The sequence below is a fragment of the Rhodococcus triatomae genome (assembly GCF_014217785.1).
In the GTDB taxonomy this organism is placed as follows: Bacteria; Actinomycetota; Actinomycetes; order Mycobacteriales; family Mycobacteriaceae; genus Rhodococcus_F; species Rhodococcus_F triatomae.
In genome coordinates this window covers 2166106-2223776 of the sequence record NZ_CP048814.1, presented here as the reverse complement: position 1 = coordinate 2223776, position 57671 = coordinate 2166106, and the positions used below count along the sequence as shown (strand labels likewise).

Annotated in this window: 49 protein-coding genes and 2 pseudogenes (2 of these 51 only partly in view); 25 read left to right on the top strand and 26 right to left on the bottom strand. The window is 69.3% G+C overall.

Annotated features, from left to right (window positions below; translation table 11 throughout):
* Positions 1 to 658, bottom strand: partial view of a fasciclin domain-containing protein gene (locus G4H71_RS10415; RefSeq protein WP_072738899.1) — the 5' portion only. Its footprint begins 11 nt before the window's first position; only the first 658 of its 669 coding nucleotides appear in the window; it begins with the start codon at positions 656 to 658; the stop codon falls past the left edge of the window.
* Between the two features lie 195 nt (positions 659 to 853).
* Here G4H71_RS10415 and G4H71_RS10410 point away from each other — a divergent pair, with 195 nt between their 5' ends.
* Both G4H71_RS10410 and G4H71_RS10405 read left to right on the top strand, forming a co-directional pair.
* Positions 854 to 1450, top strand: a complete 597-nt coding sequence (locus tag G4H71_RS10410; protein ID WP_072738844.1) for a lipocalin family protein — start codon at positions 854 to 856, stop codon at positions 1448 to 1450.
* 31 nt (positions 1451 to 1481) lie between these two features.
* Positions 1482 to 1700 carry a helix-hairpin-helix domain-containing protein gene (locus G4H71_RS10405; RefSeq protein ID WP_072738845.1) on the top strand — a complete coding sequence of 73 codons (219 nt, stop codon included), beginning with the start codon at positions 1482 to 1484 and terminating at the stop codon, positions 1698 to 1700.
* Here G4H71_RS10405 and G4H71_RS10400 read toward each other — a convergent pair.
* Positions 1697 to 3217 (bottom strand): SDR family oxidoreductase, encoded by a 1521-nt coding sequence (locus G4H71_RS10400; RefSeq protein WP_072738846.1) that lies wholly within the window; start codon positions 3215 to 3217, stop codon positions 1697 to 1699. The two genes, G4H71_RS10405 and G4H71_RS10400, sit on opposite strands and share 4 nt — an antisense overlap.
* A gap of 51 nt (positions 3218 to 3268) precedes the next feature.
* Between G4H71_RS10400 and G4H71_RS10395 the strand changes: the two genes are divergently transcribed.
* The 3 genes from G4H71_RS10395 to G4H71_RS10385 are packed head-to-tail and all read left to right on the top strand — an operon-like array spanning position 3269 to position 5489.
* Positions 3269 to 4636 (top strand): TIGR01777 family oxidoreductase, encoded by a 1368-nt coding sequence (locus G4H71_RS10395; RefSeq protein ID WP_072738847.1) that lies wholly within the window; start codon positions 3269 to 3271, stop codon positions 4634 to 4636.
* A gap of 10 nt (positions 4637 to 4646) precedes the next feature.
* Positions 4647 to 4796 carry a carboxymuconolactone decarboxylase family protein gene (locus G4H71_RS10390; RefSeq protein ID WP_169847167.1) on the top strand — a complete coding sequence of 50 codons (150 nt, stop codon included), beginning with the start codon at positions 4647 to 4649 and terminating at the stop codon, positions 4794 to 4796.
* Between the two features lie 39 nt (positions 4797 to 4835).
* Positions 4836 to 5489, top strand: coding sequence for a TetR family transcriptional regulator (locus tag G4H71_RS10385; RefSeq protein WP_072738848.1), 654 nt, complete (start codon positions 4836 to 4838; stop codon positions 5487 to 5489).
* On the opposite strand, the gene G4H71_RS10380 is transcribed toward G4H71_RS10385, so the two are convergent.
* From G4H71_RS10380 to G4H71_RS10365, 4 genes are all read right to left on the bottom strand, one after another.
* Entirely contained in the window at positions 5478 to 6632 is a 1155-nt protein-coding gene (locus tag G4H71_RS10380; protein ID WP_072738849.1) for an acyl-CoA dehydrogenase family protein, read from the bottom strand. The genes G4H71_RS10385 and G4H71_RS10380 overlap by 12 nt on opposite strands.
* Before the next feature lie 8 nt (positions 6633 to 6640).
* Complete coding sequence (locus tag G4H71_RS10375) at positions 6641 to 7816, bottom strand: acyl-CoA dehydrogenase family protein (RefSeq protein ID WP_072738850.1); 1176 nt, start codon at positions 7814 to 7816, stop codon at positions 6641 to 6643.
* 95 nt (positions 7817 to 7911) lie between these two features.
* Positions 7912 to 8550, bottom strand: coding sequence for a maleylpyruvate isomerase N-terminal domain-containing protein (locus tag G4H71_RS10370; RefSeq protein ID WP_246442291.1), 639 nt, complete (start codon positions 8548 to 8550; stop codon positions 7912 to 7914).
* A gap of 337 nt (positions 8551 to 8887) precedes the next feature.
* On the bottom strand, positions 8888 to 9361 hold the full coding sequence (locus G4H71_RS10365; RefSeq protein WP_072738852.1) for a VOC family protein: 474 nt from the start codon (positions 9359 to 9361) through the stop codon (positions 8888 to 8890).
* A 236-nt stretch (positions 9362 to 9597) separates the two neighbouring features.
* On the opposite strand from G4H71_RS10365, the gene G4H71_RS10360 reads away from it, so the two are divergent.
* The gene (locus G4H71_RS10360; RefSeq protein WP_139183361.1) at positions 9598 to 10803 is read left to right on the top strand and encodes a PucR family transcriptional regulator; all 1206 of its coding nucleotides are present in this window, start codon (positions 9598 to 9600) and stop codon (positions 10801 to 10803) included.
* Between the two features lie 22 nt (positions 10804 to 10825).
* On the opposite strand, the gene G4H71_RS10355 is transcribed toward G4H71_RS10360, so the two are convergent.
* Positions 10826 to 11719, bottom strand: a complete 894-nt coding sequence (locus G4H71_RS10355; protein ID WP_072738854.1) for an SGNH/GDSL hydrolase family protein — start codon at positions 11717 to 11719, stop codon at positions 10826 to 10828.
* A 129-nt stretch (positions 11720 to 11848) separates the two neighbouring features.
* On the opposite strand from G4H71_RS10355, the gene G4H71_RS10350 reads away from it, so the two are divergent.
* Positions 11849 to 12586, top strand: coding sequence for a GntR family transcriptional regulator (locus tag G4H71_RS10350; RefSeq protein WP_072738855.1), 738 nt, complete (start codon positions 11849 to 11851; stop codon positions 12584 to 12586).
* A gap of 36 nt (positions 12587 to 12622) precedes the next feature.
* Here G4H71_RS10350 and G4H71_RS10345 read toward each other — a convergent pair whose 3' ends face one another.
* The 3 genes from G4H71_RS10345 to G4H71_RS10335 all read right to left on the bottom strand — a co-directional run bounded on the left by G4H71_RS10345 (position 12623) and on the right by G4H71_RS10335 (position 15177).
* Positions 12623 to 13300 carry a phosphonatase-like hydrolase gene (locus G4H71_RS10345; protein ID WP_281392662.1) on the bottom strand — a complete coding sequence of 226 codons (678 nt, stop codon included), beginning with the start codon at positions 13298 to 13300 and terminating at the stop codon, positions 12623 to 12625.
* Positions 13301 to 13400: 100 nt separating this feature from the next.
* Positions 13401 to 14534, bottom strand: coding sequence for a TIGR03364 family FAD-dependent oxidoreductase (locus G4H71_RS10340; protein ID WP_072738857.1), 1134 nt, complete (start codon positions 14532 to 14534; stop codon positions 13401 to 13403).
* Positions 14535 to 14646: 112 nt separating this feature from the next.
* Entirely contained in the window at positions 14647 to 15177 is a 531-nt protein-coding gene (locus G4H71_RS10335) for a GNAT family N-acetyltransferase (protein ID WP_072738858.1), read from the bottom strand.
* A 64-nt stretch (positions 15178 to 15241) separates the two neighbouring features.
* Between G4H71_RS10335 and G4H71_RS10330 the strand changes: the two genes are divergently transcribed.
* From G4H71_RS10330 to G4H71_RS10320, 3 genes are all read left to right on the top strand, one after another.
* Positions 15242 to 16930 carry a sigma-54-dependent Fis family transcriptional regulator gene (locus tag G4H71_RS10330; protein WP_246442293.1) on the top strand — a complete coding sequence of 563 codons (1689 nt, stop codon included), beginning with the start codon at positions 15242 to 15244 and terminating at the stop codon, positions 16928 to 16930.
* An 88-nt stretch (positions 16931 to 17018) separates the two neighbouring features.
* Positions 17019 to 18527 (top strand): aldehyde dehydrogenase family protein, encoded by a 1509-nt coding sequence (locus G4H71_RS10325; RefSeq protein WP_072738860.1) that lies wholly within the window; start codon positions 17019 to 17021, stop codon positions 18525 to 18527.
* A 78-nt stretch (positions 18528 to 18605) separates the two neighbouring features.
* Positions 18606 to 19715: an NDMA-dependent alcohol dehydrogenase gene (locus G4H71_RS10320; protein WP_072738861.1), complete on the top strand. Its 1110-nt coding sequence runs from the start codon at positions 18606 to 18608 to the stop codon at positions 19713 to 19715.
* Between the two features lie 146 nt (positions 19716 to 19861).
* Here the strand turns inward: G4H71_RS10320 and G4H71_RS10315 are convergent, their stop codons facing one another.
* Positions 19862 to 20236, bottom strand: coding sequence for a nuclear transport factor 2 family protein (locus G4H71_RS10315; protein ID WP_072738862.1), 375 nt, complete (start codon positions 20234 to 20236; stop codon positions 19862 to 19864).
* A 65-nt stretch (positions 20237 to 20301) separates the two neighbouring features.
* Entirely contained in the window at positions 20302 to 20913 is a 612-nt protein-coding gene (locus tag G4H71_RS10310; protein WP_072738863.1) for a TetR/AcrR family transcriptional regulator, read from the bottom strand.
* 283 nt (positions 20914 to 21196) lie between these two features.
* Here G4H71_RS10310 and G4H71_RS10305 point away from each other — a divergent pair, with 283 nt between their 5' ends.
* Both G4H71_RS10305 and G4H71_RS10300 read left to right on the top strand, forming a co-directional pair.
* Positions 21197 to 22123 carry a metal-dependent hydrolase gene (locus tag G4H71_RS10305; RefSeq protein ID WP_072738864.1) on the top strand — a complete coding sequence of 309 codons (927 nt, stop codon included), beginning with the start codon at positions 21197 to 21199 and terminating at the stop codon, positions 22121 to 22123.
* Positions 22124 to 22135: 12 nt separating this feature from the next.
* A complete protein-coding gene (locus G4H71_RS10300; protein WP_072738865.1) occupies positions 22136 to 23296 on the top strand; it encodes a hypothetical protein in 1161 nt (386 codons plus the stop codon).
* Positions 23297 to 23358: 62 nt separating this feature from the next.
* On the opposite strand, the gene leuS is transcribed toward G4H71_RS10300, so the two are convergent.
* Positions 23359 to 26196 carry a leucine--tRNA ligase gene (leuS, locus tag G4H71_RS10295; RefSeq protein WP_072738866.1) on the bottom strand — a complete coding sequence of 946 codons (2838 nt, stop codon included), beginning with the start codon at positions 26194 to 26196 and terminating at the stop codon, positions 23359 to 23361.
* Between the two features lie 120 nt (positions 26197 to 26316).
* Here leuS and G4H71_RS10290 point away from each other — a divergent pair, with 120 nt between their 5' ends.
* The 3 genes from G4H71_RS10290 (at position 26317) to G4H71_RS10280 (ending at position 29706) form a co-directional block, all read left to right on the top strand.
* Positions 26317 to 26718 carry an SdpI family protein gene (locus tag G4H71_RS10290; RefSeq protein WP_072738867.1) on the top strand — a complete coding sequence of 134 codons (402 nt, stop codon included), beginning with the start codon at positions 26317 to 26319 and terminating at the stop codon, positions 26716 to 26718.
* A 16-nt stretch (positions 26719 to 26734) separates the two neighbouring features.
* Positions 26735 to 27748 carry an SdpI family protein gene (locus G4H71_RS10285; protein WP_072738868.1) on the top strand — a complete coding sequence of 338 codons (1014 nt, stop codon included), beginning with the start codon at positions 26735 to 26737 and terminating at the stop codon, positions 27746 to 27748.
* A 251-nt stretch (positions 27749 to 27999) separates the two neighbouring features.
* Complete coding sequence (locus G4H71_RS10280) at positions 28000 to 29706, top strand: phytoene desaturase family protein (protein WP_072738869.1); 1707 nt, start codon at positions 28000 to 28002, stop codon at positions 29704 to 29706.
* A 217-nt stretch (positions 29707 to 29923) separates the two neighbouring features.
* Here the strand turns inward: G4H71_RS10280 and G4H71_RS10275 are convergent, their stop codons facing one another.
* A complete protein-coding gene (locus tag G4H71_RS10275; protein ID WP_072738870.1) occupies positions 29924 to 30280 on the bottom strand; it encodes a DUF1330 domain-containing protein in 357 nt (118 codons plus the stop codon).
* Positions 30281 to 30405: 125 nt separating this feature from the next.
* Between G4H71_RS10275 and G4H71_RS10270 the strand changes: the two genes are divergently transcribed.
* Positions 30406 to 31194: a helix-turn-helix domain-containing protein gene (locus G4H71_RS10270; protein WP_072738900.1), complete on the top strand. Its 789-nt coding sequence runs from the start codon at positions 30406 to 30408 to the stop codon at positions 31192 to 31194.
* Here the strand turns inward: G4H71_RS10270 and G4H71_RS10265 are convergent.
* From G4H71_RS10265 to G4H71_RS10255, 3 genes are all read right to left on the bottom strand, one after another.
* A complete protein-coding gene (locus tag G4H71_RS10265) occupies positions 31181 to 31399 on the bottom strand; it encodes a hypothetical protein (RefSeq protein ID WP_246442296.1) in 219 nt (72 codons plus the stop codon). The two genes, G4H71_RS10270 and G4H71_RS10265, sit on opposite strands and share 14 nt — an antisense overlap.
* A gap of 139 nt (positions 31400 to 31538) precedes the next feature.
* Complete coding sequence (locus G4H71_RS10260) at positions 31539 to 32144, bottom strand: YqgE/AlgH family protein (protein WP_072738872.1); 606 nt, start codon at positions 32142 to 32144, stop codon at positions 31539 to 31541.
* Positions 32145 to 32202: 58 nt separating this feature from the next.
* Entirely contained in the window at positions 32203 to 32898 is a 696-nt protein-coding gene (locus tag G4H71_RS10255) for a TetR/AcrR family transcriptional regulator (RefSeq protein ID WP_072738873.1), read from the bottom strand.
* Between the two features lie 145 nt (positions 32899 to 33043).
* Between G4H71_RS10255 and G4H71_RS10250 the strand changes: the two genes are divergently transcribed.
* Both G4H71_RS10250 and G4H71_RS10245 read left to right on the top strand, forming a co-directional pair.
* Positions 33044 to 33994: an NAD-dependent epimerase/dehydratase family protein gene (locus G4H71_RS10250; protein WP_072738874.1), complete on the top strand. Its 951-nt coding sequence runs from the start codon at positions 33044 to 33046 to the stop codon at positions 33992 to 33994.
* A gap of 56 nt (positions 33995 to 34050) precedes the next feature.
* Positions 34051 to 35340, top strand: a complete 1290-nt coding sequence (locus G4H71_RS10245; RefSeq protein ID WP_072738875.1) for an MFS transporter — start codon at positions 34051 to 34053, stop codon at positions 35338 to 35340.
* Here G4H71_RS10245 and G4H71_RS10240 read toward each other — a convergent pair.
* Entirely contained in the window at positions 35324 to 35893 is a 570-nt protein-coding gene (locus tag G4H71_RS10240; protein ID WP_072738876.1) for a hypothetical protein, read from the bottom strand. The genes G4H71_RS10245 and G4H71_RS10240 overlap by 17 nt on opposite strands.
* 224 nt (positions 35894 to 36117) lie before the next feature.
* Here G4H71_RS10240 and G4H71_RS10235 point away from each other — a divergent pair, with 224 nt between their 5' ends.
* Positions 36118 to 37590, top strand: coding sequence for a glycoside hydrolase family 183 protein (locus G4H71_RS10235; protein ID WP_139183362.1), 1473 nt, complete (start codon positions 36118 to 36120; stop codon positions 37588 to 37590).
* 199 nt (positions 37591 to 37789) lie between these two features.
* Complete coding sequence (locus G4H71_RS10230) at positions 37790 to 38143, top strand: hypothetical protein (protein ID WP_072738877.1); 354 nt, start codon at positions 37790 to 37792, stop codon at positions 38141 to 38143.
* A 34-nt stretch (positions 38144 to 38177) separates the two neighbouring features.
* On the opposite strand, the gene G4H71_RS22965 is transcribed toward G4H71_RS10230, so the two are convergent.
* From G4H71_RS22965 to G4H71_RS10200, 7 genes and pseudogenes are all read right to left on the bottom strand, one after another.
* Entirely contained in the window at positions 38178 to 38426 is a 249-nt protein-coding gene (locus tag G4H71_RS22965) for a TOBE domain-containing protein (protein WP_437438445.1), read from the bottom strand.
* Between the two features lie 360 nt (positions 38427 to 38786).
* Positions 38787 to 39209 (bottom strand): annotated as a pseudogene (locus tag G4H71_RS22960) (ATP-binding cassette domain-containing protein); the annotation flags it as partial.
* Positions 39210 to 39265: 56 nt separating this feature from the next.
* Positions 39266 to 40072 carry an ABC transporter permease gene (locus G4H71_RS10220; protein WP_072738878.1) on the bottom strand — a complete coding sequence of 269 codons (807 nt, stop codon included), beginning with the start codon at positions 40070 to 40072 and terminating at the stop codon, positions 39266 to 39268.
* Entirely contained in the window at positions 40069 to 40896 is an 828-nt protein-coding gene (gene modA / locus G4H71_RS10215) for a molybdate ABC transporter substrate-binding protein (RefSeq protein ID WP_083343333.1), read from the bottom strand. Before modA ends, G4H71_RS10220 begins: the two co-directional genes overlap by 4 nt.
* A gap of 30 nt (positions 40897 to 40926) precedes the next feature.
* Positions 40927 to 41334 (bottom strand): TOBE domain-containing protein, encoded by a 408-nt coding sequence (locus G4H71_RS10210; RefSeq protein WP_072738879.1) that lies wholly within the window; start codon positions 41332 to 41334, stop codon positions 40927 to 40929.
* Between the two features lie 149 nt (positions 41335 to 41483).
* A complete protein-coding gene (locus G4H71_RS10205; protein ID WP_139183360.1) occupies positions 41484 to 42701 on the bottom strand; it encodes an alpha/beta hydrolase family protein in 1218 nt (405 codons plus the stop codon).
* A 202-nt stretch (positions 42702 to 42903) separates the two neighbouring features.
* Entirely contained in the window at positions 42904 to 47079 is a 4176-nt protein-coding gene (locus G4H71_RS10200; RefSeq protein ID WP_072738881.1) for a bifunctional nitrate reductase/sulfite reductase flavoprotein subunit alpha, read from the bottom strand.
* A 272-nt stretch (positions 47080 to 47351) separates the two neighbouring features.
* Here G4H71_RS10200 and adhP point away from each other — a divergent pair, with 272 nt between their 5' ends.
* Positions 47352 to 48383, top strand: coding sequence for an alcohol dehydrogenase AdhP (adhP, locus tag G4H71_RS10195; protein WP_072739689.1), 1032 nt, complete (start codon positions 47352 to 47354; stop codon positions 48381 to 48383).
* A 9-nt stretch (positions 48384 to 48392) separates the two neighbouring features.
* On the opposite strand, the gene G4H71_RS10190 is transcribed toward adhP, so the two are convergent.
* Complete coding sequence (locus G4H71_RS10190) at positions 48393 to 49847, bottom strand: CCA tRNA nucleotidyltransferase (RefSeq protein ID WP_072739690.1); 1455 nt, start codon at positions 49845 to 49847, stop codon at positions 48393 to 48395.
* A 113-nt stretch (positions 49848 to 49960) separates the two neighbouring features.
* Between G4H71_RS10190 and G4H71_RS10185 the strand changes: the two are divergent.
* The 4 genes and pseudogenes from G4H71_RS10185 to sigM form a co-directional block, all read left to right on the top strand.
* Positions 49961 to 50524: pseudogene (locus G4H71_RS10185) on the top strand (NUDIX hydrolase); the annotation flags it as partial.
* 101 nt (positions 50525 to 50625) lie between these two features.
* Positions 50626 to 52992, top strand: coding sequence for a DUF6049 family protein (locus tag G4H71_RS10180; protein WP_072739691.1), 2367 nt, complete (start codon positions 50626 to 50628; stop codon positions 52990 to 52992).
* Positions 52989 to 57068, top strand: coding sequence for a murein biosynthesis integral membrane protein MurJ (gene murJ / locus G4H71_RS10175; protein WP_083343292.1), 4080 nt, complete (start codon positions 52989 to 52991; stop codon positions 57066 to 57068). The genes G4H71_RS10180 and murJ overlap by 4 nt, the downstream gene beginning before the upstream one ends.
* Positions 57069 to 57092: 24 nt before the next feature.
* Positions 57093 to 57671 carry the 5' portion of an RNA polymerase sigma factor SigM gene (gene sigM / locus G4H71_RS10170; protein WP_072739692.1) on the top strand. 24 nt of this gene lie beyond the right edge of the window, so 579 of the gene's 603 nt are visible here — the first part of the coding sequence; it begins with the start codon at positions 57093 to 57095; its stop codon lies off the right edge, out of view.

Here is a 57671-nt window from a genome sequence, read left to right as displayed (position 1 = left end):
GGGGCATCAGCACCGCGTCGACGAGGTAGACCGTCGCGTTGGCGGTTTCCACGCCACCGCACACGACGCCGGCCTCGTTGACCATCAGCGACTGTGGGGTCCCGGACACGGTCACCATGCCACCCTGCACCGTGGCGTGGTCCCCGACGATCTCGTCCGGAGCCACCTGTCCCGGCACCACGTGGTAGGTGAGGATGTCGGTCAGCATCGCCGCATCGGTGCTCAGCACGTCGAGCGTGGCCGGATCGATCTGCGCGAAGGCCGAATCCACCGGTGCGAACACCGTGAACTCACCACTGTTGAGCGTGTCGACCAGGTTGACCTCGGGGTTGAGCTGGCCCGACACCGCGGCGGTGAGCTGGGTGAGCATCGGGTTGTTCGAGGCCGCGACGGCGACCGGTTCCTGCGCCATTCCGTCGATCGAACCCGGTCCGTCCGGCACCATCTGCGCGTACTCGGCGCAGCCCGGCCCCACGGGACCTGCGGCCGTCGCGTCGGCCGTGCCGGTAGCGGTCGCCGGATCGGTGGTCATCGCGTCGGTGGTGGCCTCCGCCCCGGTGGTCTCGGACGCCGTGTCGTCGTCGGACGTACAGGCCGCGCCCAGCAGCAGAACCGCGGCTCCGGCTGCGGCTGCGAATACTCGAGTCGGTGTTCTCATGACAATCCCTCGTTCCGTGCGATCGGTGACATTCACGTGGTCTTCGGAGCCGACGGCCCGGCGGATAGGTGGCGGATCGGCCACTACATCGATCCGAGGCCGGATCGTGACCCGTCCGAGCCGCGGTCGGCACCGAATGACCTGCGTAGATGCATGCAGATTCGGTTGCACGCAGATCGAGGGAAAGGGTTCGCCATGAAATTCACCCGGACACGCACCGCGGTCCTCGGCGTGTGCGCGGCAGCCGGTGCCGCCGTCGCCGCCGCCACTCCGGCACAGGCAGAGCCACTGCCGCCGGTGCCGCACCTCGACGTCGAGCGCTATCTCGGCACCTGGCACCAGCTGGCCGCGGTTCCGCAGCCGTTCAATCTCGAGTGCGCACGAGACACCCTCGCCACCTACACCGCCGTCGACGAGACGAACGTCGGTGTGGCGAACCGCTGCACGACGTGGACCGGTACCGAGAACGCGATCGAGGGGAACGCGCGGGTGGTCGATCCCGTCACGAATGCGGCCCTGCACGTGAGTTTTCCGAGCGTTCCTTTCCAGGACGGCCCCGACGGCCCGCCCAACTACGTGGTCACTCACGTCGCGGAGGACTATTCGTGGGCGCTCGTGGGTGATCCGGCGAGGTTCTCCGGCTTCGTCCTCTCCCGAGAGCCCGCGGTGGACGACGCCGGCTGGTCCGAAATCCGCCGTGTCGCCGAATCCCGTGGCTACAACACGTGTCTCATCCTCACCTCGCCGACCACCGGGGGACGAGACGACGTCCGGCCGCTCTGCACTCTCTGATCCGAGAGGCCGGCTCGGCTACGCTTCGTCCATGTCCTCGCCCGAGTCCGAGTCCTCGCCGGAATCCGAGTTGACACGGGCCATCGGCAAGGTGGCCCGACGTGAACTCGCGCTACACGGATACGTGAGCTACGCCGACCTGACCCGGGTCGACGAGAAGACGCTCCTGTCGATTCACGGCGTGGGGCCGAAGGCGATCCGCATCCTCGTAGAGGAGTTGGCCTCGCGGGGCCTGGCGTTCGATCTCTAGAACGTCTTCCGCCCCGAATCCGGTGCGGGCTCCTCGGAGATACGCTCGGCCGCGCGGGTGATGTTCGACGTCATGCCACGGAAGATGACCCCGTGGAACGGCAGGATGCCGTACCAGTACAGCCGGCCGGCGAGACCTCGCGGAAAGAACACCGCACGCTGATCCAGCCGCGACCGCCCCGGGCCGAGCGCCGACACCCGCCATTCCAGCCAGGCCCCTCCCGGCGCGCGCATCTCGGCCCGCAGCCGCAGCAGCGCGTGGCGCTCGATCTTCTCCACCCGCCAGAAATCCAGCGGATCACCGGTGTTCAACCGGCGCGGATTGCGGCGGCCGCGCGTGAGCCCGACGCCGCCGACGAGGCGATCGAGCCACCCACGCACGGACCAGGCCAGCGGAAACGAATACCAGCCGTTCTCGCCGCCGATACTTTCCACGACGTCCCACAGGACGTCCAGGTCGGCGTCGGCGTCCTGGGAGCGCTCGTCCGTGAACACGACCTCGCCGGCCCAGTCCGGGTCGGACGGCAGCGGATCGGAGGGCGCCCCTTCCGGCGACGCACCCGCCCACGTGGTCTCCACGGTGCCGTCGTGGATACGGGCCAGCGCGAGTTCGACGGCGACGCGGTACGGCGTGAGCCCCTCCGCAGGCGGCGCGATCACGTCGTCGATGTCGTGTTCCCGGACGACGGCGTCGTTCTGCAGCGATTCGAGCAGTGCGCGCCCGATCGACGGCGGGATGGGGGTGACCAGGCCGATCCAGAGGCCGGCGAGCTTCGGCGTCAGCACCGGGAGCACCACGATCCGTCGCCGGTACAGGCCGGCCGCCTCGGCATATACCTGCATCATCTCGCCGTACCGGAGCACGTCCGGGCCACCGATGTCGAACGTGCGGCTGCGCGCGAGCGGCGCGGCGGCCGCGGCCTCGAGGTAGTGCAGGACGTCCCGTACCCCGATCGGCTGGATCCGGTTGTTCACCCACCGGGGTGTGGTCATCACCGGGAGCCGGTTGGTGAGATGTCGGATCATCTCGAACGACGCCGAGCCGGAACCGATCACCACCCCGGCCTGGAGCACGACGGTCGGGATTCCCGAGTCCATCAGGATCTCGCCGACCCGTGTCCGGGAACTCAGGTGCGGGGAGAGGTCGACCCCTGCCGGGTGCAGTCCGCCGAGATACACGATCCGCCGCACCCCCGCTGCGACCGCAGCATCGGCGACGTTGCGGGCATTGCGCTCCTCGACCTCCTCGAACCTGCCCCCGGCCGTCATGGAGTGGACGAGGTAGTAGACGACGTCGATGCCGGTGAACGCCTCGCGCAGCGTGGCCGGATCGCCCAGGTCGCCGCAGGCGATCTCGACGTCCGCAGCCCAGGGCACTTCCCGGAGTTTGTCCGGGGACCGGGCCAGGACCCGCACCTGCCGCCCGGCGTCCACGAGCCGCGGTGCCAGGCGCCCACCGATGTAACCGGTGGCGCCGGTGACGAGAACGTGGAGCGGACTGTTCGTTTCCTCACCCATCCCAGGACGCTACCCGCCCGAAGCGCGCCGCCGCCGCGCTACGGTCGAGTGATGGGAATCGACTTCGCCCGGACCGTCCCGGCGCCGCGGGACGAGGTGTTCGCGTGGCACGGCAGGCCGGGTGCACTCTCCCGCCTGTCGCCGCCGTGGCTCCCGATGCGGCCGGTCCGGGAGGCGTCGTCGCTGGCCGACGGCCGCGCCGTGCTCGCCCTCCCCGGCGGGCTGCGCTGGGTCGCACAGCACGATCCCGAGTCGTTCGATCCGAACTACCGTTTCGCCGACTACTCGGCGGCACTGCCGTTGCGGCTGCTGGCGCCGTGGCGACACACCCACAGCTTCACCGACGCCGGGCCCGGGAACACCGAGATCCGCGACCACGTCGAGACGCCCGTTCCCGGCCGCTTCCTGGCCTCGACGTTCCGTTACCGGCACCGCCAGCTGGTCGACGATCTCGCCGCACACCGCTGGGCCGCAGCTCATCTCGACGGCCCGCTCACCGTGGCCGTGACCGGCAGCTCGGGACTGGTCGGAACCGCCCTGAGCGCCTTCCTCACCACCGGCGGGCACCGGGTGATCCGGCTGGTCCGGGGGCAGGCGCGGTCCGACGACGAACGCCGCTGGGACCCGGAAGACCCCGGAACCGACCTGTTGCAGGGCGTCGACGCCGTCGTGCACCTCGCCGGAGCGTCCATCGCCGGGCGTTTCACGGGCGAGCACAAGGCGAGGGTGCGCGGCAGCCGCGTCGGGCCCACCGAACTGCTCGCGCGGGCCGCCGGGGCCGCCGCCGACGGACCGTCCACGTTCGTGTGCGCGTCGGCGATCGGCTTCTACGGTGCGGACCGCGGAGACGAACTGCTGGACGAGGGTGCGGTGCGGGGCGGCGGATTCCTGGCCGACACGGTCGAGGACTGGGAGGCCGACACCGAACCCGCACGGGTGGCGGGACTGCGGGTGGTCAACATCCGCACCGGGATCGTCCAGTCCACCCGCGGCGGCGTGCTGCGTTTGCAGCGTCCCCTGTTCGAGATCGGTGCCGGGGGCCGCCTCGGGAGCGGACGACAGTGGCTGTCGTGGATCGACCTGGACGACCTGGTGGACGTGTATCACCGCGCGCTCGTGGACACGGCGTTGTCCGGCCCCGTCAATGCGGTGGCACCGGAGCCGGTCCGCAACAGCGAGTACACGCGCGTCCTGGCCCGGGTGCTGCGCCGGCCGGCCGTGCTCCCGGTGCCGGAACTCGGCCCCCGGATCCTGCTCGGCAAGGAAGGTGCCCGGGAACTGGCCCTGGCCAGCCAGCGCGTCACCCCGGCGCGCCTCGCCGAGCGCGACCACAGATTCCGGTTCCCCGATCTCGAACAATCGCTGCGACACCAGTGTGGGCGCCTCACCGACCGGACAACGGATCCCGCATCTTCGTAGAGTGGGCGCCATGAACGACGACGACCGGGACAGCCGAGCCGAGATCGCCCCGGCCGTCGTGCAGGCCACGGCCTACTGTGGCGCGCCCGCCGGACTGTCCGCCATGACCGTCGTGCAGGAGGTTTTCGACGAGCTCGATGCCGGTGCGGAAGCGCCCTGATAACCTAACGGTGTTAGGCAATCAGGACAGGGGCAGACCATGGCACGCCGGACGACCGCGCTGACCCGGGCAGTGATCCGAGACGCCGCGCTGGAACTGATCGACGAAGGCGGCCTCGACGGCCTGTCGATGCGCAAGCTCGCCGCCCGGCTCGGTGTCCAGGCACCCTCGCTGTACAGCCACTACACGAACAAGAACGATCTGCTCGAGGACGTCGCCTCGGCCATCATGGAGCACGTCGACATCAGCGGCTTCGGCGCCGGATGGCGCGAGGGGCTGATCGTGTGGGCCCGCTCGTACCGCTCCGCGCTGGGTGCTCACCCCAACATCGTCCCTTTTCTCGCCTACGGCCCGAGCACCCGTGAGGCATCGCTGCGGCGGGCGGACGCCGTCCACGGGTCGCTCGTCGGTGCCGGATGGCCACCCCGCACGGCGACGATGATCGGCGCCTCCACGAAATATCTCGTCGTCGGCGCCGCGATGTCGTCCTTCGCCTCCGGCTTCGTCGACGACGTGCGGGTCTATCACGATCGATACCCGAACCTGGTTCAGGCGCACAGGATCCGCGAGCACGCGGACGAGATCGACCGGGACAGTTTCGAGCTCGCGCTCGCCGCGTTCGTCACCGGACTCGATGCGATGTACGCGGCGGCGAACGCGGCTCCGGAACAGGCCGATCCGTCAGAGCACTGAAGGTATTCCCGGTTGGAGGCGCTCGGCGAGAACCCGCAGATGATCGTCCGCACCGCCGAGAGTGTGTTCGATCGCGGTGAGCCGGCCGACGTAGTGGCCGACGGGGTACTCGGACGTCATCCCGATACCGCCGTGCATCTGGATCGCTTCCTGCCCGATCTTGCGTGCGGACCGCCCGATCTGGAGCTTGGCGCGCGAGGCGACGACCGGATCCACGACGCCGTCGGCGAGCGACAGCGTCGCGTACAGGCTCATGCTGCGCGCCAGTTCCAGTAGCACGTACATGTCCGCGGCGCGGTGGGTGAGCGTCTGGAAGGTGGCGAGGGGCACCCCGAACTGCTTGCGGGCCTTCAGGTATTCGGTGGTCAGCCGGAGGGCTTCCTCCATCGCCCCGATCGCTTCGGCGCACAACGCCGCCTGGGTGCGGACGAGCGCGGATTCGATTACCGTCGCCGCGTCGCCGGCGCCTGATCGTTCGGTCGCCGCGTCGCCGGCGCCGAGTTGTTCGGCCGCAGCGGACACGAAGGAGATCTGAGCGGCCCTGGAGCCGTCGTGGGTGGCGTATGTCGAGCGCGAGACCCCCTCGGCGTCCGCGTCCACGAGGAACAGTCCGACCCCGCCGTCGGGGAGCGACGCCGACACCACGAGCACGTGGGCGTCGCCACCGTGCCCGACCGGGTTCTTGACCCCGGAGAGAACCCACCCGTCACCGGAGCGTTCCACGGCGGTGGAGACTGCGGTCGACGGCCAGCGCACTCCGGGCTCGGCGTGCGCGAAGGCGAGCAGCACGCTGCCCTCCGCCACGGACGGCAGCAGACGAGCGCGCTGGGCCGCCGAACCCGCCTCCGCGACGACGCCGCCGGGGATCAGCGCGGCATCCAGGACGGGCTCGGGGGCGAGTCGGCGGCCGATCTCGGTCATGACCGCGGCCACCTCGACCGGGCCGGCTCCCATCCCGCCGTCGTCCTCGGCGAAGGTCAGACCCAGCAGCCCCATTTCGGCGATCTGCTTCCAGACCTGCGGGCTCCAGCCCTGCTCGGTGTCCACCACTACGTTGCGCTTCTCGGCGTCGTAGTTGCGAGCGAGGAGCTCACGCGCGGTGTCGCGCAACATCTTCTGTTCGTCGGTCAGTTCGAAATCCATGTCACGCCTCACAATCCGAGAATCGAGGACGCAATGATGCTGCGCTGCACTTCACTCGACCCGCTGTAGATGGACACCTTGCGGTAGTTCAGATACGTCGGCGCCGTACGCTGCGCCCACACCGGAGCCGCGACCGCATCCCCCGCGTCGACCGGCAGCGAGTCCGGGCCCGCCACATCCACCAGCAACTCCAACGTCGCCTGCTGCAACTCCGAACCCCGCAACTTCAACAACGACGACGCCGGACTCGGCTTACCCCCCGCCGAATCAGCCACCACCCGCAACTGCGTCAACTCCAACGCCACCAACTCGTTCTCGAGCTCCGCCACCCGCGCCGCGAACAACGGATCCTCCGCCAACGACCCCGAACCCACCACCACCCGCGACGCATGCTCCTTCGCCTGAGCCAGACGCACCTTCGAAAACCCCAACCGCGTCACCCCCGCCCGCTCGTTACCGAGCAGGAACTTCGCATACCCCCACCCCGCGTTCTCCTCACCCACCACATTCTCCGCAGGCACCCGCACATCCTCGAAGAACACCTCGTTGACCTCGTACCCACCATCGATCAACCGAATCGGCCGCACCGTCACCCCCGGCGACGCCAGATCCACCAACAGAAACGAAATCCCCGCCTGACGCTTCGGCGCATCCGGATTCGTCCGCGCCAACACGAAAATCCAGTCCGCATACTGCGCCAACGTCGTCCACGTCTTCTGACCGTTCAGCACATACTCGTCACCATCACGCACCGCACGCGTCTTCAACGACGCCAGATCCGACCCCGCCTCCGGCTCCGAAAACCCCTGACACCACCAGATATCCAAATTCGCCGTCGCCGGCAGAAACCGCTCCTTCAACTCCTGCGACCCGAACGCGGCAATCACCGGACCCACCATGTTCGCGTTGAACGCCAACGGCTCCGGCACCGACGCCAACTGCATCTCGTCCAACCAGATGTGCTTCTGCACCGCAGACCACTCCCGGCCACCCCACTCCACCGGCCAATGCGGCACCGCCAGACCCGCCGCATTCAGAATCCGCTGGGACTCCACGAGAGCGTCGCGACCCAGGGGCTCGCCGCTCCGGTACCGCCTGCGGGTCTCCTCCGGGATCTGCGTCGTGAAGAACGTCCGCATCTCCTCCCGGAACGCCGCCTCCTCCTCGGTCAGGGCCAGGTTCATCGGGACTCCTCCGTGCACGATCGGGGACTTCCTAACACTGTTAGGTTGATGCCGCGACGATAACCTACCGCCGTAAGGCAAGCAAGGGTCGCCGGTCAGAAAGGCCAGGCCGGAAGTTCCGGCAGCCCGTCGCGCGTCGGCCGGCCGAGGAGCCACGCGAGCAGTTCACGATCCGGGAGTTCCGGCGGTCCGACGTCCGGCGCCGCCTCTCGCAGTGCCGGAAGTTCCGTCGCGAGAGTGTGCGCGACGAATGCGTCGGGCCAGTCGCTCGGCGTGTAGCCGACGCCGAGGTCGACGTGGTGAATCTCCAGCTCGCGCCAGCGCAGCACCGGGAGGTGGGAGGCAGGAACCGGCCGCCGCCACGGGACGGTGGTGCCGTAACGGTCGGGGGTCACTGCGCGCAGGGCAACGATGACGCGGCGACCGGCGAACGCCACATCGCCCGCCAGCAACGCCACGGGACGGTCCGCACCCTCCTCGATCCCCGCCGCCCTGGCCTCGGGCCCGCCGGGGTACATCTCGGTCATCGGTGCGCCCGAGACGACAGCCTTCGCGAACCGATGGTGCGCGTCCGCGTTACGCGCCAGGTGGGTGACGACGTGGCCGCGAGTCCACCCGGGGAGCAGCGACGGCTGCCGTGCCCGCTCCTCGGTGAGCGCTGCGACGCTTCGTTCGACGGCTCCCTGGGACCGGGCCACCTGGTCGACGAGTTCGAGATAGGAGAGCTCGGTCATGACTGTCGATGCTAGTGGGACGGCGGGATACACCCCGCGCATGCGGGGTTCACCACGCGAGTGTCGGGTTCACCACGGTCACGACGCGTCACGAGCTTTGTGAACCCGAGGTCAGCTTTGTGAGGCTCCCGCAGCCGCGCCGTGTCCAGGAGATAGCTGCGCACTCACCTGAAGGGAAACGTCATGTCCGGAGTCAGTCTCGAATTCCTCTATCAGCTGTTCTCGTTCGGAAGCCTGGTCACGATCGGCGACCTCGTCTTCAACTACGCCCCGACGTACAACTACTGATCGCCGGGGTCCGGCCCGTCGGCACCGACGGGCCGGACCCGCCGCCGGTTCATTCGCCGGCGTAGGCCTTCTCGAGCGCGGCGATGTCGAGCTTGCGCATCTGCATCATCGCCTGCACGGCTCGCTGGACTCCCGCCGGATCCGGTCCCGCGAACAACTCGGTCAGCCGAGTCGGCACCACCTGCCAGGAGACTCCGAAACGGTCCTTGATCCAGCCGCACCGGCTTTCCTCGCCTCCCTCCGCGAAGGCATTCCAGAACTTGTCCACCTGCTCCTGGTTCTCGCAGGGAATCTCGAAGGAGACGGCCTCGTCGAACGTGAAGTCCGGCCCGCCGTTGAGGGCGGTGAACGGCTGCCCGTTCAGCTCGAATGCCACCGTCATCACGCTGCCCTCGGGCTGGGGCATTCCGGCGGCGTAGTAGGTGGTGTCGACGATCCGTGAGTTCTCGAACAGCGAGGTGTAGAACTTCGCGGCCTCCTCGCCCTGGGTGTCGAACCAGAGACACGGGGTGATCGGCTTCATGACGGTTCCTCTCGGTCGGGTCTCTCGACGCCCCCACGGAGCCGGGCGCCGTCGGCTACCCATACAGACCGTGACCACCGCGGGAACTCATCGGACGCCCCCACGGGCGCTGGCATTGTGGTCCACGTCACTCATAAGCTACCGTTCGGTAGTTCAGATCTGGAACACCGTGGTTTCGGAAAACACCACGGTGCCGCGGGCCGAGCGGGCAGGAGTGGAAACGGGGAGCGTCAGGCATGTCGAGTGAACCGCCAGGCATGTCGAGTGAGCTCGGGGGCCTCCGCATCGCGGGTGAACCTGCCTCGTCGATGCTGGCGGACCCCGACTTCACCGGGACGATCATCGCGCACTTCGCCACCTGCGCGGGGCCGGGTCGGGCGCTCGCGTGCGACGACACCTCCGGCGAGGTCACCCGGCTCACGGCCGGTTGCCTGGAACTGGCACGCAACGCCCTCGACCGGCGGCGGACACCCACCGAAGCCGACCTGGCGCCGGTCGCCGAAGCGGCCGCACGATGGGCGGAAGCCGGTGTCGCCCTCGAGGCCGTCCTCCAACTCCTGCACGAAAGCGTCCGGATGGCGTGGCGCCGGATCGCCGGGGAGGCCGGGGCGCCGGACACCGAACACGTCCGTGCGGCCGCGGAGCTGTTCGGGTCCGTTCTCGGCAAGATCACCGTCGCGGCTGCCGGAGCGTACGAGGGCGTCCTCGCCCTGGTGGTCGAAACCCCGCCTGCGTCGGCCCCGGAGCGCCGGCCACAGCCGAGCCCGCCGTCGACCGAGACGCCGGCCTTCGGGGGAGACACGAGTCTGTCCTTCGTCGTGCTCGCGGTCCACGTGTCCACGGAACCGGACGGGCAGCGCCGGTCGACGGCTCACGATCGCCGACTCCGGGCCCAGATCCGCGCCGAACTGACCCGGGCCTGCGGACCCACCACACTCAGCGTCCTCACCCCGGACGGCGGCACCGTGCTCCTCCCGGGAACACCGGCCCGCGACCGGGTCGACGAGCTGGTCGATCGACTGTCCCGAGCGGCCGACCTCCCCGTGTACGCGGCAGCCGTACCGGCCGCCGCGCTCGACCTCGCCGAGGCATCGCACCAGGCGCACGAACTGCTCGATCTCGCACTCCGGCTGCGCCTGCCACCCGGCGTCCACCGGATCGACGAACTGGTCTTCGAGTATCAGGTGACCCGGCCCGGCTGGGGCCGTGAGGGCCTGGCGGACCTGCTCGCTCCGCTCGCCCGGGCTCCCGAATTACTGCTCACCCTCGAAACCCACATCGACACCGACCTCAGCCGCAAGCAGACTGCGCTCCGCCTCGACGTCCACCCCAACACGGTCGACTACCGCCTGCGGAGGATCGCCGACCTCACCGGCCTCGACCCGTCCCGACAGGACGGCCTCCGGGTGCTCGAGACGGCACTGCTCTCCACCAGGCTGTAGCCGCGGCGCACTTCACCCGCCGTCACCGCAGAGCCGCCAGCACCTGCGCGGCGGCGTTCTCGTGACCGGCTCGATTCGGGTGCAACGGCGCCGCGATGTCGGTGGGCACCAGTCCCTCGATCCACCGATCCGCTCCGACGGCACACGCGTCGTGGCCGACGGTCGACTCGCGCAGGCTCACGAACTCCGCACCCGCCGCCGTGACACTCGCGCGCATGACGTCGGTGAGTTGGTCGATCCTGTCCTGCAGGTAGTCCGCATCCCGCGGCCAGATCGGCTGTGCCGGAAAGCATCCTCCGGATCGGATCCCGGTCGGATATCCGACGAACACGATTCGTGCGCGCGGAGAGGCGCTTCGGATCTCGTCGACGATCTCGCCGTACCTCGGCGCGAAAGCCGTGATGCTCTCGCCGTACACGTCCCGCCCTCCGGCCGTGGCACGCTCGGCGCAGGACACGGTGCCTGGCGTCCCCTCAGGGAACGGATTGGTGCACGAATTCGCCAGCCCGACGAGCCCGATGTCGTTGCCTCCGATACCGACGGTGACCAGGTCCGTGTCCTCGGTGAGGGCGGCGTACTGTGGCTGCGCACCGCCGGTGAGATCGGCTGTCCGGGCGCCGCCGCAGGACCGGTCGTCGAAGCGCACGGGCTCGAGGGACTCGGCAACCAGGTGCGGATAGTTGACCGCGGAGGGACTGCACGAGAGCGCCGAATCCTGCGTGACATCCAGTGGTGGGATCGGCGCGCCGTTGGTGAACGAATCTCCCATCGCCACGTAGTGCAGGTACTCCGGCTCGACCGGATCCGCTGCGGCGTGCGTCACCGTGCCGACCGCGACGAACGCTGCGCCGCCGACCACCAGGGCGCGGAGCGCCCGGCTGCGTCGACCCCGACTGTGGCATCCGTGAAGTGCCATGAATCGAGTATCGAGGCCGGGCGACCACTCGCGGGGCGTTTCCCGGGAAGTCGTGGGATCCGGCCCTGCGGGAGGCGATATCGGGTGAAATACTGATCACGACGGCGCAACGATCGATCCGGAGGACGCATGGGCAGCTCCCGACCCCGCCACGAACACGTGGCCGGCGAGTTGCGGGGCCGAATTCGCGACGGGCGGTACGCGGTCGGCCGATCTCTGCCGAGCGAGGCCGCACTGTGCACGGAGTTCGGTGTCTCCCGGGGGCCGGTGCGCCAAGCCCTGGCCAGCCTCCGCACCGAGGGCCTGGTGGAACTGTCCCAGGGAAGGCCCGCGGTTGTCCGCAGCCGCAACGTCACTCAGACGCTCGACACGTTCACTCCCTTCTCCCAGTGGGCTCGCCGGACGGGGCGCGCCGCCGCCAGCCGCACCCTCGAGGTCGCCCGGAGGAGGGCGTCCGGCCCGGCCGCGCAGGCGCTCGCCCTCACTCCGGACGAGTTCGTCGTCGAGGTACTGCGCGTGCGTCTGCTGGACGACGAACCGACGATGATCGAGCGGAGCACGTTCGTCGACGACGTCGGTGCCCACCTCTTCGAGTTCGACACCGATTCCGGTTCGATCACGGACTTCCTCACCGGGCGGGGTGCACGTTTCGACTCGATGGAGCACGTCCTGGACGCGGTGGCCGCCGACCGGGTGGACGCCGACAGTCTCGGTATCGACCGGGGCGCACCACTTCTCAGGGAGCGCCGGACGTCCCGCGACGAGACGGGACGCCCATTCGAGTTCGCCGACGACCGGTACCGGCCGGACCTGGTCACCTTCGGCATCGTCAACGCCCGCACCGTCGAGCCGAGGCCGGCCGACTGACGCCGCAGCCCGCTCGGTCGGTCCGGGTTGACCGGGTCAGGACCGGAGTTCGGCGAGGAGTGCCGGGATCTCGGCCACCGATGCGAGGACGTGGGTGGCTCCGGCGGTGCGGAGCACCGTCTCGTCGTGGGCGCCGGTGCGGACACCGACGCTGGCACGGGCACCCGCGCGCCGCCCGCTGATCACGTCGGAGGCACTGTCCCCGACGACGACCATCTGCTGCACGGAATCGGTCTCGGTGCGCAGGAGCGCGGTCAACGGCATGTCCGGGAAGGGGCGGCCGCGGATGCCCTCGCCCGGGCACAGTGTCACGTCCGCGATCCGTTGCCACCCCAGCGCGTCGAGGATCGCGGCCTGGGTGTCGGGTGAGAACCCCGTCGTGAGTGCGGTTTTCATCCCGCTCTCCCGCAATGCGGCGAAGACGTCCTCGGCGCCGGGGACGGGGCTGCACTCACCGTCGGCGACCAACCGGGCGTAGCAGCGCTCGAACTCGTCGTTGGCGGCCTGCGCGCGTTCCTCGTCGCCCCGGGCGAGGTGCCGGAAGACGACGATCTTCGACTGTCCCATCGTCTCGGTGACGTAGTCGAGCATGGCGGCGCGGTCGCCGTCGTTCGCGGACAGTCCGGCATGTTCGTCCGCGGCGAGGAAGGAGCGCCGCACGAGCCCGCCGTCCTCGACGGTGGTGCCGGCCATGTCGAAGACGACGAGGCTCACGGGTTCGGACGGCCGGGAGTCGGGCCGTGGGGAGTCGGGCCGTGGGGAATCGGGCCGTGGGGAATCGGACACTGCAGGAAGTCCTTTCGGAAGGTCGGGGTCAGGCCGAGGCGGTGGCGGCGAGGGCGCTCGCGACGTTCACTGCGCCCAGGCCCATGCTCGTGGTCATCCCGATACCGGTGGTGACGGTGACGACGTGCACGCGATCGAATGGCTCCTCGACGAGGAACTCCGTGCCGGGTGCGGTGGAATACACCCCCTGCCAGCGTTCTTCGACATCGATTCGATCGACACCGAACAGCCGGTGGGTCTCGTCGAGGAGGAGTGCGAACCCTTCCTCGCCCTGGAACGGAGACGCGGTGTACTCCCGGACGTGGGTGTCGCCGACGAGCAGCGACCCGTCCGGCTGCGGCGTGTACATCTGGTGCAGATCGACCGCGGCCTGGGCGGGAAACTCCACCCGCAGGCGCTCGGTCAACGCGGGCAACGACGGAAGGCCCGCGAAACCCGCGTACCGCACCAGCGACCACCCGGTGAACAAGGGCCCGGGAAGGGCGGGGATCGAGGGGAGACGTACCCGCAGCATGTGCAGCCGACAACGGGCGAGCCGATCCCGGTCGGCGAGATCCGGGAAGAGTCGATCGACGTCGTGGCCGACGGCGACGAAGGTCGTGCCCGCGGCGAGTGTGCCGCGCGAGGTCCGGACCACGCCGGGATCGAATCCCACTGCGGCAGTGCGCCAGTGGAAGTCCACCCCGTCCTCTTCGAGCCACCGCGCGATCGCGGGTGCCGCCCGGCGTGGATCCACCTGGAGGTCGTCGGGCAGATGCATGCCGCCGAGTACCGTCGGATCCGCGACCGGGACTCGGGCGCGGAACTCGTCCGCGGTGAGCAGGCGCACCGCGTCACCGCGCAGCGCCGCGAACTCGCGCATCACGGCCAGCTCGTCCTCGTGCCGGGCGACGCAGTGAGTACCCGGGGTGGCCGCCCAGAATCCCGCCTTGCGGGCGAGGTCGAGCCAGTGCCGGCGGCCTGCTCGGGCGTAGTCGAGGGCGGTGCCGGACTGTGCGGTGATGCAGGCATGGCCGAAGTTCCGGACGGAGGCCCCGACGACCCGGTCCGCATGGTCGACGACCGCGACGGACAGACCGCGCCTGTGGGCGTGGTAGGCGTGGGCGAGTCCCACGATCCCGGCACCGACGACGATCACATCGTAGGCGCGTTGTGCTGTCATGCGTCGAGCGTCGCGCAGCACGAGCTACCTATCAATACAAGTACGGTGAATTAGCCGGATGTATACATATATCCCTGGTCGTTCACCTGGCGGCCACCGCGTGGTGCCGGCGTCAGACCGGTGGCGCCGGCTGCTGGTCGCCGTGCTCACCGACGGCCCGTTGCAGCCACGTCACGTCCCGCCACGCACCGTGCTTGAAACCGATGGCCCGCAGAGTGCCCATCGGCTCGAATCCGAGCGCGGTGTGCAGTCCGATGCTCGCCGGGTTGGGCACGGCGACCACCGCGACGGCGTTGCGGTAGCCGCGTTCCGCCAGCCGGCTCAGCAGCGCCTCGTAGAGAGCACGACCTGCTCCGGTGCGGGTGCGGCCGAGTTCGACATACACGCTCACCTCCGCCGACCAGCGGTATGCGGGCCGGGCCTTGAACGGCCCGCCGTAGGCGTAGCCCACGACGGCGCCGTCGATCTCCGCCACCACCCAGGCATGCTCCGCGCAGGCCCGCTCGATCCGGAGCGCCATCTCCGACTCCGAGGGAGGCTGCTCTTCGAAGGTGATCACGGTGGAGGTCACGTAGGGCGCGTAGATCGCCGCGCAGGCGGCGGCATCGGCGGCAGTTGCCGGTCGCACGAGAAGCGTCGTCACAGCGGGCGAGGCTACTCCCCACCTTCGGGGGTATGGCGCGCGTCACATCGCGCGGGGTAGCTTCGTGACACCAGCAACCGGCGAGGACGGCGGTGAGGAGTCGCGCATGGATCCCGAGGGTGGCGACGCGGCCGTGCGGCCCGAGATCGCCCTGTCCTGGAAGCGGTCGGCGCTCAGCGGGCTGAGACCCGACATCGTTCCCGATCCACGACCCGATCCCGACACCGACCTGTCCAGTCGGCTGATGGAGGCCGCGGCGCCGGTGCTCGACGAGGTGCGCCGGGAGATCGCGGACACCGGATTCGGTGTGCTGCTCGCCGACAGCGAATGCCGGATCGTCGCCCGCATCGTCGACGGCACCCACCTCAACCGGCTGATGTCGCACGCCGGCGCCGAACTGGGTTCGCGTTTCGGTGAGGACCGGGTGGGCACCACAGCACTCGGCACGCCCATGGAAGTCCGCCGCGGGGTCGCGATCCACGGAACCGAGCACTACCTCGAGCAGTTCAAGCTGCTCAGCTGCTACGGGCACCCCATCGTGCACCCCGTGACGCGCCGCGTCGAAGGCGTCCTCGACATGACGAGCATCTCCGATCGCGCCAACCCCCTGTTCGGGCCGTTCCTCGCGCGCGCGGCGAACGACATCGAACGCCGTCTGCTCGAGGGCTCACGCATCTCCCAGCAGCGGCTCGTCGAGGCATTCCAACGCCAGACGGCCGAGAGCCGGTTCGCCGTCGCGGCGCTCGGTGAGGACCTGCAGTTGAGCAACCGGTCCGCCGCCGATCTTCTCGACATCTCCGACCTCGCCACCCTCGAGGCCCTGGCGGCGGATCTGTCGCCCGGCCAGTCCCGCACGCTCGGGGTGGAGCTGGCGTCCGGCTCACCGGTGTTGGTGCGCGCCGAGCGTGTCACCGGAACATCCGGGACGGTGTTCGTTCTCGAGTCCTCGGGCCGGCGCATCGTTCCCCGAGGCGGCGAGCCTGCATCGCTGTGGAACCGCACCCGGGCCACACTCACCCGGCTACGGGACTCCGCGGGCGCCGTCGCCGTCACCGGCGAGGCCGGGAGCGGCCGCAGCACGGCGGTGCGCGACCTCACCGGGGACCGTTCGGCATCTGTTCTCGATGCCACCGACATCGCGCTCGACGGGCTGGAGAACTGGGTGCAGCGCCTCCAGCGCATCGTGCAGACGTCTCCGGACGTTCTCGCGCTCGAAGAGGTGCAGCTGCTTCCCGAGGCACTGCTCCCGGTGGTCGCCAAACTGATCGACACCTCGCATCCACGCGTGATCCTCACCAGCGCACCGGTCGAGACCGTCCCCGCGCCCACCGCCGGGCTGATCGCGCGATGCCCCGGCCGGGTCACCCTCCCGCCGCTGCGACGGGTCACCGGCGACATCGGCGAGATCGCCCGGGCCGTCCTCGAATCCGTCGACCCCGGCCTGCGGCTGTCGCCGAGCGCGGTCGACGCACTCGCGGCGTGCGAGTGGCCGGGCAACCTGGCCGAACTGCGAGTGGTCCTCGAGGCCGCTGCGGGGGCCCGCACCTCGGACCGGATCCGCGACACCGATCTTCCTGCCACCCATCGTGGTTCGCGGCGAATTGCCCGGCTCGGCGGGCGCGAACGGGCGGAACGACAGGCGATCGTCGACGCCCTCGTCGCGGCCTCCGGCAACAAGGCACGGGCGGCGGCCGCGCTCGGCATCAGCCGCAGCACCCTCTACGTCCGGATGAAGGCGCTCGAGATCCGCTGACCGTGGCGGTGTCCGAAGTCCGGACAGTTGACCACCCCGTTTCCGGCGCACTATGAGGCACATCACACATTCGACTTCGGAGGTTTTGATGACTGCCACGATCGAGCCCGGCCAGGTGGAGTTGCTCCCCGGTGTCCGCGGCTTCCTGTCCGGCTCCCGGAAGTTCCTCATCGGCGGACAGTGGGTGGACGCCGCGGCGGGGGAGACGTTCGAGACGGTCGATCCGGCCAACGGGCAGGTGCTCACCGAGGTGCCGCGCGGACGGGCCGAGGACGTAGACCGGGCTGTCCGCGCCGCCCGCGCCGCGTTCGACGGCGGACCGTGGGCGGAGATGAAGCCGAACGAGCGGGAGCGGATGCTCTGGCGCGTCGGCGACATCCTCAGCGAACGCGCCGAGGAGTTCGGCCAGCTCGAGGCGCTCGACAACGGCAAGTCCGCGGGAATCGCCTCGGCCGTCGACGTCGCGTGGGCCGCCGACGTCTTCCGCTACTACGCCGGCTGGGCCACGAAGATCGAGGGCAGCACCGTCGGTGTCAGCATGCCGTTCGCTCCGGGCGGCCGCTTCCACGCTTACACGCTGCGCGAGCCGGTCGGCGTGTGCGGGCTGATCGTGCCGTGGAACTTCCCGCTCCTCATGGCCTCGTGGAAGCTCGCGCCCGCGCTGGCCGCGGGGAACACGGTGATCCTCAAGCCGGCCGAGCAGACTCCCCTCACCGCGCTCCTGCTCGGCGAGGTGTTCGAGGAGGCCGGCTTCCCGCCCGGCGTCGTCAACATCGTCACCGGCTACGGCGACGCGGGCGCTGCCCTCTCGGCACACGACGACGTCGACAAGGTCGCCTTCACCGGCTCGACCGAGGTGGGCAAGAAGATCGTCGACGCCGCCAGGGGCAACCTCAAGAAGGTGTCGCTCGAGCTCGGCGGCAAGAGCGCGAACGTCGTCTTCGCCGACGCCGACTTCGAGACCGCGGTGGCCGGATCGGTCAACGCGTGGCTGTTCAATCACGGTCAGTGCTGCGTCGCAGGAACCCGGATGTTCGTCGAGGACAGCATCTTCGACGACTTCACCGCCGCCGTCGCGGAGGCAGCGAGCCAGGTGAAGATCGGGCCCGGACTCGATCCGGCCACCCAGCTGGGTCCACTCGTCTCGCAGGAACAGTTCGACAAGGTCACCGGTTACCTGGCCGCCGGGCTCGCCGACGGTGCACGCGCTCTCACCGGCGGAAAGCGCTACGGCGACACCGGATACTTCGTCGAACCGACCGTGTTCGTCGACGTCGATCCGTCGTTCAGCATCGTGCGTGAGGAGATCTTCGGGCCCGTCGTCGCCGCGATGCCGTTCGACGCATCCGAGGGTGTGGCCGCGGCCGCCAACGACAGCATCTACGGCCTGGCCGCCGGAATCTGGACGAAGGATCTCTCCCGGGCCCATCTCACGGCGCGGCAGTTGAAGGCCGGCTCCGTGTGGGTCAACCAGTACAACGGCTTCGACACGGCCATGCCGTTCGGCGGCTACAAGCAGTCCGGCTGGGGGCGCGAGCTCGGCTCCGCGGCCATCGATCTGTACACCCAGACCAAGGCCGTCAACGTCGCCCTGTGAACCGACGTCGCCCCGTGAATCGACACCGCCCCGTGACCGGGCACCCATCGAACACCCCGCCCACGAAGGAGAATCCCGATGAAGACCACCGCTGCAGTTCTGCTCGAGCCCGGAAAGCCGTTCGAGCTCATGGAACTCGACCTGGACGGCCCCGGCGTGGGCGAGGTGCTGATCAAGTACTCCGCTGCGGGCCTGTGCCATTCGGATCTGCACCTCACCGACGGCGATCTGCCACCGCGATACCCGATCGTCGGCGGGCACGAGGGGTCCGGGATCATCGAGGAGGTCGGCCCCGGCGTCACCAAGGTCAAGCCCGGTGATCACGTCGTCTGCAGCTTCATCCCGAACTGCGGTGTGTGCCGTTACTGTTCGACCGGACGCCAGAGCCTGTGCGACATGGGAGCCACCATCCTCGAGGGCTCGATGCCGGACGGCTCGTTCCGCTTCCACTCCGGCGGCAAGGATTTCGGTGCCATGTGCATGCTCGGCACCTTCTCCGAACGCGCCACCATCTCGCAGCACTCGGTGGTGAAGGTGGACGACTGGCTGCCGCTGCAGACCGCCGTCCTCGTCGGGTGCGGTGTTCCGTCCGGCTGGGGAACCTCGGTGTACGCGGGCGGAGTCCGGGCCGGTGACACCGTCGTCATCTACGGCATCGGTGGCCTCGGCATCAACGCCGTCCAGGGCGCGGTGGCGGCCGGGGCGAAGTACGTCGTCGCCGTGGATCCGGTGGCGATGAAGCGCGAGGCGGCCCTGAAGTTCGGTGCCAGCCACGCGTTCGCCGACGCCGCAGAGGCAGCGGAGAAGGTGAGCGAGCTGACCTGGGGACAAGGCGCGGACCAGGCACTGATCCTCGTCGGCACGGTCGACGAGGAGGTGGTGCAGAACGCCACAGCCGTCGTCGGCAAGGGCGGCACCGTCGTCATCACCGGCCTCGCCGATCCGACGAAGCTCACCGTGCACGTCTCGGGCACGGACCTGACCCTCAACCAGAAGACGATCAAGGGCTCGCTGTTCGGCTCGGCGAACCCGCAGTACGACATCGTCCGCCTCCTGCGTCTCTACGACGCGGGACAGCTCAAGCTGGACGAGCTGGTCACGACGCAGTACACGCTCGAGCAGGTCAACGAGGGCTACCAGGATCTGCGGGACGGCAAGAACCTCCGCGGCGTCATCGTCTACGACTGATCTCCACTTCCGTCCCCCTCACTGAGCGCTCCCCCCGTCGGGTGAAGGTGGCCTTCGACCGGTCTGATCGGTCGAAGGCCACCTTCACCCATGGGGACAGGGGCAGGGCGGGCGGGCGGGGGCAGGGGCGGACAGGGGCAGGCCGATCAGCGGGTGATCATGTCCTCCTGGCTCCAGACGGCCTTCATGCTGGTGATCTTCGCGTCGTCGTCGAAGGTCATCACGTCGATGGGCGCGAGTTCGACCTTCTTGTCCCCGAGTTCGGTGACGAGCGAGAAGTGGAAGGCCGCGGTGTTGCCCGCGATCTTGAGCGTCAGCAGTTCACCCGTCTGGGTCAACGGCTCGATGATCCCGTAGAACTCACGCAGCGACGCCTCGGTGGTGCGGGCCTCGGTGCCGACCGGGTCCTCGACGGTCGCTCCCTCCGCGTACAGCGCGAGGACGTCGTCGACCGTCCCGGTCGCCACCGCCTCCACGTATCGGGTGACGGTCTTGCGGATGTCCTCTGCGGACGGTGCCATGACGAACCCCTCTCGTGACTAGAACCTGTTCTAGTCACGAGACATTACACCGGATGTGTCCTGGATTACAGGGGCGAATCCTGCGCGCGGATCGCGGTCCCCATCCAGCGATGCAGATATCGCCGCAGCTCCTCGTCGGTACGCGGGGGGTCGCCGGGGGCGACGAAGAACGACAGCATGGTCCGCAGGAGGAACTCCACGAGCTCGGACAGAGCCTCGTCGTCGTAGCCGTACCGCTCCCAGTCGACGTCGAACCGTCTGATCATCGTCATTCCGAACGCTCGCGCCTCGCCGGAGGTCAGCCCCTCGGGGTGGACGTTCGTATACGACCCGGACAGCACGAGCCCGAGGTGCGGAGTGCGGCGCACCTCGTCGAGCGTGTAGACGACACCCTCCACGAGCGCCTCCACCGGATCCTCGAGACCGCGCACACGCTCGGTCAACCGGTCCAGGAAGCCGTCCACCGAGGCGATCGCGGCAGCACGCATCAACGCGTCGGAACTGGGAAAGTAGCGGTACACGGTCTGGCGGATGACCCCGAGCGATTCGGCGACGTCCGCGATACCGACGGCGGCGCCGGTTCGTCCGATCACCTCGACCGCAGCGGCCACGATCCGGCGGGACGCCTCGTCGTCGTCCTCGGGAGGATGCCCACCCCAGCCTCGTCTGCGTGCCACTGATCGCCTTCTGGACTCGAACCCGTACTCCGGGGCCGAACCACACCGTGGCGCACACGGTCCGGACGCCCCGATGCGGCCGACGCTATCACGGGCACGTTCCGGCAGCCGCCGGGACAGTCGGTTCCCGGCGGCTCGCTTCGGAAATTTCTATCATACGCTCACGCGATTGTGTGTATGGTGCCTTCCATCGCTTCCGCGGATCGGCCACCAGAGCCGTCCGCGTTCCGAAAAGACTTCCCGATCAGAGACATTCATCCACCGAACAGCGAGGTACCGTCAGATGACCGATCTGCACGTACGAAAGATGCGCTTCGCATTCGCGGACTACGACGTCCCGTTCCTGTGGAACGCCCGCAACCCCTCCTTCTCCGCCATGGCGAACGCGGTGTCGTTCCTGGCCATAGGTTTCGAGAAGATGATCGTGAACATGATCCGCGAAGCCATGCCGCTGATCGCCGATCCCGCCGTGGCCGAGGAGGCCGACGCATTCGTGCGGCAGGAGGGCCAACACTCCACCGCACATCGGCAGCACGCGAAGGGGCTGATCAAGGCCTACCCCGGCCTCCGGCAGACGCTCGACGACGTGATCGGCGCCTACGACGACCTCACCGCGAACACCTCGGTGAACTACCGGCTCGCCTACACCGCCGATCTGGAGGCCACCTTCACACCGGTGTTCAAGCTGATGCTCGACAACGACGCTGCGCTCTTCGCACCGGGGGACGACCGCGTGGCATCCCTGTTCCTCTGGCACTTCGTGGAAGAGGTCGAGCACCGGAGCTCGGCCCTGATCATCTTCGAGGACGTTGTCGGGAGCGACGTCTACCGAATGCGGATGGCACCGTCCATCTTCCGCCACGTCCTCGACGTCCTCCGGATCGCGTGCGCCGGATTCAACGAACACGTTCCTCTCGAGGAACGGAAGGTCGACGCGCTGTCCATGTTCGCCACCCATCGACGGAGACAACGGCTGCGCGCCCTGCTGCCGTTCACCCGCCCGGACGATCAGGGCCCGCTCCTCCGTGCATTCGACGACCTGCCCCTGCGCGAACAGTTGGTGGCACTGGCCGGCATCGTCCGCAGTCAGCTACCTCGCCACGATCCGGCGCACGAGAAGTTGCCCGCGTTGGCGGACGAGTGGTTCCGCAGATACGAGAACGGCGACGACGTCACCCTCTGGTACACCGAAGCCACCGCGACGCGATAGGAACGAGAAGCAATGTCCGACATGTGTTCACCCACCTTCGACGAGCTCTCCCGCGACCTCGGGTTCACCTGCGACGAGGCCGGCGGCCTCGTCGAGCTCCGCGCCCCGTGGGAACTCGAGAACTGGACGCTCCCGGTGCTGGAGGTCACCATCGTCCTCGGTGCCCTGCTCGCCTTGATCTACGCGATCGTGCGCCTGCGCCGCCACGGCGACCCCACCAACCTGGTGCTGTGGCTCGGTGCCACGGCCTATCTGTTCATCATCGAACCGCCGCTGTACTTTCCGGCAGCATTCGGAATCGAAGAGCACGTCGACACCATGTTCGTGCACAACCTGTTCATGGTCGAGTTCCTCTGGGGCCGGCTCCCGCTGTACATAGTCGCGGTGTACCCGTTGATGGCCACACTCGCCTTCGAGATCGTCCGCATGCTCGGCATCTTCGTCCGCTACGGGGTGCTCCTCGGAGCCGCATGCGTCGGCTTCGTCCACCACGCGTTCTACGAGATCTTCGATCACCTCGGGCCTCAGCTGCGGTGGTGGGCCTGGTCGGAGGAAAACCCCCTCAGCCCACCGATGTTCGACGCCGTGCCGTTGCCGAGCGTGGTCGTGTTCGCCGCACTGTGGCCGATGTCCCTCGCGCTGTGCGTACAGTTCTTCGTCGGTCGGCACGTCGACCGTGGCGAGCACTTCTCCGGCCTGCAGCTCGTCTGGCGCACCCTCGTCATCGGCATCGTCGCCTCGATCGGCACCGCGGTACTGCCCATTCCCGCAACACTGTTCGGCATGGGGAGCGACACCGTGCGAGGCATCCTCTACGCCGCCGAGCTGGTCGCGCTGTCCATGGTCGCCGTCGTGGTCCTGATCCGTCAGTGGCTCCGGTTGCGCGCCGACGGCCACACCGGCGCTCCCGCGTACCGGAACGGGTTCGTCCAGGCCTACGCGCTCGTGTACCTGGCCGTCATGGCCTTCCTCTGGATCTCCGCGCTTCCGGACTTCTTCGGTGCGGTCGACGGGATCACCGTGAACGGCGACCCGGTGGGCAATCTCTGGTACACCGGGGCGTGTTTCGCCGTCGCACTGCTCAGTGTCGCCGCCACGTTCACCGCCACCGGGCGCTCCGCGCCGAGCACGCCTCATCCGGATTCCGCTCCCGCGGCGGCCCGCAGCAGCTGACGCCCGGCACCGGACGTGGCCTCCCACCGAACATCACGGCGGGAGGCCACGTTCCGGTGTCGTCAGAGAACGACGTTGACCATCTTGCCGGGCACGACGATGACCTTGCGCGGGTCCTTGCCCTCCAGCAGTGCGGCGATCTTCTCGTCGGCCAGCGCGATCGTCTCGATGTCCTCGCGTCCGGCATCGGCGACCACCGTGATGCGGCTGCGCACCTTTCCGTTGACCTGGATCGGGTACTCGACGGTGTCCTCGGTGAGCCACTTCTCGTCGGCCTCGGGGAACGGCCCGTGCGCGAGTGACTGTTCGTGCCCGAGCCTGGACCACAGCTCCTCCGCGAGATGCGGCGCCAGCGGCGCGACCATGAGCACCAGCGGCTCGACGGCGGCGCGCGGAGCACCGTCCGGGTACGTCTTGGTGAGGTAGTTCGTGTACTCGATCAGCTTTGCGACGGCAGTGTTGTCGCGCAGGCCGACGTAGTCGTCACGGACCCCGGCCACGGCCTTGTTCAGCGCACGCAACGTATCCTCGGACAACTCGTCCCTCGTGACCCGCAGGGCCCCGGTCTCCTCCTCGACGACGAGCCGCCACAGGCGCTGCAGGAAACGCTGGGCGCCGACGACGTCCTTCGTCGCCCACGGACGGGACGTGTCCAGCGGACCCATCGACATCTCGTACACCCGCAGGGTGTCGGCGCCGTAGTCGTCACAGATCTCGTCCGGCGCAACGGCATTCTTCAGGCTCTTGCCCATCTTGCCGTACTCGCGTCGGACCTCCTTCCCCTCGTGGAAGAACGCGCCGTCGCGCTCCTCCACCTTGTCGGCAGGGACGTACACCCCACGCTCGTCGACATACGCGTAGGCCTGGATGTACCCCTGATTGTAGAGGCGACGGTAGGGCTCACTCGAGGTCACGTACCCCAGATCGAACAGCACCTTGTGCCAGAACCGCGAGTACAGCAGGTGCAGTACCGCGTGCTCGACACCACCGACGTAGAGATCCACGCCGCCGGGATCGTTCGGGCCGTGGATCGAGGGCCTGGGCCCGGTCCAGTAGCGCTCGTTCTCGATGTCGCAGAACGCGTCCCGGTTGGTGGGGTCGATGTAGCGCAGCTGGTACCAGGAGCTGCCCGCCCACTGCGGCATCACGTTGGTGTCGCGGGTGTAGTGCTGCAGGCCGTCGCCGAGATCGAGCTCGAGATCCACCCAGTCGGTGGCCTTGGCCAGCGGCGGGGACGGCTCGGAATCGGCGTCGTCCGGGTCGAACGACACCGGCGCGTAGTCCTCTACCTCGGGAAGCTCCACCGGGAGAACGTCTTCCGGAAGCGCGTGCGCGTTTCCGGCGGCGTCGTAGACGATGGGGAACGGCTCGCCCCAGTAGCGCTGGCGGGCGAACAGCCAGTCCCGGAGCTTGTACTGGATGGTGCCCTCGCCGGTACCGTCCGCCTCGAGCCGGGCGATGATCGCCTTCTTGGCGGACGCGACGTCCTCGCCGTCGAGGAAGCCGGAGTTCACCAGGAGGCCGTCGCCGGTGTAGGCGCCTTCGGCGAGGTCACCACCGGAGATGACCTCGCGGATGTCCAACCCGAACGCGTGCGCGAACTCCCAGTCGCGTTGATCGTGACCGGGCACCGCCATGATCGCGCCGGTCCCGTACCCGGTGAGCACGTAGTCCGCGATGAACACCGGAACCTGCTGCCCGTTCACTGGATTCACCGCGTGGACGCCGAGGAAGACGCCGGTCTTCTCCTTGTTCTCCTGACGCTCCAGATCCGACTTCGCAGCGATCGCCCGGCGGTAGGCGGACACCGCCTCACGGGGAGTGGCGGCGCCGGCGGTCCACCGGTCGTCCACCCCGTCCGGCCAGGAGTCGGCGACGAGCCGATCGACGAGTTCGTGTTCCGGAGCCAGGGTCACGTAGGTGGCGCCGAAGAGCGTGTCCGGCCGCGTGGTGAACACCTCGATGTCGTTGCCCCCCGGGGCGGCGAACCGGACCTGAGCGCCGTACGAGCGCCCGATCCAGTTGCGCTGCATGGTCTTGACCTTCTCCGGCCAGTCCAGGTATTCGAGGTCGTCGACGAGGCGATCGGAGTAGGCGGTGATCCGCATCATCCACTGCTTGAGATGCTTGCGGAAGACCGGGAAGTTGCCGCGGTCGCTGCGGCCGTCCGCGGTGACCTCCTCGTTGGCCAGCACCGTACCGAGTCCAGGGCACCAATTGACCAGCGAATCCGACTGGTACACCAGACGATACGAGTCTACGAGGTCGCGTCGCTGCTGCTCGGACAGCTCGTCCCAGCTCCGCCCGTCCGGGGTCGGCCGGGTACCGGCCGCGAACTCCGCCTCGAGTTCGGTGATGCGGCGGGCCTTCTTCTGCTCCGGATCGAACCAGGCGCCGTAGATCTGCAGGAAGATCCACTGGGTCCAGTGGTAGAAGTCGACGTCGGTGGTCGCGAACGTCCGGCGCTCGTCGTGCCCGAGGCCGAGCCGGCGCAGCTGCCGTTTCATGTTGGCGATGTTCGCCTCGGTGGTCGTGCGCGGGTGGGTGCCCGTCTGCACCGCGTACTGCTCGGCGGGCAGACCGAACGCGTCGTAGCCGAGGGTGTGCAGCACGTTGTGGCCGAGCATCCGGTGGAAGCGCGCGTACACGTCGGTGGCGATGTATCCGAGCGGGTGACCGACGTGCAGCCCGGCACCGGACGGATAGGGGAACATGTCCTGGACGAACAGCTTGTCCGCGGGCACGTCGCCGGCGAGGTCACCGACCGGGTTGGGGGCGGCGAACGTTCCGCTCTCGCTCCACCGGTCCTGCCAGCGCTCCTCGATCCGACCCGCGAGGTCCGCGGTGTAGCGGTGCGTCGGAGTGGCGTCGGACGGGCTGGGCGTGTGGGGCTCGGTCACGGTGGTCGCTATCTACTCGGCTGCTGTCTGCTCGGCAAGGACGGGAAATACCGCTAACCAGGGTAGAGCCTCGCTGCACCCGAACTCATCCGCCCGTCCCCGGACCCGTATCCTGGTTTCGTGCTGATCGTGTCCGTGGTGCTGTTCACCCTCGCCCTCGCCGTTGCCGGTGTGGCCGTCGCCGGACTCACCGAGCGGCTCCCGCGCAACCGCTGGGCCGGCGTGCGTACCCCCGCCACCCTGCGCGACGACCAGACCTTTGCCCTGGCCAACCGCATTGCCGGCCCGACCCTGCTGGCCACGGCCGGCCTGCTGGCCCTCGGTGGACTCGGGGGCCTGCTCGTCGGCGGCCCCCTCGGTGCCGGCCTCGTCGTGGCCGCCCTCGTCACGGCGGCCCTCACCGCAGGCGCGGGCGGAATGATGGGCGCCAAGGCAGCGGCCGCACTGCCCACCTCCGACGCCGGCGCCTGCGGCAACTCGTGCGGCGCCTGCTCGCTGCGAGACGCCTGCTCCCCGTCCTGACCGGGACCGGCGCCCCATGACCGATTCCCTCCCCGGCGCCGCGTCCCCGTCCTCCCGCGCGCGCCTGTTCGATCCCGCGGGCCTGATCTTCGGCGTGCTCCTCCCCCTCGCGTGCGCCGCGTCCGGGGTGCTGCTCACCCTCGCGTGGGAAGCGCGGCTGCCCGCGGAACTCGCCACCCATTGGACGTCGACGGCTCCGGACGGTTTCAGCCCGCCGATGACGAACGCCTGGACCTTCGCGCTGTTGATCGTCCTGGTCGGCGGCGGATGCTGTGTCGTGGCCGCGTTCGCGCAGGCACTACTGCTGATGCGCCGCGTGATGCTCGTCCTGGGACTGTCGGTGGTGGGCCTGCTGACCGCGGTACAGGTGGCGATCGTGCACGCGCATCTCGATCTGGCGTCCGGCGCGGACCTGGAACCGCCGCTGTCGTCGATCGGAATCGGTGTCCTCGTGGGCGCGGTGATCGGCATGCTGGGCGCGACGCTGCTGGGCGACTTCCGTACCCGCAGCCGCGCGACGGCACCCCCGGCGAAGAACCTGCCGCGCGTCGCCGACCCCGGCGTCGTGGACGACCAGGTCGGGATCGGCCTCACCGGCTCCCTGACGGTGCTCGTGCTCGTCGGTGTGCTTCCCGGCGCCGGTGTCGCCGCCCTCGCCGGCGGATGGTGGCCGTTCGCCGTGTTCGTGCCGCTCGGCCTGCTGGTCACCGCGCTGCTGCGCTTCCGGGTGATCGTCGACGCCGCCGGCGTCCGGGTGGTGAACCTGGGCATGGTCTCGCTCGCCTACGGCATCGGCGAGATGGTCGGCGCCGAGGTTCGCGAGGTGAAGCCGTTCGACGACTTCGGCGGCTGGGGTTTCAAGATCAAGGGCCGACGCAACTACGGCGTCGTCACCCGTACCGGCCCGGCGGTGGTGATCACCACCGCGTCGGGTGAACGTCTCACCGTCACCAGCCCGCGGGCCGAGGAGATGGCCGGGACACTCAACGCCTACGCCGACCGCGAGGGCCGCAGCCCCGACCCCCGTTAGCCGGGGCGGCGCTTGCCGCGGGCGCTGTAGTTCGTCGCTACCGGTGTGCGCATTGCGGTTGTCCACAGCGGGTGCGACGGCAGCCCGATCCGTCGCCCGTCTGCACGGCACCTTCGCAGCTCCACCCTTGACACCAGCGAGCACTACGGGCAAGACTACCCATATTACTGTTACTAGTAGTTGCACATATGAATGCCCGGTGCGACTGGCCCGTCGCGACAGACACACCCGAAACACTCCAGGAGGCGACCGTGGTCGGAAATCCGAAGTGGGACGCACTGGTCGTCGGGTCCGGGCTGGGCGGGTTGTCCGCCGCCGCCTATCTCGCTGCGTCCGGCCGACGCGTGCTGCTCCTCGAGCGTTACTCGGCGCTGGGCGGCTCGTCCCACGTGTTTCGGCGCCGGGGTGCATGGGAGTTCGATTGCGGCGTGCACTACGTCGGTGACGTCGGGCCCGACGGCATCGTCACGGCCATGATGCGCGGGTTGGCGCTCGACGACCGAATCCAGTGGCTACCGATGGATGCGGAGGGTTTCGACAGGGTCATCGGCCCGGACTTCCAGTTGCGCGTGCCGGTGGGCTGGGATGCGTTCCTGGACGAACTTCTCGCCGCCTTCCCCGAGGAGCAGCGAGCTGCACGCCGCTTCCACGCGATCATGCGGCGGCTCTCCGACAGTCTCGATCGCCGCGGCCCGCACCGGCCCGGGGCCGTGGCGGCCCGCTGGATCACCGCAGCAGGTTGGGCAGCACCGTTTCTCGCGATGCCCTACGCCGGAATGCTGGCAGCATGCGGCTTCTCGCCACGATCGATACTCGCCCTGTCCGTGCAATGCGGTGCACTCGCCTCGAGTTCGTTGAGCATTCCCACCGCCGCCATGGCCGGCTTCTATCAGGACTACGTCGGAGGCGGCTCGTTCTATCCGCGCGGCGGGGGACAGATTCTGGCCGCCGGCTTCGCCGAGGTGATCACCTCGCACGGGGGAACCATCCGCACCAATGCCGAGGTGGCACGGGTGCTCGTCGAGAACCGCCGGGTGACGGGTGTCCGACTGTCCGACGGCGAGGTGCTGGAAGCCCCGGTGGTAGTGTCCGACGCCGACATCATCAAGACCTACACCGATCTGGTCGGGCTGGAACACCTTCCATACCTGTACCGCGAGCGGGTCAAGCGCTGGACCATGTCCCACCCACTGATCAACGGCTTCTTCGGTGTCGAGTACGACGTCCACAGCGGGCCGAACAGCAACTACTTCGCGATACCGAACTGGGACAACGCCGCATCACTGCTGTCGCTGACCCGATTCTCTCGCAGGATCATCGCCGGAAAGGGCATATCCGACGGGTACCGATGGGCACACGAGATGGCGGCCCAGCAGCCGATGTTCCTCCAGTCCTCCTCGCGGAGAGATCCCGGGCATCGCGCCGCCGCGCCCGACGGACACTCGACCATCGAGGTGCAGACGATCACCCCCGCCGACCCCTCCCTGTGGGGCTTCGCGGGCTACGACGTGGCCTCCGGCGAGTACCGCCAGGGCCGCAGGTACCGAGAGATCAAGAAAATCGTGCTCGACGGAATGCTCGAGCGGATGGAGCAGGCCTACCCCGGGTCGTCCTCGAAGGTGCGCCTCGCGGAGCTCGGTACCCCTGCCACCCAGACCCGGTTCGTCGGCAACACCGGTGGGGCACCGTTCGGCCTGGCGTTGCGGTGGGACCAGGCGGGCCCACTACGGCCGGGAACGCACACTCCGATCGACGGGCTCTTCGTCGTCGGCACCAGCACCACTTGGGGGCCGGGAACTGTCGGGTCCATGCTCAGCGGAGTGCATGCCGCCGCCGCGGTAACCGGGCGCGATCTGGTGAACGACATCCGCAGGGGTGACGTGATCGCGGATCCTGAGCTGCTGTCTCGGTGGCCGTCCGGGTTCGACACACTCGACGCAACCCGCGGGCTGGGGTAGGCGCGCCCCGGGACGAAAGGGTAGGAGGCAGGATCGCTATGTGCCGAATGACGTCCCACAGGACAACAGATAGCCACGCATTCCCTGTAGTCGAATCGGGAACGCGCGCAGGCTGCAGCCATTTGCGAACGTTGCAGCGTGCGCGCCTCGACCGGACTGTGCGCGGATCCGTGCGTCCCGCCCGCGCGCTTCCCTCACCCGCCGCGGAAGCACTGGCTCACACCAGAATGTCGGTCGCCCGGTGGTCGTCGGTGACTCCGTCCACCAGAATCACTCTGCCGTCGGAGTTCTCGGTGCGCAGCGGCAGGATGGCGCGATACGCGGGCGAGTCGTACCACTCCCGCGCCGCCGCGGGGGAGGGGAACTCGACGACGATCGGCGTCCCGGCCCACGTGCCCTCCAGCGGAACCGGCTCCGCACCGTGCACGAGGAACCGTCCGCCGTACGGCGCCAGTGTCGCGTCGATGCGCTCGAGGTACTCCGTGATCTCGGGTCCGAAACGCACCTCTTCGAGGACGGCAATCGCGTAGCCCCTCACCTCGGGTGTGTCCGTTTTCCTCTCGGTGTTGCTCATTGCCCTGTCCTTTCGTCGGTGCGGCCGAGGTGCCGCGGTGAGACCAGCGTGTCCCCTCCGGGTCATCCGGTCGATGACCTCCGAGGTCATGGGCAGGCGCACCCGCCTGAACTACCGTGGCGTTCATGACGGAGACGACCTCCCCGCCCGTCGGGCGCCTGCTACGCGGCTGGCGCGAGCGCCGGCGGTTGACGCAACTGCGGCTCGCCTCCGAGGTCGGCGTCTCGACCAGGCACCTGAGCTACATCGAGACCGGCCGGTCCCGGCCGACACCGGAGATGCTCCTCCGGTTGGCCGAACACCTCGATGTGCCGCTGCGCGAACGGAACACGCTGCTGCTCGCCGCCGGCCACGCACCCACCTATCCGCACCGCAGTCTCGCGGACACTCCGATGGCAGCGGTGAGTGACGCCATCGATCGCATTCTCGAGGCCCACCTGCCGTATCCCGCCGTCGTGGTCGACCACCACTGGGACATGGTCGCGGGCAACGACGCCGTCGCTCTGCTCACCGAGGGCGCGGCCGGGCACCTGCTCGAGCCTCCCGTGAACGTGCTGCGGCTGAGCCTGCACCCCGACGGGCTCGCACCCCGCATCCTCAACCTCGGCCAGTGGCGGGCCCATCTGCTGGACCGGCTGCGCAGAGAGGTGGCGACGACCGGGGACACCGCGACCGAGGCGCTCCTCGGGGAATTGGTCGGCTACCCGGGCGGTGAGGACGACACCCACGACACGTCGGCCCTGCTGGTGCCGCTGACGGTGCTCGCGGGTGACACCGTGCTGTCCCTGTTCAGTACGACCACCGTGTTCGGTACCCCACGCGACGTGACCGTCTCGGAGATTGCGATCGAGTCCTTCCACCCGTCCGACGCGGTGACCCGGGAGTTCTTCGACCGCGCGGTCAGGAGGCGGTGAGGAACTCGATGCGGGACTCCGACTCGCACGCGCAGCCGTCGATCTCCGCGCAGGAGACGACGAGGGGATGCCGCTCCCCGGCCAGTGAGACGCACTCCGGGTCCGTGCACTCGGCCAGCGCGTCGCGGTGCTCGATCAACGTGCCGTGGCAGTGGTCCAGGTCGGCGGTACATTCCAGGCAGATTCGCGCCCTGATCGCACTCACGTCCATTCACCTCCGTCGAGCATCGTCGGCACACCTCCGGTGAGCCTGTTCCTCGTTGATACCACCGGGGTGAGACAGGTCCCGCGAGGCGGGCGGGCGTGTTGGGATATCGACGCGATCGATCCGTCCCCGGGCCGGGTCAGTTGCGCTGGACGTCGATCGGGTGGGTGGCGAGCAGTGCCAGCGGCAGCGGCTGCCGACGCAGCACCGCAGCCCACATGTCCGTCATCGGTGGGCTCACGACGTCCTCCGCCAGCGCGGAGATGACGATCCAGTCGTCCCGTTGCAACTCGCCGTCCAATTGGCCGAGCGTCCATCCCGAGTATCCGGCGAAGATCCGGAGACCGGACACGAGCGGGGCGATCTCGTCCGGGTCCGAATCCAGATCGACCATCACCACCCGGCCGTGCACCCGCCGCAATCCCCGGACGCCGGTGGTGTCCGCCCCGGTGCGCAAGGTCGCCAGGCACAGCGCCGCGTCGTTCTTCACCGGCCCGCCGATGTGCAGCGTCGCCGGCCGCGCGGCGAGCGGTGCCCAGCCCGGCAGGACGTTGTGCACGGGGGTGTCGCTGGGTCGGTTGAGGACCACGCCCAGGCTGCCGCCGTCGTTGTGCTCGATCATGTAGACGACGGTGCGCCGGAAGGTCGCATCGAGCAGGTCGGTGGACGCCACCAGCAGACTGCCCGGACGCACGACCGGGTCCGCCGATGCAGTTCTGTCCTCGGGGTCTTCTGCGTGCGTCACGTAGTCATCATGGCACCGCGCGCGGACCGAGGTGACTCGAGTGGCCGAACCCCCACACTCAGGTCCGGACGAATCCGGCGACGTCCGCGAGAACGCCGAGGTGATGCTCGAACAACTCGTCCCGATGGGGGAAGCTGTCGGCGCCGTACTGCCCGAACACCTCGAAGTTCACGACGCCGAACAGCGCGGGCCACACCAGGGCACCGCGGGCGAGGACGGCGTCGGGAATCTCGAAACCCCACTCGCCGCGCACCTCTCGCATGTCCGCGGACAGTGCCGGATCCATCTCGGACGGGTCGGTGGCGGTGAGGGCCCCCACTCGGTGCGCCCGCTCGAGGATCCGGAGCACGGTCACCACGACGCGGGTACCCGGGTCCGTCGTCTGTTCGCCCGGCGCGTGATACCCGGGTACGGGGCTGCCGAACAACAGCCCGTACCGGGCCGGCTCCCGCAGGGCCCAGGACCGGACGGCACGGCCGAGTGCGAGGAACTGCTCCCGCGGATCGGTGTGCTCGGCGACGGCCGCGTCGACGGTGTCACCCAGTTCCGTGTAGCCGTCGACGACGAGCAACGTCAGCAGCTCGTCCCGACCGGCGACGTATCGGTACACCGCGGACGAGACGACCCCCAGATCACGAGCCACGGCGCGCAACGACAGTGCTGCCGCCCCGACCGTCGCGAGATGCTCGCGGCCGATACGGGTGATGTCCCGCAGGGTCTGCTCGCGAGCACGTTCCCGCGGTGTCCGTGTCATGCCCCCAGCCTGACGCTCACGGAGAGCACTGTCAACAAATGAGAGCACTGCTCTTGACAGCGGCCCCGGAGACCGGCATCGTGGAAAACGAGAGCAGTGCTCTCGCACTGCGATCGACACACCCCCCACTCGAAGGAGCACCGCCATGACCAGCATGGACATCGTCACCGGAGCCGGCCCGGTCGGCACGACCGTCGCCACTCGACTGGCCGAGCAGGGACGCCGGGTGCGGATCCTCACCCGCTCGGGATCCGGCCCCGAGCACCCCCTCGTCGAGCGTCGCGCCGTCGACGTGTCCGACCCCGGCGCACTGGACACGGCCCTGGACGGGCTCGAGCCGGGGGGAGCGATCTACCACTGCATCCACGGCTCGGCCTATCGCGCCGACACGTGGGAGCGGGAACTGCCCGCTGCCGAGGAGGTCGTGCTGGGTGCAGCGGGACGTCGCGGCGCGGTGGTCGTGTTCCCGGAGAGCCTCTACTCCTACGACGCGAGCACGCAGCCGATGACCGAGGACACTCCCCGCACGGTCACGGCCGGAAAGGGCGGGGTACGCACCGCGCTCCTCGCGGGCAGGGCGGCCTCGCCGACGCCGACGGTGAGCGTCGTCGCCTCCGACTTCTTCGGACCCCACGTCCGCACCGCCCACGCGGGGGAGCGGCTGTTCCCGCTCGTCCTGGCCGGCAAGACCGTCCGGGTCATGGGCGCACTCGACGTCCCCCACTCCTTCACGTACGTCCCGGATCTGGCCGCCGCGATGATCGCCGCCGCACAGGACCCGGCGCTGTGGAACAGCGTCCTGCACGCGCCCACCTCCGCGCCGCGCACACAGCGGGAGATGGTGCAGGCCGTCGCCGAGGCCGCAGGAGTCCCGGCCCCGAAGGCGGGCGTCCTTCCGTCCTGGATGCTGCGCGGCGTCGGGAGCGTCCATCGGGACACCCGCGAGCTCGCCGAGATGCTCTACCAGTTCGAGGACCCGTTCGTGCTCGATTCGGCGGCGAGCGAGCAGCGCCTCGGTCTGACTCCGACGGCGTTCGCCGACGCGATCGCCGAGACCGTCGCCTGGTGGCGCGAACGCGCCGCCACGGCCGCCTGACGATCGCGTCGAGACGGGCTCCGGCGGCCGACCGGGCTGCCGATAGGCTCGTCCGAATGGAGACGCAGCGCGGGCGCCGACGGCAAGCCGTCCGCAATGCCCTTCACACGCTGCGTCACTCGCCCGGCCTCGGCCGACTCACCCTGGTCCGCTTCGCCAGTCAGTTCGGGGACGGGATGTTCCAGGCGGCGCTCGGCGGCGCCATCCTGTTCAACCCGGAACGGCACACCGACCCCACTGCCATCGCCGCGGGCTTCGCCGTACTCCTGCTCCCGTACTCGGTGGTCGGACCGTTCGCCGGGGCGCTCCTCGACCGCTGGGACCGCCGCTTCGTCCTGCTGTGGGCGAACGTCCTGCGCGGGGTGCTGATCCTGGCCACGGCGGCACTGCTGTTCGCCGGGGCCGGGGAGACGCCCCTGTTCGTGCTCGCGCTCGCCGCCGTCGGTGTCAGTCGGTTCGTTCTCGCCGGCGTATCGGCCTCACTGCCCCGGGTGGTCCGTCAATCCTGGCTCGTACCCACCAATTCCGTGCTCGTCACGGCCGGCACCGCGGTCGCGGCTCTGGGCGCCGGTGCCGCCGTGACCGTGATCGGCATCGTCGGGGCGGGCGACAGGGGATCCGGGTTCGCGGTCGCCTTCGCCGCCGCCGGATCGGTTCTGGGCGCACTCGCGGCGGGCAGCTTCCCCCGCCGCCAACTCGGCCCGGACATCGGGGAGAAGGTTCGCCGCAGCGCAGTGCGCGCCGTCGCCGCCGGACTGAAGACCGGCGCGACGGCGGTCTGGGAATCGCGCGGCGTCACCACCGCGATGATCGGTATCGGCGCACACCGTGTCGTCTTCGGCATCAACACCCTCGTCATGATCCTGGTACTGCGGGTGGACGATCCGGACAGCATGCTCCCGGCCGGCTTCGCGGGATTCGGCCTCGCCGTGGCCGCCACCGCGACGGGGATGCTCGCCGCCGCGGCGACGACCCCCTTCCTCGTCCCACGGATCGGGCGTCCCCGGACGGTCGTCTCGGGTCTCGTTCTCACCCTGACCGTCCAGGCCACCCTCGTCCCGATACTCGATCAGGGGTTGCTGCTGGTGAGCGCCCTCTTCCTCGGATTCGCGGGCCAGTGCATCAAGCTGAGCGGTGACGCTTCCATGCAGATCGAGATCGACGACGCCCGGCGCGGACAGGTGTTCGCGTTGCAGGACACCGTGTTCAACCTGGCGTTCCTCGCGTCGATCGCCGCGGCAGCCACGGTGATCGCACCCGACGGCCACAGTCCCGGACTGGTCCTGGCCGGTGCCGGCTGCTACGCGGCGGGCCTGGTGGCGGTGGCGCTCAACTCCCGACGGTGACCGGGCCGCGGTCCTCCGGCTCGTCCACCCCGAACTCTCGGCCGCGCGCCAGATGGACGTCCGCCGTCGTCGGCACGGACGCGGGCTCCGCCATCCCGGTAACCCCCACCGTCCGGGTTTCGGGCAGTCGGGGCTCGTGTGCGGCGGCCGGTGCGGGGACGGGCACGCCGGGCGCCGCCTCGTCCGACCGCTGCTCGTCGAGGCCCTGCTCGGTGGACTCCGGTGCGGCCCGCTCCGGGCCCTGGACCTCCAGATTCCACGTTCCGGCACCGGACGGATCGGTGAAGTACCGAGCCTGCTCGCCCGCGGCGTCGAGACCGAGTTCGTCCCAACCCGACTCCTCCAGATCGACGTCGAGGATCGAGTGATCCGCGATGCCGTCGCCGTCCGAATCCCACATCGCGTCGTCGAGGAGCCCGTCGCCGTCGAAGTCCAGCCGCACCGCGTTCGGTACCGAACCGCCACCGACGATCAGGTCCGGTACGGACGACCAGCTGGTGGGCTCGCCGTGACCGGTTCCGAACGAGTACTCGACGGGTTCCAAAGGGTCCATACAGGCATTGGACGCACCGGGGCGGCAGACGGTTCCGCCCGATTCCGGAATCGCCGGAAGGGTCCCTTTCGCCCGGAACGTCCGGGCCGGTGTTAGCTTCGATGCCAAGAACCCCCGAGGAGACGCGCGTGACATTCCGAGTTCGACCACCGCTGGATCGGCCGCCGCTCTGCCTGGCCGTCGCCGCCACCCTGGTCGCCACTGCCCTTCCCGTGGCCGTGGGAATGTCGACGGCGCAGGCCGCGCCCACCGGATGGCTCCCGGTCAACTCGTGCGGTGAAACCGGGCTGAACCCGGCACGGCCGCCCGCTCCGGATCCGGTTCCCGGCCTGCCGCTGCCTCCGTTGCCGGACGCGATCCAGATCCCGCTGCCCTATCCGGAATTCGTCCCCGTGCCGGAGCCCGGTCCCGCTCCCGATCTCACCCGGGTCGAGCAACAGCTCCCCGACGATCCCTGTGCGAACCCCTGCCCGGATCTCACCGATCGCAGCGAGGAACCCGACGAGGCCGGGGACACGGGATCGTCCGGTTCCCACGGATCCTCGGGATCGTCCGGTTCCGCCGACCTCGGCCTCCCGCGGATCGAGATCGTGCCCCAGCCGGAGACCATCCCGATCCCCGTCCCCAGCGACAACCCCGCGCCCGAGCCGCAGCCGGCACCACCGTTCCTCCTCCCGCCGATCGAGCCTGCCGGGACGGTCGCGGCACCGCCCACTCCCGACGTCCGTGACGTCCGGCTCGTCTCGCAGTTGACCGGCCCCGGCTCGGAGAACCGCACCGACAAGCGGTGGCAGGTCTCCGGAACCGATCTGGGCATCATCTGGGAGAGCGCGCCGGGCGAGGTGGCCGTCGCCTTCGGTGACACGTTCGGCCTGGACTGGCGTCCGCCGGGCGCCAACGGAGAGGATTGGCGCAGCAACGTCCTCGGGCACAGCACGGACACCGACCTCTCCGACGGCATGACCATCGACTCGATGGTGCAGGGCAGCCGCTGCCACGCCGCCGAGATCCTCGACTCCCGGCACGTCCGCAACTACGAGACGACGACGATTCCCACCTCCGGGTTCGCGATCGGTGACCGTCAGTACATGAGCTACATGTCGGTGCGGCGGTGGAGCGTCGTGCCCGGCATGTGGTACACGAACCACGGCGGTATCGCGTACTCCGACGACAACGGTCAAACCTGGACCAAGGACCAGCACGCCAAGTGGCACAACATCTTCGGCCTGGGACGCTTCCAGGTCGCGGCGATGGTCCCGCAGGGCGATCACGTGTACGTCTTCGGCACCCCGAACGGCCGGATGGGTTCGGTGGGCCTCGCCCGCGTACCCACCGCGGACGTGCTCAACCCGTCCGCGTACCAGTACTGGGTGGCCGGGCACTGGGTCCCCGTCGTCGAGCACCTGGCCACCCCCGTCGTCGACGGCACCGCCAGTGAGCTCTCCGTGCGCTACGACGCCGAACGCGACGTGTGGCAGATGGCCTATCTGGATCTCGGTGCCGGTGCGATCGTGCTCCGGGAGGCGACCACGCCGCAGGGCGCCTGGTCCGAACGTGCCCGTCTGGTCGAGACCTACGACTACCCCTCGTCGTACGGCGGATTCCTGCACCCCTGGTCCACTCCCGACGACCTGTACTTCACGCTCTCGCACTGGGACACGTACAACGTCTATCTCATGCACGCCGAGATCGGGTGAGGACCATGAGCATTCCGGCATAGCCGGGCACCTGCACCCTTCCCGCACACGTCGAGCCATGACCGCGGGCTCCGGCGGCCCGGGGAGTTCTCGGGGCTGTGTCGTGCCCGCGGGGGCTCGAGGTCGGTAACGACACCACCTGCACGGCCGACATTACTTACGTACCGGCGCGGGGTGACGGCGGAAGGAATCAAGGACCATGATGACGAAACGAGCGCTGGCCACCGCCGCACTCCTCCTCGGTGGCGTCTTCGGCGCCACACCGACAGCCGCAGCGCAACCCGATTCGACCGGGCCGTTCGACGTGACGGAACGATTCGTTGCACCCTGGGACCCGGGTGCCTTCGCCGAACGCTCGGCGTACCCGTTGATTCTCAGCCCCCACGGCACGGCCGCGCCGATCTGGTGCCATGTGTTCCGGGGCGAGGTCTTCCACTGCGTCCAGCACGGGCCGGACGGTCCGCACGGCGTGTGGCGGGTGACCCCCGCCGAAGGCCCGTTGGCCGGCCTGCGACCGGTCTTCGCATTCAACCCGTTCGATCCGGTGCGCTGACGCAGCGAATTCGAACGGATCGAACCGGGGCGCGTCATTTTCTCGCGTGCACCGCCACCTCCGTGGCCTTGACCACGAAGTGCACCCGCGCGCCCGGAACGAGGTCGAGGTCCGCCGCCGAACCCGCGGTGATCTCGGCCGCCACCGTGGTCGCGCCGACCGCACCGGTCACCAGAACGACGGAGCCCCTGGCCTCGAGTTCACGGACGGTCACCTCGAAGACGTTGCGCGGGCTGCCTTCCGGAGCCGACGTGTAGACGGCGACCGCGTGCGGAGCGAACACGGCGACCCCGGGATCCCCCGCCCCGCAGTGCGCGTCCACCACACCGTGCACGAAAACCCCGTCGGCACTCGTCAATCCCTCGCCCCGGCCCGCACCTCCGCGCACCACCTCTCCCGCCAACAGATTCAGCCCGGCGATCCGTGCCGCGAAGTCGCTGCGCGGGCGGCTCAATACGTCGCGGACCGTCCCCGCCTCGGCGATGTGCCCGGCCTCGATCACCACCGCGCGGTCCGCCAGCGCCAAGGCGTCCAGTACATCGTGGGTGACGACGAACGCGATCCGCTCGCCGGACCGGAGCACGTCCCGCAGCAGCGCGCGGACAGCCGGGGCCGCGGAGACGTCGAGGGCCGCGAGGGGCTCGTCCAACAGGAGCACCCTCGGATCCGCGGCCAGTGCGCGCGCGACCGCCACCCGCTGTGCCTGGCCACCGGACAGCTGATGGGGGCGCCTGCGAGCGAGGTCCAGTGCGTCCACGGCCTCGAGCCACGTGTGGGCCGCCTCCCGGGAGGCACGGCGCCCGAGGCCCGCTGCTCGCGGCGCGAAGGCGACGTTGGCGGCGGCCGCCAGGTGCGGGAACAGCAGTGGCTGCTGAGCGAGCATCGCCACCGACCGGCGATGCGCGGGCACACTCACTCCCGCATCCGTGTCCGTGAGCGTGCGGCCGTCCAACACGATACGGCCGCTGTCCGGCCGGAGCAGGCCGGACAGCACCGACAGCAGGGTCGACTTACCGGCCCCGTTGGGCCCCAGAACCGCGACCACCTCACCGGGTCCCACCTCGAGATCGACGTCGAATCCACGGGCCGGCACCGCCGCTCGCACGGTCAGGGACGAGGCGGTCACCATGTCGACCACCGCGTGAAAGCGCGGGACGCGATCACCACGACGACCGCGACCACCACCAACACCAGGGACAGCGCCACCGCGGCATCCGCATCGGTCTCCCGCTGGAGGTAGATCTCGAGCGGCAGGGTCCGGGTCACCCCTTGCAGACTGCCCGCGAACGTCAGGGTGGCACCGAACTCGCCCAGTGCCCGCGCGAACGACAGCACCGCACCCGAGGCGAGTCCGGGGAGAACCAGGGGGAGGGTCACTCGACGGAACACCGTGGTGGGGCGGGCACCGAGGGTCGCGGCGACATCCTCGTACCTCCGGCCGGCCGTGCGGAGTGCACCTTCCAGGCTGACGACGAGGAACGGCAGCGAGACGAACGTCTGGGCGAGAACGACGGCTGCGGTGGTGAAGGCGATGCTGATGCCGGCCACCTCGAGATGCTGCCCGATGAGCCCGCGCCGACCGAAGGTGTAGAGCAGGGCGATGCCACCGACCACCGGCGGCAGGACCAGGGGGAGCAGGACCAGCGAACGCAGGATCTGCAAGCCGGGAAACGCGCTACGCGCCAGCACGGCAGCCATGGGCACTCCCAGGAGGATGCAGATCACGGTGCTCGCCGACGCCGTCTTCAGACTGAGTTGCAGTGCCGCCACCGAGGACTCGGACGTGACGAGTTCACCGAACCGCGACCAGTCGACACTGGCGAGCATCGCCACCAGCGGGAGTATCACGAAGAGGCCGCCGAGCGCCGCCGGCACGAAGATCCAGGCAGGCAGCCCGGACGGGACGGCAGGCGCTCGGCGGGAGATCACGGCTGGGCGAATCCTGCTTCCTCGAGAACGGCACGGCCCTGCGCTCCGGTCACCAGGTCGGCGAATGCCTGCGCGGAGGCGGACGAGCCGGAGTCCGACAGCACCGCGATCGGGTACACGTTGACCACTCCGTCCGATTCCACGAACGGCACCTCGGTGACCTGGTCACCGGCGGAAGCCGCGTCCGTGACGTACACCAGACCGGCGTCCGCCTGTCCACTCGTCACCTTGTTCAGCACGTCGGTGACGGAGGATTCCTCACTGACGGGCGTCAGGTCGACCCCGGCAGCCTCCTCGACCTTGGTCGTCGCGGCCCCGCACGGCACCTGCTGGGCGCAGGTCACCAACAGGGTGCCGTCGGCGGTCAGATCGGCGAGCGCGGTGATGCCCTTCGGATTGCCCGGCGCGACAACGATGGTGAGTGTGTTGGATGCGAAGTCCACCGGCTCACCGTCGACGAGTCCCGAGTCGGTCGCCTTCGTCATGTTCGCCGTGTCGGCCGAGGCGAACACGTCGGCGGAGGCACCCTGCTGGAGCTGCGCCACCAGATCGGAGGACCCGGCGAAGTTGAACTCCACACTGGATCCGGGGTTCTCCGCCTCGTACAGTTCCCCGATCTCGGTGAACGTGTTCTTCAACGAGGCCGCGGCGAACACGGTGATACTCTCGCCCGCAGCGGATTCCGTCGTCGCCGCCGACTCGCCGGAATCGTCCGATGCACACGCGGCCGATACCGCCACCGCCATCACGGCGGCAGCGAGAACACCTCCCACCCGCCGGGCACCTGTGCGCCGGACGACGCTGCGCTCGATATTCGACCTCATCGGCCACTCACTCCCTGTAGCGACGCCCGGTCACGTGTCGGTGCCGGGTGTCTCGACGATGACGGTGGTCGACTTGACCACCGCGACAGCGATCCGCCCGGGCTCGAGACCGAGATCCCGCACCGCCTCGCTGCTCATCAGCGAGACGACCCGGAACGGACCACACTGCATTTCGACCTGCGCCATCACCGCGTCGGTCGTGACCGCCGTGACGATGCCGGTGAACCGGTTCCGGGCCGAGCTCTCGGAGGACAGGGGATTGGCGGACGGTTTCCCGGAGTGCGTGCGTGCGAATTCCGCGAGCACGGCGCCGTCGATGGTCATCCGGCCGGCCTGATCCTTCTGCGCCGTCAGTGAACCGCCGTCGATCCACCGACGTACGGTGTCGTCGCTGACGCCGAGGAGTTCCGCGGCTTGTCGTATCCGGATACTCGTCATGCGCGGCGGGTTCCCCGAGTTGCAGCATGATTTCTCATATGCGGAAGAATACGCGATATTCAGCCGCATGCACGACTAACAAGTAGGTCGATGGACCAGGCTGCGGCGGCCGAACTGATCGGCATGGTCCTCGACAGGGCACAGACTGCTCAGCCGCCGGTCGGCGTCGCCGATCCGCACACGGTCGAAGGTGTGGTTCCGGCGACGGCTGTGCGAGCGAAGTCGAAGGGGGTAGCGGACTCCTGAGCGAGCGTGGCCACGGATCGATGATCGGCGTCCGGGTAGTAGTGATACTCGATGGGGAGATCACTGCGGGCACATAGTTCTCGGATCATCGCTTCGGTGGTCGCCGGTGTCACCGTCGTCTGATCCTCGCCTCCCTGGAAGATGGCCACCGGCACCTGCACGGTCGCCCGAGACGGGTCTTGTTCGCGGGCATAGGACAGCAGTTTGTCGGCATCGGTGCCGGGGTGGAGGTAGTTGCCGGCCTGGATCTGAGGGAGTTCCGCGAGGTCCGGCAGGCACGAGATGGTGGCTCGGTCGAGTTGTGGGCGCATGGCATCCGTGATCAGCCGATCGAGATCGATGGTGTCGTCCACGACGTGAGCGCCGAGAGCGGTGATCGAGATGAGCGGCTGTGCGCCCTGAGGGACCGGCTCGCCCGCGAGTGTCCTCTCGAGGAAGTCGCCGACGCCGGGCCCGGTGGGGGCGTACGCGACTGCTCCCTTCAGTGGAAAGGGCGAATCGGACGAGGCTGCGAGGTCTGCGGCCCACATGACCGCGGCTCCGCCCTCGCTGTGGCCCAGGGCGATCCAGTCGGTCGTGAGCTCACCCGTGGCCTCGTGTGCCGCGGTGATCGCGTCGATCAACGCTTCCGCATTGGCTCTGCCGTGCAGTAGGGGTCGTCCATCGTCCCAGCCTTGATAGTTCGTGCGAACCACGGCGTATCCGCGTTCTGTCCACTCCGCCAGAAGGGAGTCGACGAACGGGCTCGGTTGGTCGAACGGCGAACAGTCCGGTGCCCACCCGGTGCTGCCGTTGGCCCACCCGATCACCGGAAATCCGGTCTCGGGAGGAGTGCCATCGGGGAGGTCGACGAGCCCTTCGACTTCGACCGGCTCACCGGAAAACGCGGTGGACGTGTACGTGAACGCGATTCTCCCCGAGGTGCCGGTCGACGATTCGGCGTCAGCCGTGTCGACAAGTTTTCCAGGGACGGTCGATTCTCGCGTATCCACTTCCGGCGGAGCCGTTTCGGCAGAACAAGCACCGATGGCGAGTAGCAGTACGGTCAGCGCCGATCCCGCACCGATACGTGTGCGGCGAAACGGGGTATCGAGGTACCTCGTCGATCCGGGATCGGGCATGGAGACTCCTTTGTTTAGCACAAAGATTCTTGCCGCAAAGCCTAAAGGTCGGTCGACGACGTGTCCAGAGGTATCGAGATCGGGTTACATGCGCGAAGGAGCCCGCTGTGCGCGGCGCCCCGCGTGAGGCGCCACCCGTGAATCGGTCATCTCCCGTCTGATCGACCGAGCGAGGCACGGCCGAGCGATCCCTGGACGGGCGTCAGTAGACGTCGCGCACGTACCGCTTGTCGGCGGCCATCTGCTTCAGGTACTGGCGGGCGTCGTCCTCGTCCATCCGGCCGTGCGTGCGCACCACCGCCTCGAGGGTGTCGTGGACGTCCTTGGCCATCCGGCTCGCATCCCCGCACACGTACAGATGCGCGCCGTCCTGCAGCCAACCCCACACGCGCGCACCGTGTTCGCGGATTCTGTCCTGCACGTAGATCTTCTGCCGCTGATCCCGGGAGAACGCGGTGTCGAATCGGGTGAGGAACCCGTCCGCGTTCATCGACTCCATCTCGTCCCGATAGTAGAAGTCCGTCGCGGCATGCTGCTCACCGAAGAACAGCCAGTTACGGCCCCGGTGGCCCAATGCCCTTCGTTCCTGCAGGAATCCGCGGAACGGGGCGATCCCGGTACCCGGCCCCACCATGATCATCGGGGTGTCCGACGCCGACGGGGGACGGAAGTGCGCGGACTTCTGCAGGAAGATCGGCACCTGCGCGTCGTGGCAGTGATCGGCGAGGAAGGTCGAGCACACTCCGTGCCTGCGGTGCCCCTCGTGATGGTAGCGCACGGCGGACACCGTCAACTGGACCTCACCGGGATCGACCTTGGGGCTGGAGGAGATCGAATACAACCGCGGCTGAAGCTTTTTCAGGACACTCGCCCATTCGTCCCACTCTGCCTCGACGTCGAACTCGCCCAGGACGTCCACCGCCTGGCGACCCCACAGCCACTGCTCGAGAGCGATCTTGTTCTGTGGCCGGAGCAGCCGGGCCAACTCGGCGTTCTGCGTGCGTTCCTGCACGAAGCGCAGCAGGTCGGGAGTGACCTTCGTGATCTCCCAGCGGGTGCGGAGCGCCTCCCGCAGCGGCATCTCCGCCGAATCGTCCACCGCGACCAGGGCGTCGGGATCGACGTGGGTGATCTTCATCCACTCCTCGACCGTGTCGTCGCTGTGGGACGGCCACACCCCCAGCGCGTCGCCCGCCTCGTACCGGAAGGCCGGATCCTCGATCTCGAAGCCGAACTGGCGTACGTCCTTCGCCGATTCCTCGGCACTGAGCCGCGTGTTCCGGACCAGCCGGGTGATCAGCGGGGACTTTCTCGTGTAGGCAGCAGCGCTGTCCCGGGCCGTGGGCGACGGCGCTGCGGGGGACGCCGCGACCGAGGTCGGGCCGCCGGACGCGCCGGGTGCTGCGCCCTCCGCGTCTGCGACGAGCCCCTGGACCCGATCCAGCCAGAGGCGTGCCGATTCCTCGTAGTCGGGCTCGCAGTCCACCCGGTCGATCAGGCGGGTAGCCGAAAGTTGTTCCAGGCGGGCGTCGATCCGGCGTCCGAACCCGCAGAAGTCGCCGTAACTCGAATCGCCGAAGGCCAGCACCGCGTATCGCGTGCCGGACAAACGAGGTGCCGAGTCAGCGCTGATCTGCTCCCAGAACCGCGCCCCGTTGTCCGGGGCGTCGCCGTCACCGAAGGTGCTCGTCACGACCAACAGCGTGGAGACGCCGACCAACCCGGCCACGTCGCAGTCGTCCATGTCCACCAGCTCTGTCCGGTGTCCGGCGGCGGTCAGCGCGGCAGCCACCTCACCGGCGAACTCCTCGGCATTTCCGGTCTGCGACGCCCAGGCCACGACGATCCGTTCGCGGGCCTCGTCGTCGGAGCCGGTCCCGGGCGCCGTGGCCGGAGCGGGACCCGCCCCCTGCTCCTCGCGGGCGAACATGCCCGCGAGCAGCCCCTCGAGCCACATCCGCTTGGAACCGGAGACCGGCGCGCTTCGCGGCAGCACCGGAACACCCGGGCCGGAACCACCCGAGCTGTTCTCGATGCCGGCGAGGAGTCCCGCGAGGTATGCGCGCTCGTGATCGTCGAATTGCGGGGTGCCGCCGTCACCGAGACCGAGCACCGAGCGAACCCGCGCGAGCGGGGAATCCCCGGTCTGCGGAGTCGGCACCGCCGCGGGCTCCGGGGCAGCGCTCACCCGGGTGAGCGAGACGGCACACGCCTTGAACTCCGGCTGGAACGACTGCGGATCCACCGCATCGTTGGTCACCGCGTTGATCGACAGGTACTCGCCGAAGCTGTCGTTCCAGTGGAACGGGGCGAAGCAACCCCCCGGACGGACCCGGTCGGTCACCACCGCGGGCAGCACCGCTCGGCCTCGTCGCGACGCCACCTCCACCTGGTCACCGTCCGAGATATCCAGGGCTGCTGCGTCATCCGGGTGCAACTCGACGAAGGGACCGGGGTTGAGCTTGTTGAGCTTGGCCACCTTCCCCGTCTTGGTCATCGTGTGCCACTGATGCTGCAACCGGCCGGTGTTGAGGACGAAGGGATAGTCCTCGTCGGGTAGCTCGGCAGCGGGCATGTGCGGGCGCGGGAAGAAGGCGGCCTTGCCGCTCGCCGTGGCGAAGGACAGTGCGGGTGCCGTACCGTCCGGATCTGTCCGCAGGTGTTGGCTCACACCGTCGTTGACGTACCGCAGCGGGTTGCGGTCGGGCGAGTCGCCGGGTGGGCTCGGCCACTGCACGGGCGTGCGCCGCAGCCGGTCGTAGGTGACGCCGCGCAGGTCGTACCCCGTGTTCGGATTCCAGAAACGCTTGATCTCCTCGAAGATCTCCTCCGGGCCCGAATAGGTGAACGCGTGCGCGAATCCCATCTCCGACGCCACCCGCGCGATGATCTCCCAGTCCGGCAGCGCCTCACCGACGGGGTCCACCGCCTGCTGCGCGAGAGTCAGATTGCGCTCGGAGTTGACCATGACCGCGTCGGATTCGCCCCACATGGAACCCGGCAGCAGGATGTCCGCGTAGGCATTCGTCTCGGTGTCGAGGAAGGCGTCCTGCGCGACCACCACCTCCGCTGCCTCGAGCCCCTCGATCACCGTGCGGCGATTCGCCACGGAGGCAACCGGATTGGTGCAGATGATCCAGCAGGCCTTGATGTCACCCGCCACCATGCGCTCGAACATGTCCACCGTGCCGGTGCCGACGTCCGTGCGGATCGAGCCGGCCGGCAACTCCCACACGTCCTCGACGAACGTGCGATCCGCATCGGACAGGACCGCGCGCTGCCCGGGGAGCCCCGGGCCCATGTACCCCATCTCGCGGCCGCCCATCGCGTTGGGCTGGCCGGTGAGGGAGAACGGCCCGCTGCCGGTACGGCATATCGCGCCGGTGGCCAGGTGCAGGTTGCAGATCGCGTTGGTGTTCCAGGTGCCGTGCGTGCTCTGGTTGAGCCCCATCGTCCAGCAGGTCATGAAGTTGTCGGCGGCACCGATCCACTGGGCGGCCGTGCGCAGATCCTCCGGCGCGAGGCCGGTGATCTCGGCGACGTGCTCCGGGGTGTACTCCTCGAGGAACTCGCCCATCGCGTCCCACCCCTCGGTGTGCGCGGCGATGAATCCCGGATCGGTGTGCCCGTTCGCGACGATCAGGTGGAGCAGGCCGTTGAGGAGCGCGAGATCGGTACCGGGCGCGATCTGGAGGAACAGATCGGCCTTTTCCGCAGTGGCGGTGCGGCGCGGATCCACCACGATCAGCTTGGCACCGGCCTTGACCCGATCCATCATCCGCAGGTGCAGGATCGGGTGGCAGTCGGCCATGTTGGCGCCGATCACGAAGAACACGTCGGCATGATCGAAGTCCTGGTACGACCCGGGCGGTCCGTCGGCGCCGAGCGATTGCTTGTACCCGGTTCCCGCGCTGGCCATGCACAGCCGAGAGTTCGACTCGATCTGATTGGTGCCGACGAAGCCCTTGGCGAGCTTGGTGATCAGGTACTGCGCCTCGAGGGACATCTGCCCCGAGACGTAGAAGGACAGCGCGTCCGGCCCGTGCGCGTCGAGTTGCTCGCGCAGACGACGGGCGGTTTCGGTGATCGCGGCGTCCACCCCGATCGCGGCGGGGGCCGACCCGCGCTGGTCCCGCACGTGCGCGGTGGTCATCCGACCGCCGGCGGCGAGCATCTCGGCGCTGGTGGCGCCCTTGGTGCACAGCCGCCCGAAGTTGGTGGGGTGTTCCTTGTCGCCGGCCACCGACAGGAGCGTGCGGCGCCCGGTCTCGGGATCCGTCTCCACCTGCAGGACCATTCCGCAGCCGACGCCGCAGTACGAGCAGGCGCTCTTGACGAGCGACACTCCTGCCTTCTGCGTCGTGGTGCCACCGGACATGGCCCAACTCCTCACCTCGAGGCCGCGCCCGACCGTCCGCGCGACCAGGTTCCATGGTGGCTGCCGAACTGTTTCGTCGGCATTAACGGGCGTGAGCGTCCGGTGACACCCTTCGCACCCGACCCCGGCCGAGGCGGTGAGTTGCCCGTGACGAGGAGGTCACGTGGCACGGCGATGTGGGCCGGAATCCTCTGACGGCGCCGAGTCCGACGGTCTAGCGTCGAGACATCGACCGGTCACAGCCGCACCATTGCATCCGGAGGAGACCGCTCATGACCACGATGAAGGCTGCCGTCGTTCACGAGTTCGCCGGCCCGCTCACGATAGACGACGTCGACGTCCCCACCCCCGGCGCCCACGAGGCGCTGGTGAAGGTGGACTACACCGGCGTGTGCCACACCGACCTGCACGCCGCCCACGGCGACTGGCCGGTCAAGCCCTCACCCCCATTCGTCCCGGGTCACGAGGGAGTGGGCACCGTGGTGGCCGTCGGAGACGAGGTGACCCGGGTGAAGGTGGGCGACCTCGTCGGCAATGCCTGGTTGTGGAGCGCCTGCGGCGAATGCGAATGGTGCGAAACCGGCTGGGAAACACTGTGTCCCGATCAGAAGAACGGGGGATACTCGGTCGACGGATCGTTCGGTCAGTACATGCTCGTCGATTCCCGGTACTGTCCGGTGATCCCGGACGGCGTCGAGGAATCGGCCGTCGGTCCCATCCTGTGCGCGGGGGTGACGGTCTACAAGGGGCTGAAGGTCACCGACACGAAACCGGGCGAATGGGTGCTGATCTCCGGTATCGGCGGGCTCGGTCACATCGCCGTCCAGTACGCCGTCGCGATGGGCAGGCGCGTCGCCGCCCTGGACGTCGACGACGACAAGCTGGCCCTGGCGCGCCGTCACGGCGCCGAGGTCACGGTCGACGCGGCGACCTCACCCGACGCCGCGGCGGAACTACAGGACAAGACCGGCGGGGGAGTACACGGCGCGCTGGTGACCGCGGTCAACGCGCACGCCTTTCCGCAGGCCGTGGGCGCGCTGCGTCGCGGCGGCACCGTCTCGCTGGTGGGGCTGCCGCCGGAGAAGTTCCCCCTCGACATCTTCACCACGGTGCTGTTCGGGCTCACGGTGCGCGGATCGATCGTCGGGACCCGCAAGGACATGCAGGAAGCTCTCGACTTCTTCGCCCGAGGCAAGATCACGCCGACCTACCGGGTGCGGCCGCTGGGGGACGTCAACGACATCTTCACCGAGATGGAGAAGGGCGCGATCGAAGGACGCGTCGTCATGGACATGCGATCCTGACCGGACCGCTCACCCCTCCTGGTGCTGCGCCCACCACTTCACCAGTTCGGCCTCGGCCTCGTCCCGGTCCAGCGGGCCACGGTCGAGCCGCAGATCCTTGAGGAACTTCCAGGCCCTGCCCACCTCCGGGCCGGGCGCGAGCCCGAGCAGTTCCATGATCGCGTTGCCGTCGAGGTCCGGACGTACCCGCGCCAGATCCTCCTCCGCGGCGAGCCGCTCGATCCGCGCCTCGATGTCGTCGTAGGTTGCCTGCAGCGCGGCTGCCCGGCGCTTGTTCCGGGTGGTGCAATCCGCACGCACCAGCTTGTGCAGCTTCGGGAGCAGGGGGCCGGCGTCGTTGACGTACCGGCGCACCGCCGAGTCCGTCCACTGCCCCTTGCCGTACCCGTGGAACCGCAGGTGCAGGAACACCAGCTGGGAGACGTCGTCGACCATCTGCTTCGAGTACTTCAGTGCCCGCATCCGCCTGCGCGCCATCTTCGCGCCGACGACCTCGTGGTGATGGAAGCTCACGCCACCGCCCGGTTCGTTGCGCTTGGTGTCCGGCTTGCCGATGTCGTGCAGCAGCGCCGCCCAGCGCAGTACCAGGTCCGGATCGCCGTCCTCGAGATCGATGGCCTGTTTCAGGACCGTGAGCGAATGCCAGTAGACGTCCTTGTGCTGGTGGTGCTCGTCGATCTCGAGCTTCATCGCCGGCACCTCGGGCAGTACGTGCTCGGCCAGGCCGGTCTCCACCGTGACGTTCAGTCCGTCGATCGGGTAGTCACCGAGCATCAGCTTGTCGAGTTCGGCGCGTACCCGCTCGGCCGTGATCCGCTCGATCTGCGGGGCCATCGCCACGATCGCCTCGTGGACCCGTGGGGCGAGGACGAACCCGAGCTGGGAGACGAACCGGGCGGCACGCAGCATCCGCAGCGGATCGTCCGCGAACGAGTCCTCCGGCGCCGCGGGGGTGTCGAGCACACCGGCGAGCAGCGCGTCCATCCCGTTCAGGGGGTCCACGAACTCCTGCCGGTCGCCCGGACCGATCCGCACCGCCATCGCATTCACCGTGAAGTCACGGCGCACCAGATCGTCGGCGAGGGTCGAGCCGTACCGCACCACCGGGTTGCGCGAGACCCGGTCGTACGCGTCGGCCCGGAAGGTGGTGATCTCGATCTGCTGCGCGTCCTTGACGGCACTGACCGTCCCGAACGCGATGCCGGTGTCCCACTGGTTGTCCACCCATCCGCGCAGCAGTACCTGCACCTGCTCCGGGCGGGCATCCGTGGTGAAGTCGAGGTCGGTGCCCAGCCTGCCGAGGACCGCGTCCCGCACCGTGCCCCCCACCAGATACAGCTCGTGACCGGCGTCGGCGAACCGATCACCGAGCGGAGTGAGGACATCCGACAGCTGCCGCAGCGTGGTCTCGGCGTCGGCCAGCAGGCGGGCGCGGCGGTCAGGGTCGGGCGAAGGGGCAGTCACGTCCTCGGAGCTTACCGAGGTGGGCAAACCCGATTACGGATTGCCGCAGCCGGGCAGCCGCCGCGCAGCGTGGATGGCGATCGTCGCTCCTTTCTCCAACTACTATCGATGAGGTGTCGGGTGCCGAACGAGCCAGGAAGAACCGCCGCAACTCGCGGCGGCGCAGCGGCGTCGGCAAAACCCCCCGCCCCCGCATGCGGACGGTGCGCGAGACGTCCGCGGGCGGGCTCGTCGTCGCGGGTCTCGACGGCCCCCGCGACCAGTTGTGCGCCGCACTCATCGGCCGCACCGACCGCCGGGGTCGGCTCCTGTGGTCGCTGCCGAAAGGACACATCGAACAGGGTGAGACGGCGGAGCAGACCGCAATGCGCGAGGTCGAGGAGGAAACCGGCATCCGCGGGACCGTCCTCGCCTCCCTGGGCAGCATCGACTACTGGTTCGTCACCGAGGGCCGTCGAGTCCACAAGACCGTCCATCACTACCTGCTGCGCTTCCGCGGCGGAGAGCTCTGCGACGAGGACGTGGAGGTCACCGAGGTGGCGTGGGTGCCGCTGAGCGAACTCGGGTCGCGGCTCGCCTACGCCGACGAACGCAAGCTGGCCGAGATCGCCGGCGAGCTGATCGCGAAGATGCCCGGAGACGAAGTCGACCCGTGCGCCAGCGACGAAGTCGACCCGTGCGCCGGAGACGAAGTCGACCCGTGCGCCAGCGACGAAGTCGACCCGTGCACCAGCGACGACGTCGACCCGAGGACACCCGAGCCGGGGCCGGACGCCGGATGACGGCAGTGCTGCGCTGCGTCGGTGTCTGCCTCCTCACCGCGCTCACGCTGCTCGGCTCCACCGGGGGTGCCCTCGCCGTCCCGCTCACGACAGCGCTCCCGGATGCCGCCGCGTCCCCGTCCGGACCGGCACGGACCGCTCCCGGGACGGCCGAGGTACGCGAGCCGCAGTTCCTCCGGCTGGACATCGAGGAGGTGACCCCGTCCACCGTCACCACGACCAGCCCGCGCACGGTCACCGTCACCGGCTCCGTGGAGAACATCGGGGACCGCCGGGTCGAGGACGTCTCGGTACGCCTGCAGCGCGGGCCCGCGGTGTCGACCAGTGAGGCACTGCGCACGTCGTTGACCCTGGACCAGTCCCGGTTCGACACGGTCGGCCTGTTCGAGAACGTCGCCACCGACCTGGACCGCGGCGAGAGCGCCACCTTCTCGTTGTCCATGCCGTTGCAGTCGGTGGCCGAGCCGTCGCTGAACATCACCGACCCCGGCGTGTACCCACTGCTCGTCAACGTCAACGGCACACCCGACTACGGCGGTGCCGCACGCCTGGACGACGCCCGCTTCCTGTTGCCGGTGCTCGGCGTACCCGGTAGCGGCCCCGATGCGCCACCCGTGCCCCCGGACACCACGTCCCCCGTCGCCCTCACCATGCTCTGGCCGCTCGCCGACGAGCCCCGGCTCGCCGCCGGGCTGCCCGGATCGGTCACCGAGCAGGTCCGGCTCGTCGACGACGACCTGTCCCGGTCGCTGGACAGCGGCGGGCGGCTCGACGGCCTGCTCGGCGCCCTCGAGTACGCGACCCGCGACGGCACCGACCGCGGGCGGTCCGTCCGCGACAGCACCTGCATCGCCGTCGACCCGGACCTGCTCATCACCGTCACCAACATGACCCGCGGATACCTCGTCGTCGACGACCCGACGGAACCTGCGGGCGCCGCCCGTCCCGGCGCCGGCGAGGACGCCGCGAGCGCCTGGCTCGATCGGCTTCGTGCTCTGGCCTCCACCACGTGCGTGACGGCCGTGCCGTTCGCGCAGGTGGACCTGGGTGCCGTCGCCTCCATCGGCGACCCGGCCCTGTCCGCCAGCGCGCTCACGGCCCCCGCCGATCTCGTCGACAGGATCCTCGGCATCGAGAGTGTCCGGGGATTCGTCTGGACCGACTCCGGCATCCTCTCGCCCGCTGCCGCCGAGATGGTGCGCGCCCAGGGTCCGGCCACCGCGCTCGTGGCCCACAACACCGTCGACGACCCGGTCTCCGGGGAGTTCGCCCGGCTCGCGCCGCCCGAGCCCACCGGAGGGCAACTCGACGCGCTGCTGTTCGATCCCGCGGTGGGCGCCGCGTTCGCCGCGGTCGGCGCCACCCCCCAGACGCCCTCGTACACCCCACAGGACGCGCGCTACGACCTCACCGAGGACTCGCGCACCGCCCGGTTGCAGGACGCGCTCGGCGCGATGACCTGGGCCGCCGTCGAGCCGGACCGGGACACCGCACCGGATTCGCTCCTCGTCGTACCACCCCAGCTGTGGACCGCGGACGCCGACGAGGCGGAGGCACTGCTCGCCACCACCACCACCCTGCTGCGGTCCGGACTCGCCACCGCACGGCCGTTCACCGAGATCCTCGGCCGCCAGCCCGGCTCCCCGCGACCGACCACCCTCGCCGCGCCGCAACAAGCCGTCGCCGACGGTGTCCCCGAGCACGTCCGCGCCGCGGCGGCCGATCAGCTTCCCCGGATCGACTCGCTCACCGCAGCGCTGGTCGACGAACCCCAGGCGGTGCTGACGCCGGCGCTGTTCACCAGCCCACTGCGTGAGGACCTCCTGCGGGCCATGAGCCTCGCCCACCGGCGCGACGGCCTGCGCGGGGAGGCCGAACGGGCCGCCAACACGCGGGTCGACGAGGTCGCCACCTCCCTGGACGACCTGTTCGGCGCGGTGACGGTGGTGTCTCCGGGCGGCGTCTACACACTCGCCTCCGAACAGGGTCCGCTCCCGCTGGTGGCGCGCAACGACCTGCCCATCGGTGTGCGGGTCCGCCTGCACGTCCAGGCGCCCGCCGAGGTGATCATCGACGACATCGGGCCCACCCAGCTGCCGCCGCGCGGCAGCCGAACCCTCACCGTTCCGACGGAAATCGCCGACTCGCGCAAACTCGTGGTGCAATTCTCACTCGCCTCGGAGGACGGCAGGCAATTCGGCGAACCCACCAGCGTGACGGTGCGTTCGAACGCCTACGGCCAGGTTCTGGCGATCCTCACGGCAGGCGCGGGCGCCCTCCTGCTTTTCCTCGCCGGGCGTCGGCTGTGGCATCGTTTCCGGGGCCAGCCGGACCGCGCTGACGAAGGGTACGAACGTTCATGACCGGGAAGCCGCCCGAACAGGGCCCTCGCGCCCCCGAGCGACGCGTACCTCCGCCACCACCACGCCAGGCCCCCCGTCGCCCACCGGCCCCGAACCGGCGACCACCCGAACGGGTGAGCGGCTGGGGACGGCCCTACGACTCCCCGGAACTGCGCTGGGACGAGGCCCCGACGGTGCAGTTCCCCGCCATCCGGATCGACCGGGAACCACCCCCGCCCGTCCGTGACGACGAGGCGCCCGCACCCACCGACACGGAGCCGGGCAGCGACGAGTCGGGACAGGGACGCTCACTGAGCAACTCCCGGCTGCTCGCGTCGACCGGGTCGATCGCGATCGCCACCCTGGTCAGCCGCATCACCGGGTTCGCCAAACAACTTCTGCTGCTGACGACGCTGGGCGCGGCCGTCGCCAGCGCGTTCACGATCTCGATCCAGATTCCGAACATGATCTCCGAGTTCGTGCTCGGTGCCGTCCTCACCGCGATCGTGGTGCCGGTCCTGGTCCGTGCCGAGCGCGAAGACCCGGACAAGGGCGAGGCGTTCGTCCGCCGCCTGTTCACGATGAGCGTGTGCCTGCTCGGTGCGGCGGCACTGCTCGCGACCGCCGCCGCCCCGGTTCTCACCCACTACGTGTTCCTCCCGTCCGACGGCAAGGTCGACAACGCGCTGACCACCGCGCTCACCTATCTGCTGCTGCCGGCGATCCTCTTCTACGGCATGTCCGCGCTGTTCACGGCCATCCTGAACACCCGCCAGGTCTTCAAACCGGGCGCGTGGGCACCCGTACTCAACAACGTCGTCGTCCTCACCGTGCTCGCGCTGTTCTGGATCACCCCGGGCGAGATCTCGCTCGACCCGGTCCGGATGAGTGACCCGAAACTGCTGCTCCTCGGCCTGGGCGTGACCTCCGGCGTCGTCACCCAGGCACTGTGCCTGATCCCCGCGCTGCGCCGGGAGAAGATCTCGCTGCGGCCGTTGTGGGGGCTGGACGATCGGCTCCGGCAGTTCGGCGGCATGGCGCTCGCGATCATGCTGTACGTCGCGATCAGCCAGGTCGGCATGATCGTCGCCACCCGGGTGTCGGCGGGCGCGGACGCCGCGGGCCCCGCGATCTACAACAACGCGTGGCTGCTGCTCCAGCTGCCGTACGGCGTCCTCGGCGTCACCGTGCTCACTGTGATCATGCCGCGGCTGAGCCGCAACGCCGCCGCGGAGGACACCCCCGCCGTCGTGGACGACCTGTCCGTCGCGACCCGGCTGACGATGATCGCGCTGGTTCCGATCATCACCTTCCTCACGTTCGCCGGGCCGCAGGTCGGCCAGGCGCTCTACGGCTACGGCAATTTCGGCGCCGGCGACGCCACCCGTCTGGGCGAGGCGGTGAGCTGGTCCGCGTTCACGCTGATCCCGTACTCGCTGGTTCTCATCCATCTCCGGGTGTTCTATGCGCGCGAACAGGCCTGGACTCCGACGTGGATCGTCCTGGGCATCACCGCCGTGAAGATCGTGCTGTCGCTGCTGGTGCCCCTCGTCGCGAGCGACGACCACGTGGTGATCCTGCTCGGCACCGCGAACGGGATCGGTTACACCGTCGGTGCCGTCATCGGCGGCTACCTGCTGCATCGCAGCCTCGGAAACCTGCAGATGGCCAACGTCGGCCGCACCGTGTGGCGAGTGCTCGCGGCCTCGCTGGTCGGTGCGGGCGTGGTCCTCGGGCTCGACCGCCTGATCGGACTCGAGCGCCTGACCAGTGAGTTCGGCGGTCCTGGCTCGATGATCCGGATCATGATCACGGGCCTGCTCATGCTCGTCGTCACCTTCGTGCTGCTGTGGTTCGCGAAGATCCCCGAGGTCGTCTCCGTCACCGTGGCCGTCAATCGTAAGATCCGGGGTCGCCACGCCGTGCCGGAGATGCAGAAGGTCGACCCCGCCGCGGAGGCGCCCACCGACGTCTTCCCGGCAATCGGACGTGAGCATTGGGGCGAAGCCCCGACCGCACTCCCGTACCCTGGACGCGGACGGGACGGAGCGCTGCCCGGCATCAGCCGGCGCGGCGCATTCGAGAGTCCATTCGAGGGTGAAGGAGTGAGGGTGAGCGACGACGACCTGGCGGGCGTCAAGGAGGCCGGCCGTTCCACCAGGGTGCAAGCGACCGAACACGATTCGGGTCGCTCGCCGTCCCAGGGCGCTCCCGCTCCCGGCTCCGGTCCCTCGGCACCTGCGAGCGACGCTCGCTCCGACGACGCCGCGGCCGAGCCCGACGCCACCGATTCCCCCACCGGCACCGACGAGTCCGGCACTCCCGCGGCGGGCGCACCGGCCCCGGCCCCGGCTCCGGCCGATCTGCCCGAACCGGACGCCGACGACGACGCTCCCGCCGCGTCCGACCGCCCTGACGCGTCCGACACTCCTGCCGCATCCGGCTCGTCCGCCGACGCCCCGGCCCCGGATGCGGCACCGAGCGAGGCCCGTACCCCGCAGGCCGGTGGCGGGGTTCCGCCCGGCCCGGCACGCGGTGCCACCCCGCCGCCACGAGGGCCCCGTGGCCCCAAGCTGATCCCGGGTGCGTCCGTCGCCGGCGGGCGATACCGCCTGCTCACACCCCACGGCGGAGCCCGCGGTCTGCAGTTCTGGCAGGCGCTCGACGTCAAGCTCGACCGCGAGGTGGCGCTCACCTTCGTGGACGCCGACCAGCGAGTCACGTCGACGGGACCGGAAGGCCCCCAGGCGATCCTGTCGCGCACCCTGCGACTCGGCCGGATCAACTCCCCGGGCCTCGCGCGCGTTCTCGACGTCGTGCGCGGCAGCTCCGGTGGCATCGTCGTCGCCGAGTGGACGCCCGGTCGATCGCTGCGGGAGATGGCCGACACGAAGCCGTCGCCGATCGGCGCCGCCCGGGCCATCCGTGCTCTCGCCGCCGCCGCGGAAACCGCGCATCGGGCAGGTGGCGCCCTCTCGATCGACCACCCGGATCGGATTCGGATCAGCATCACCGGCGACGCGGTACTCGCGTTTCCCGGCACCCTCGCCGATGCCGACTCCGCCTCCGACGTCCAGGGCCTCGGCGCGATGCTCTACGCGCTCATCACCTCTCGGTGGCCGCTCGGGGCGCCCGGCGCGTCCGGAACACCACGTTCCGGCACGGTCGGCGGAATGCGCCTGGCCGACCGGGATTCCAGCGGCCAGCCGATCGGGCCCCGGGTCATCCGCCCGGAGGTCCCGTTCGAGATCTCCGCGGTGGCCCTGCGGTCACTCGAGCCCAACGGCGGAATCCGCACCGCCGCAACGGTTCAGCACATCCTCGATCAGGCCACGGTAGTCAACGACAAGACGGAACTGATCCCGGCGCTACGTCTGGGCCAGCGGGCCGACGGCGCGGCAGGTCACTCGTTGGCCGACCCGGAGGCGGTCGCCGAGGAGAAGCGGAAGTCGAACCGCATGCTCGTCGCACTCGCGGGGCTGGCCGTCATCACGATCGTGGTGCTCGCGTTGCTGGGCTTCTGGCTCGCCAACTTCCTCACCGGATCGAGCTCGAACGCCCCACTCAGCCAACAGGAGTTCGGTCTCACCACCGAGGCGGAGGCACCTGCCGAGGAGCCCGCGGGCGGAGATGCGCCGCCCCCGCCTGCCGCGGCCACCGCCCCGGTACAGGCGGAACGAGTGGCAGTGTTCTCCCCGCAGGGCACGCCGGACAGCGCGGCCGCCGCCCGCTTCGTCCTCGACGGAGACCCCGCCACCGTCTGGAGCACCGACGCCTACTTCCAGCCCTTCCCGGCACTGAAGAACGGTGTCGGGCTGATGGTGACGCTGCCCGAACCGACCCGCCTCGCGAACGTCTGGATCAACTCGCCCACTCCGGGTACCGAGGTGGAGATCCGGTCGGCGGCCGCGCCGGACCAGACCCTCGATCAGACTCAGGTCGTCGGAACCGCCACCCTCGGAGGCGGGGTCACCGAGATCCCGGTCACCACCGACACACCGACCCGCAACGTCCTGGTCTGGATCACCGGCCTGAGCACGGCCGACGGCCGCAACCAGTCCACCATCGCCGACCTCGGATTCAACGCCGTCCGCTGAGGCCCGCTGCGCTACCATCCGCGGGTGCGGATATTCAGGGGGGCAACGAAGGTCGGCGATCCGCCCGGTCGTGCCGAGATCCCGGACGTCGACCTGCTCCAAGCGCATGTGGCGGGAGACCCACACGCCTTCGAGACCCTGCTGTCCCGTCATTACGACCACCTGTGGCACGTGGCTCTCCGCACCAGCTACACCCCCGAGGACGCGGCCGACGCACTGCAGGACGCACTGCTGTCGGCACATCGCGCGGCCGCCCGATTCCGCCGTGACGCGGCGGTGCGCAGCTGGCTGCACACCATCGTCGTGAACGCGTGCCTGGACCGGATCCGGCGCAACCGAAACCGTCCCACCGTGTCGCTGTCCACCGACGACGCCCAGGATCCTCCGGTACGGCGCGATCACATCGCCGAACGGGAACTCGCCGTCGTCGTCGAACGCGCACTCACCACGCTGCCCGACGACCAGCGGCTGGCGATCGTCGCCGTCGACCTCGAGGGCCGCTCCACCGCGGAGGCATCCGCCCTCCTCGGTATCCCGGAAGGCACGGTCAAGAGCAGATGCGCCCGGGCACGCAAGAAGCTCGCCCTCACTCTCGAATACTTT

Excerpts from the sequence above, each read along its gene's own strand:
- murJ (WP_083343292.1), top strand. The coding sequence starts at position 52,989 with ATGACCGGGAAGCCGCCCGAACAGGGCCCTCGCGCCCCCGAGCGACGC.
- G4H71_RS10355 (WP_072738854.1), bottom strand. The coding sequence starts at position 11,719 with ATGGCACTTCACGGATGCCACAGTCGGGGTCGACGCAGCCGGGCGCTC.
- G4H71_RS10350 (WP_072738855.1), top strand. The coding sequence starts at position 11,849 with ATGGGCAGCTCCCGACCCCGCCACGAACACGTGGCCGGCGAGTTGCGG.
- G4H71_RS10205 (WP_139183360.1), bottom strand. The coding sequence starts at position 42,701 with ATGCCCGATCCCGGATCGACGAGGTACCTCGATACCCCGTTTCGCCGC.
- G4H71_RS10270 (WP_072738900.1), top strand. The coding sequence starts at position 30,406 with ATGACGGAGACGACCTCCCCGCCCGTCGGGCGCCTGCTACGCGGCTGG.
- G4H71_RS10255 (WP_072738873.1), bottom strand. The coding sequence starts at position 32,898 with ATGACACGGACACCGCGGGAACGTGCTCGCGAGCAGACCCTGCGGGAC.
- modA (WP_083343333.1), bottom strand. The coding sequence starts at position 40,896 with ATGAGGTCGAATATCGAGCGCAGCGTCGTCCGGCGCACAGGTGCCCGG.
- G4H71_RS10210 (WP_072738879.1), bottom strand. The coding sequence starts at position 41,334 with ATGACGAGTATCCGGATACGACAAGCCGCGGAACTCCTCGGCGTCAGC.
- G4H71_RS10320 (WP_072738861.1), top strand. The coding sequence starts at position 18,606 with ATGAAGACCACCGCTGCAGTTCTGCTCGAGCCCGGAAAGCCGTTCGAG.
- G4H71_RS10230 (WP_072738877.1), top strand. The coding sequence starts at position 37,790 with ATGATGACGAAACGAGCGCTGGCCACCGCCGCACTCCTCCTCGGTGGC.
- G4H71_RS10360 (WP_139183361.1), top strand. The coding sequence starts at position 9,598 with ATGTCGAGTGAACCGCCAGGCATGTCGAGTGAGCTCGGGGGCCTCCGC.
- G4H71_RS10325 (WP_072738860.1), top strand. The coding sequence starts at position 17,019 with ATGACTGCCACGATCGAGCCCGGCCAGGTGGAGTTGCTCCCCGGTGTC.
- G4H71_RS10340 (WP_072738857.1), bottom strand. The coding sequence starts at position 14,534 with ATGACAGCACAACGCGCCTACGATGTGATCGTCGTCGGTGCCGGGATC.
- G4H71_RS10370 (WP_246442291.1), bottom strand. The coding sequence starts at position 8,550 with ATGACCGAGCTCTCCTATCTCGAACTCGTCGACCAGGTGGCCCGGTCC.
- G4H71_RS10245 (WP_072738875.1), top strand. The coding sequence starts at position 34,051 with ATGGAGACGCAGCGCGGGCGCCGACGGCAAGCCGTCCGCAATGCCCTT.
- G4H71_RS10300 (WP_072738865.1), top strand. The coding sequence starts at position 22,136 with ATGTCCGACATGTGTTCACCCACCTTCGACGAGCTCTCCCGCGACCTC.
- G4H71_RS10315 (WP_072738862.1), bottom strand. The coding sequence starts at position 20,236 with ATGGCACCGTCCGCAGAGGACATCCGCAAGACCGTCACCCGATACGTG.
- G4H71_RS10405 (WP_072738845.1), top strand. The coding sequence starts at position 1,482 with ATGTCCTCGCCCGAGTCCGAGTCCTCGCCGGAATCCGAGTTGACACGG.
- G4H71_RS10250 (WP_072738874.1), top strand. The coding sequence starts at position 33,044 with ATGACCAGCATGGACATCGTCACCGGAGCCGGCCCGGTCGGCACGACC.
- G4H71_RS10400 (WP_072738846.1), bottom strand. The coding sequence starts at position 3,217 with ATGGGTGAGGAAACGAACAGTCCGCTCCACGTTCTCGTCACCGGCGCC.
- G4H71_RS10390 (WP_169847167.1), top strand. The coding sequence starts at position 4,647 with ATGAACGACGACGACCGGGACAGCCGAGCCGAGATCGCCCCGGCCGTC.
- G4H71_RS10395 (WP_072738847.1), top strand. The coding sequence starts at position 3,269 with ATGGGAATCGACTTCGCCCGGACCGTCCCGGCGCCGCGGGACGAGGTG.
- G4H71_RS10235 (WP_139183362.1), top strand. The coding sequence starts at position 36,118 with ATGTCGACGGCGCAGGCCGCGCCCACCGGATGGCTCCCGGTCAACTCG.
- G4H71_RS10200 (WP_072738881.1), bottom strand. The coding sequence starts at position 47,079 with ATGTCCGGTGGCACCACGACGCAGAAGGCAGGAGTGTCGCTCGTCAAG.
- G4H71_RS10180 (WP_072739691.1), top strand. The coding sequence starts at position 50,626 with ATGACGGCAGTGCTGCGCTGCGTCGGTGTCTGCCTCCTCACCGCGCTC.
- G4H71_RS10410 (WP_072738844.1), top strand. The coding sequence starts at position 854 with ATGAAATTCACCCGGACACGCACCGCGGTCCTCGGCGTGTGCGCGGCA.
- adhP (WP_072739689.1), top strand. The coding sequence starts at position 47,352 with ATGACCACGATGAAGGCTGCCGTCGTTCACGAGTTCGCCGGCCCGCTC.
- G4H71_RS10305 (WP_072738864.1), top strand. The coding sequence starts at position 21,197 with ATGACCGATCTGCACGTACGAAAGATGCGCTTCGCATTCGCGGACTAC.
- G4H71_RS10240 (WP_072738876.1), bottom strand. The coding sequence starts at position 35,893 with ATGGACCCTTTGGAACCCGTCGAGTACTCGTTCGGAACCGGTCACGGC.
- G4H71_RS10285 (WP_072738868.1), top strand. The coding sequence starts at position 26,735 with ATGACCGATTCCCTCCCCGGCGCCGCGTCCCCGTCCTCCCGCGCGCGC.
- G4H71_RS10380 (WP_072738849.1), bottom strand. The coding sequence starts at position 6,632 with ATGGATTTCGAACTGACCGACGAACAGAAGATGTTGCGCGACACCGCG.
- G4H71_RS10275 (WP_072738870.1), bottom strand. The coding sequence starts at position 30,280 with ATGAGCAACACCGAGAGGAAAACGGACACACCCGAGGTGAGGGGCTAC.
- G4H71_RS10365 (WP_072738852.1), bottom strand. The coding sequence starts at position 9,361 with ATGAAGCCGATCACCCCGTGTCTCTGGTTCGACACCCAGGGCGAGGAG.
- G4H71_RS10375 (WP_072738850.1), bottom strand. The coding sequence starts at position 7,816 with ATGAACCTGGCCCTGACCGAGGAGGAGGCGGCGTTCCGGGAGGAGATG.
- G4H71_RS10385 (WP_072738848.1), top strand. The coding sequence starts at position 4,836 with ATGGCACGCCGGACGACCGCGCTGACCCGGGCAGTGATCCGAGACGCC.